Below are 57,090 nucleotides of genomic sequence, written 5' to 3' on the forward strand. Positions count from 1 at the left end.
TCGTCGCGAAGCGCCAGAATTCGGTTCCGGAGAGCCGTCGCCTTACTGTTGCCGATATCGAGTTCGGCGAAGTTTTGACGAACCAGCAGGCCGCCGGTGACGCTGCCAGGGTCGCACAGGACCAGTCGCTGGGCGCCAGCACGGGCGACAAATTCGGCAATCCATGAGCCGAGGCCGCCGCAGCCCCACAGGTGCACGGTCTTGCCCCGGAAGGCGTTCACCGGCCGAGTGGCGTCGCGGCGTGTGGTCACGCTATCTCGTTCGTCGGACACGGGACACCACTCCACAGGGGTTCGGGGATCAAACAAGGCAGGACTGACATCGATCGGGGGACTCAGGCGGTTGTGTACGTGCCGTCGGAGTTGGTCGGCGGCATCAGCAGGAAGTCGGCCGGCGAGCAGGTGGGGCGGTCCACCGGTCGGGTGTGGCACGGTGAGGATGAACATCTGGGTGCTGCCGTCGGCCCTCCGGGACGCGCTGGCCGCCAGGGCGGTGAGGAATGCTGGGGACTGCGGCGGGTGTTTCGGAAAGATGTTCTGCCACCGGTCGTCGAGTGGGTCGTCGAGCCGGGTGAGCACTTCGGTGAAAGTGTGTCCGATCCCGAGGGGCAGGGGCATCAGCAACTTGATCACCGGTACCTGGATCTGTTCGGTGTCGGTGCGGGTGAAGTGCAGGTCCAGCCGGTGGTTGGTGCGGTGCGTGAGGTATCCGGGCTGGGCGCCCATTACTGCCGTGTGGTCGCGGACCACGACGGTGGGGAGTCCGTCGGAGCCGTAGGGTACGCCTCCGACCGCGTGGAACAGTGATGTATTGGGGTCGAACCGGTTGGCTGCGGCATCGGCCAGCCAGTTGTACAGCCGATCCAATGCGCTGCCCATACCGTCACGGGGATTCCACTCACGTGCCGGGTCGAGGTAGACACACAAGCTGCGTCCGTGCAGCACGTGAGGGAACCCGACGAACCGGTTGTGCTCGACCTCGATGAGCGGCGGGGAGAACTGCAATGGACTGATCCACAGTACGAAGTCCTCGTAGTCACCCAACGGGAGTCCGCCGGGCCTGCGCTCCACGTCGGTGAGCGTGAGTCGGATCGGGGCCCGGAGGTAGCCCCTGTCGCTCAGGCTCGACCGACCCCGGAGGCGAAGGTCGTTCGGCAGCGCTGTCGCGAGTGCCCGCAACTCCCGGATCGCGGCGTGCTGCCAGACCGAGAGTTGCGGCTTTGGCCGGCGGGTCACCCGGCTCGACCCGACCGGCCGGAAGACGAGGTGGTCGGGTACACCCCGCCTGTACCAGCCGTACCGATCGCGGTGAACTTCGTGCTACGGGCGGCGTTCTCGGGTGCCTGGAACTTGTCCCCGAACAAGGCCTGCCATTTGGCGATACTGCGGGTCTCGTCGGTCTCCTGGTAGGCATCCGCGATCTCGGCAGCGTGAACGTGGATACGGTCGCGGAAGTAGGAGTACGTCTCCTGGCTCCACCGATGATCGAACGTGATGCCCGAGCCGGACGGGTCCATGATCGACGGCTTACTCGGGCGCGCCTGAAGCCATTCGTCGAGATCAGAGACAAGGTGCAGCAGGGACGTGGGCAGGTCAGAGTAGTAACCCGGCGTGGTCAAACTCTTCCACTGGGAGACCCGCTCGCCGAGCAGTGTGGTGATCAGGATCGACTTGGTGCCGGTGAAGGAGTTCTTGTGATCACGCAGGAACTTCAACAGGCGGATGACCTTGCGGAGATGGCCGTTCGCGATCTTGTCCCGGTTCCGCATCCACTCGGTGAACCCTGCGGGGTCGGTCCGCTCCCAGCAGTTGTCGTCGCGGTTGATGATGTTCTGACTGCCGTCGGCACGCACCACGAACGGGACGATGTCGACGTGCATCGCGTTCTCGGCGTATTCCACGTATACACAGCGGCACTTCCTGCCGTGCGGCATCTTCCCGTACTTGGCGTGGTTGTCCAGCGCCTTGTACACGGCTCCCGCGTACTTCTTGAGGTCGTACGCCCATTCCGGCTCCTCCTTCATCTGCAGCAGGAAGTCAGCGTCGAACGGGTTGCCGTTCTGTGGGCTAATGATGGTCTTCTGCGCCCAGGAGCCCTGGGGGATCTTCGTGACGATGCGGGGGCCGAGCTCCGGATCGGCCTTGAGTGCTGCGTAGATCGAATCGACCCGCCCTTCGAGCGTGTCAAGTCTGAACTGACTCAGATTGACAGTGTTCTTCAGGAAGTTGTTGAAGTAATTCGTGTGCCTCATGCAGCTGCCTCCGGGGTGTGCTCGGTCATCGGCCTTCGGCGTCGGGACGCCGTGTTATCCAGGTTTGACGTCACACCGTGCGGATCGTCCGGACGCCGGCACGCCCGGACGCTTTCGAGTACTCAGGACGATTCCTCGACGCAGGTACGGCAGGTGGGGCTGTCGCCGTCGAAGCGTGAGGGCGGCCACTTGAGGAAGCAGGTGTCGCAACGGCGGTCCTTCTGCACGCGCGCAGAGGTGCACCCACAGTGACCGTTGGGGCACCGAGGAGCACCACAGCGTGCGCAGACCGGCTCGGTGATCCGGAAGGACTCTGTGCAGGTCTCGGTCTCACAGGTCCACCATGAGCCGAAGCGGGAGCGAGCCGTGTTCGGCCGCGGTGGCGCGAAGGGACGCCAAGCTGCGTTGTCGGAGACGAGGACTGCAACCAGGTAGTCCCGGTCGCACCAGGACGCCTGCCCATACAGCAGCTCGCTGGTAGAGCCATTCCGGAACGCGACGAAGGTGTTCTCGCGTTCGACCGTCGCCGCGGCGCGCAGCGCTGCGGCGATCAGCGGGGTGCTGGATTGGTCAGAGCCTCTCGCCGGCGGGAGCATCCCCCGCGGCGCCGCGAAGATCACGGTACCGGTGGCATCGAGAAGAGTGACGACGCCACCACCCGTCAGGTACTCCGCGGCGCGGACACAGCATGCCTCACGAGATGCGTGCGAGCTGTGGAACAGATCGACGACGGCGGGTGCCGTCGGTCCTCGACCGTCGATCATGCCCCTGGCGCGGTCGTCAGGAAGGAGCACCCGGGCTGCGAAGGCGTCACACGCGGAATCTTCGAATGCCTCGGAGTCCTGGTAGGCGAACAGCCGCTGCCCCAGGCCCGGATCGGTCTGCTGAAGGTGGTGGCCAAGTTCGTGGAGCCCTGTGAATCCACGGCGTCGATACGACCGGGACGCTCCGACCACGAGGGTGGGCGGTTCGGTGTCGTCCCGGTAACTTCCAGCAACCGAACACCGGCCGCCACCATCTCCTTCGGGGACCAGTTCGACAACGACATCCGGCCAGTTCCCGAGCTCATCCAAGGGGTTCTCCCGCAGCGCGACCAGCGCACCGGGGTGTAACCGCTCGACCACGGTGATCATGGCCTCAGCTTGACCCGCGGCCTCTTGTGCGAACCGACCTCGCATCACGCATCGCCTGGGTCGAGTTCCTCGTCGGACAAGAACCGCCGAAGCCTCTCGTCCCAGTCTCGCCCCCTCCCACCGGTCTCCCGCGCGGCGAGGGCAAAGGCCCCATAACTTCCCGAGAGCCGGGCCTCCGCCTCACTGACGTGCTGCCGACGAGCGCGCTCATGCCAGACGTGTCGCCATCGAGGGTGCTCCGCCGCGACCACCAGACCGAACGGCAAAGGGCGCACCGTCTGCGCGATCTTCTCCGCAGCCAGGCCGGTGACTCGCGCAACGGTTTTGACCTGTTCGAGGGTCAGCGGGACCTTGCCCCTCAGAAGTTTCATTACTTCTGGCTGACGCATGCCAAGCGAATTGCACAACAACGCGAGATCTAGCCGATCACCGAGCAACGAGGCCAGGTCCTGCGTTGTCATTCCCGGGGTCTCGGCGGGCAAACCTGGAGCCTGCTGCAACGATTCCAGGTCGTCCGCAAGCTCCGCTCGGAACGACGCGACAGGATCAAGTTCCGACCCACCCCCATGACCGTGCCGCGTACCCGCCGGTGCCGGTTCCGACCGTCCCTCCGTCGTCGATATCCAGCGAGCAATGTCGCCGCTCCACGTGTCTATCGTTCGCTCGAGCACTCGGACAGGCACCGACGTAGCCAGCGCAGCCCACACCGTCGCATCGACTCCGAACGTGTTGGACGACCCGTCCACCACCAGACAATGACCGTCTTCTACTGGCGGATCGACCGTGACCGGTGCCGCCAGGACATCGCGGTCCTCAACAGCCAAGACCAGTACCAACACGCTGACCTGATCCCACCGTGCCCGCCAGACCTGACCGGCGTAAACCTCCGCCTCGCCCGGTTCGCCGAATCGTTCGCGCAGGCCCGTGTCGGTCAGTGCGCGTTGCCCCCCTGCTTGTTTCGCAAGGTCAAGAAATCTCTGTGGCACGTCAGGCTCACTCATGGTGTCCTCCCGTATCACTCGACCAAGCCGGTCGCCATCGATACCTGACGTCCCGACTCGGAAGGTGTCCGGACACGTACTTGATCATCCCTGGCTTGCCGGGCCGCCACATAGCCGAATCACCTCCAGCCCTGTCGCGCGCACATCGTCACTGTCACCGACAAGTTGCGTCAGCTTCTCCCGCAGCCGCTTCGCGTGGTGGTACGCCTGGGTCCGGCCGCAGTTGAGCAGAGTCTGAATTGCCGGAATATCACCGAAACGGCGCACGATTTCGCGCTCCTGAGGAGACAGCATCGCCACGACACTTATGGCGGTCGTGGCGGCATCGATCTCCTCTTCGACCGCGATCACCTGCTCCTCGGGAGTCTGCGTTGTTCCGTCGCGGGCGTCGAACTCCACCGCGCCGGGAAGGGGGACAGTTGCAGGATCAAGAACTGCGGGGAATCGAGCGACAAACACCTCGACCATTTGGGCGACTTCCAGTGATCCCCCGGCCGCCGTCAATACCGCATGTATCACCGCAGCGATCGATGCTCGGTCGGCCATCGGAGGGCGACGCGCCACGCTCGACCATTTCGGGATGTTGACATTTGACACCGTACGGGCCGCCACTACGAGGTCGGCGAGGGCACCCGACCAAGGCATCCCTGCCGTGCTAGCCAGCCTCCATCGGCCTGCCCCCAGTTCGCCTGACGGTACCTGCTCGACGCCCTTCTCGTCGGCCAGCACTTTCTCCACCGTGCGCCGGACAGCACCGACAGCCGTCTGGCGCGCCTGATCGATCAACCAGTGACGGATCGACTTCCGCAGTAACCGGCCCACCGAGGCGTCATCACTGGCCAGGGCCAAGAGGTTGGGTGTAACCTTTTCCAGGCGTTCCGCAAGGAATTTACCAACCATGTCTTCCAAGTCCGCCGGCTGCCAGCCACCTTCCGGCGTGAGCGCAGGGAACCGCGCAACTTCTTCACGCGCTAGCTTATTGATCAACTTTAGGCACTGTCGGCCCAGATACCCGAGGCTTCGTAGCTCGTCGAACGCGGAGATGACCCACCCCCTCAACCCAGGGCGTCAACCCTACGTGTGGCCGCCAGGAGATTCGGCGACGACTCGCCGAGATACCGCGGAGAAATCTGGTCACGCTGACGCACGAACTCCGTCGGCGGGACTACGTGATCGAACAGATTGAGACAAGTGCCGATGCCCGCTGAGCAGCCACGAGTAGACGGTTAGCGCGCTGGCTACCTTGATTGTCGGTTTGGTGACGGGGCCTATTACGTGAGGACGACGGCGCGGCGTCCGGTCACTCCGCTGGGGATTGACCAGCGCTACCAAAGCCGGTGTCGATCGCCGGACCGTTCGGCTCGGGCGATCGAGACGAGCATCCGCGTGTCCGTCACACGATGTCGAGGCCGACATCCGGCCTTGCCAGGAGATCCTGGACGTCGCCGAGCAGCACAAGTTGCGTGTCGTGAGTGATAAGGTATCCGAAGTTGGGCGTTAGGCTCGCCACCTTGGAAATCTTCGGGTCCAACTCCATCCAGCCCTTCGCTCGGCCCCAGTGCAGCCGATCAGGATAGCAGTTCGTGATCCACCGGATCGACGAAGGACCGGGTTTCGCGTCGGGGTCCGTGAGTATGGGTGGCGTTCACGCCGAACGCTGAGGCATTCCGCCTTCGCGTTGACCCATCGTGTAAGGGGAGGGCCGATGATCCATGCATGACTAACCTACAGTCTATCTTCACGTCTCGCAGATAAGCGGCGGGTATTGGCACGTTAAAAATCCTCAAGTCGCTCAGTAGCGAAAAGCTGCGATCAGTTGGGCGAATCCAACCTGCCGGCCTTGTGCACACGGGCTCCCACCTGCAGCGATGCTTTTTTGGGCCCTACAAGGCGAAGCCGACCAGCATGTCGCGATCACACCCGACGGCAACCGGTGGCATCCCGATACCTATTGACTTGCGCGGACGAACTTTCCGGAATGCACAGGGTGGTGGCGCAACGGCCTGCAGCTCAGTACTCTGAGTACCTGCGTAGTTTCTCCCGTTCATGTTCGGTACGGACCCCGTCGAACCGCACGCCCTTGCATCGCAGCGTCAGGTGAAGGCGCTGCACCGCGGACTCCGCACCATCCGAGGTCGGCGAGTTCGATCGGATGGCGGATACACGGGTCACGCAGACCCTGCGGTCCGTACTTCCTGTGATTACCTGATCTTCCGTGTCGAGGAAGATGTCGGTTACGGGACCGTCGTGCATGCGACGCGTCCACTGGGGAGCCACGACGCCGGTATCGGCGGGGTCGATCCGGGTCAGGCTCACCGAGCCGTCACGGTGCCCGGCAGCCAGTAGCACGTAGTCGCTGTCGGCCCGAACGGACAGGCAGGTAACGGCGGGATCAGCGACGGTTATGGCTTGGCGGCCGTCGTCCCCGAGAAGCGACACGACATAGACCGCATCGGGAACAGCGAACGCGAAGAGTCCTTTGTCCAGTTGAGTCCAGGCCATGACGGTTTCATCCACGTGAAGCGTGTCCAGGACCCGCGTGCTGGTCATGTCCAGCCAGGTGATGAGGAGTTCGCCGCTGTCTTTCTCTTCGGTGAACAGTGCATTTCGCGCACCTAGGACCGCCGCCCGACACCTCGAACTCGTCCGGAACGCACAAGGGATGATGGAATCCTCGCGGGTCTCGCTGGACCCGGCGGCTTCCACCGACTCGCCGGGGCCGTCGGCGTCACCTGCCATGTCCAGCACGCTGAGCATGCCCTCTCCGGAGGCCAGCACCCGGCCCATCGGGGTGACCTGTAACTGGTCGGCCTTGTGGTCGAGCGTGACGACTACCTGGGATTCCCAGCCGGCCCCTGGCTGCCTGTGCCATTTGCGCAGCGACCGGTCTTCGTACGCGGCGATGACCCGGTTGCCGTGCAGGGCCGTTACCGCGAGCACTTGGCTGGTCTCTTCTAGGCGGACTCCTTCGAGGTCCGCGCCGGTCAGGTCTGCGTCTTGCAGGTTGGCGTTGTCGAGGTTGGCATACCGGAGCGAGCTTCCCGTGAACCGTGCCCCCTGTAGGTTGGCACTTCGCAGTCGGGCGTGGTCCAGGCGCAGCCCGGACCAGTCCTTCTCCGCCAGGAGACCGCCCGCGCCACGCAGCAGGGTGAAGGCGTTGCCGCCGAGATAGGCGCCGTCATGGTCAGTCGTCGCTGAGCGGGCCAGGTCCTCCAGGACGGCCAGCGCAGCGTCGTCTTGGTGAGACCGCAAGATCGTCGCCACGAAGTGAGCAATCTCCGGCAGCAGCGGCGCAGCACTCAGGATTTGGCGGGCTCGTTGCGCATCTGCGGCCAGGGAACGGGCGATCGATCTGGCGACGAAGTACTCGCGCATGGAGCGGTGGAAGAAGTCGACTGGCCATCGTTCGGGGGTCGGCGCGGGAACAGCCTTGAGCAGCGAGCGGATGCCGACCCGGTTGGCGGCATCGTCCTGGGAGGCTAGTAGGAAGGGCTCTCGCGGTACCGGCTGGTCGCGCATCTCCCACAGCCGTTCGGCGATCTTGCCGCGATCGTCGTCGTGGTAGTCACGCAGGTAAAGGAAAGCCCCGTTGGACTCCTGGAGCCGCAGGGCGACGTCTTCGAGGATTTCCTTAAGGTTCTCGATCAGTTCATGGCTGGTCAGTTCGTCACCGGGATCGGCGAGGAGTTCCCATTTGGTCCGCAGGCTCTTGTTGATGTAAGTGTTGTAAAGGATCATTTCGCTGAACGTGTCACCCGGCAGGTCCCGAAGCGTTTCCTTGATCATCTCCAGGAATAGCGGCTTCGCGGCCAGACCAATTGGGTCATACAGGTTATGCAGGTTGGCCAGCACCCGGGCCGAGGCCGCGTCCGTCGCGAACTGCTCCAGGTACCGTAGCCTCTGGCGGCGGGGTCCGGATGCGATCCGCATGATCTGCGGTTGTCCGAGTCGATCCAGGGTGCGTTTCCAGTCCCGCGAGCCGTCCAGGACGCGTTGCCGAGATGTGACCAGGATCTTTGACCCGGAGAACTCGGTGAGGCACGACCGGATATCCCGCAGGTTGGCCGTGATCGCAGCAGGCGAGAGATCTGCCGACATCTCGTCGAACCCATCGAGTATGACGAGCGTCCTCACCTGCTTGGTGAGCGTGCGCCAGTCGGCGAGCGACGCGCCGACCTCGGCCAGACGTCGCTCCAGCAGGCCGCGGGCCGTGCCTGCCTCCCGAAACTCCCGCAGCGGAATGCGTAGCGGGAACAGTGCGCCGTCCGGCGCGGCACGGAATTCCTCAGCGAGCCACCGTGTAAGGCAGTAGGTGAACACGCTTTTGCCCTCACCGAAGTCCGCGATCAGTAGCATCGGCGCGGCAGCATCATTACTGGCCCAGCCGGTTACCTGATCCATCAGTGTGCCGGCGAGCGGCGCATCGCGATCATCAGCCGCCCTGAGAGGAAGATGACGACTGTAAAGCCGGTCAAAATGGCGGGGGTCCTCATTCACGAAGCAGAACGCACCCGGCTGTTCAAGATAATGCCGCCATACTGCGTCAACCCGCAATCTGGGTGCGAGCCTCTGCCTGATGAGATCGACTACCTCGCCGGAGGCGCTGATCTCCTCCTGAGTTGGCGGCCGACCGTAAACCGCCTCATAAACCGCGGGCTCGAGCGCAAACATCTCGCGGACTCGGGTCTCCGGGCTCCAGATCTGGACAGAGAAGGGGTATTCGCCCTGCTGGTCCCAGGCCTCAAGCATCCCGGGCAATTCGTTGGCGCCATCGTGGTGGGGAGAGATCAGGATCCAGTGGTCGATCTGGATACCGCGATGATGGTACTTCTGTTGCGCGAGTTTTCCCGCGATATCGTCCACCGTCACCCGGCGATTCAGGTTCTTGCATTCGACATGACAACGCACCGCTGGGCTACCCGCCACGGTCCACTCCGTCTCGATGTCATGTCCGAATTGCGTCCCGGTCCCCTGTCTGCGCAGCCTGCCCAGAATTGTATCGGGCTCGACAGTGAAGAACCGTGCGAAGAGGTCGATGGTCGCCTGCTCTAGTAGCGCGCCTGACTGCTGGGGGGACCGGTGTGGAGCGCTGGCTGTGGTCGTCTGTGGCGGGGAGAGGCGGGCTGCCTCGATCACTTGCGTTGTGGCGGAACTGGTTGTCTCTGCCGAGCCGTCCGCAGCTGAAACGTCTTCTGCGAGCAGGGACTGAACGGCACGTCCCATCGACATCGCGGACCAGGCGGCTGCGACGATCTGCCGGTCCGGATCGGGCAAAGTGATGAAGCCAAGTTCCAGCCAGAGCGGTCTGGCCTGCTGAGGATCTTCAGTTGTGAGGCGCGTCAGCCGCTCGTTAGCCTGCAGGTAGTCCCCGGCAGCGGCTAGTGCCCGGATCTCATCGGCTTCTTCAGCCAGTTTGGCGGCTCTGTCCTCCTGGCCGATGTCGATGGTGGACAGGCGGATCAGCAGTACCCGGCCATACTGGTAGAGCCGCTCCAGGTCCGGGTCGCTCCAATCGACGTTCTGCGCTATGAGGTTGTACAGTCGGACGAATCCCTGCAGCGCGTCCTGGAACGACACCCGCTCGTCCGTCCCCATTGCAGCGAATCGATCCAGCGCGGGCTGCAGGTACGGGTACAGTTGAGCGTCCAGTGCTGTATCGGTGGGCTGCGACCTGGCTGGTCCGGCGGAAAGCACGCGGATGAAGGACTCCATCTCAGGGGCGGCCAAGAGGCCATATCCCAAGACCTCGCTCTTTCTGGCGTACAGCAGATTGGGGTCGGGCGACTCGGTGATCGTCGTTTCCAACCAGGGCCGGAATGCGTCATGGATCTCCGCGGCGGTGTTGACGAAGTCCAGGATCCGCACATCATCCTGTGTCTTGAGCGGGTGGATCCGGTTCAGCCGCGACAGGGTTTGCACGGCTGCCACGCCCGCCAGACGCTTGTCCACGTACATCCCGCACAACAGCGGTTGGTCGAATGCGGTCGTGTATTTGTCCACGACAACCAAGATCCGGTACTCTTCCTGCCCGTACGCCGCCGCAGAATCATCAGCCTTCGTGTATCCGAACTGATCCGGCAACTGCGACTCGTGGAACCCGTTGAGCTGCGACGCGGTGAACTGCAGCCCGGAGTGGTGATCGGTCAAATACCCGGAGAAGGCGATCAGCACTCCGAACCCACAGTCGGGCCGCGTACTGTCCGCTTGCATGAGAGCCTGGTACATGTCCAGAGCGTGCTGCCGCCCGCCGCACACGACCATCGCCTTTGCCCGCCCGCCGAGCCGTCTTGCGATCCGGTCGCGAAAGTCTTCGATGATTAACTTTGCCTTCAGCTCCACAGCCGCCGGGTGCAGGTGGTCGAACTGTACGGGTCTCGACCCATCCACTTCCAGATTGGCGCTCTCCGACCGGGCTGACACACGTTGTTCAATCGATTCGTTTCGCAGCCGCCACTTGATCTCGTATGTGACGTAATTGGTGAGCACGTCAAAGATGAATCCCTCCTCTATGGCTTGCCGCATCGAGTACACATGGAACGGCACGTACACCCCCCGCTCGCCGGGACTGCGTGGGTTCACCGCCTCTGAGTCCCACGTGCCGAACAGCTCGAGCGTCCGCGCCGTCGGTGTCGCCGTGAACGCGAAGTACGACAGGGTCGGCCGCGGCCCGCGCATCCGCGTGAAGTACGACGCCTCATCTTCGTCCTCATCAACAACAGCGGTGGCGCCGAGCGCCTGTCTCAGCCGTACGGCGCCGGCGCCGGTCTGGGAAGAATGCGCATCGTTGAGGATCACCGCATACCGCCGCCCGTTCAGTCCGGCCCTCCCGATCTTGTCCACAACGAACGCGTACATCTGCAGAGTACTGATGACGATCTTCGAGGTAGCATCCTCAAGTGCCTCCGCGAGCTGCGTCGAGCCCTCATGGATTCCCTTGACAATGCCGGGCATGTGGTCGAACTGCGAGATCGTCCACTGCAACTGCTCGCTCAGCACGGCCCGGTCGGCGATCACGACGACCTTGTCGAACACAGGTTTTTCGTCGTTATCGAAGAGGGCCGACAACCCGTGCGCCAGCCACGCGATCGTGTTATACGTCCCGGAACCAGCCGAATGCTGAATCAAGTAATTGTTACCCGCCCCATGTTCCCGCGCGTGCGCGACCATCTGGCGCACGGCATGCCACTGGTGGAACCGTGGGAAGATCCCTGTCACCGCGTGCGGGTCGGCCTTCCCGGTACTCGCTATTCCGACATCGAAATGCATGAACCTCTGGAGGATCTCCAGCCAGTTATCTCGCTGCCAGATATCGGTCCAAAGATAAGAAACGGAATAATCGTCACTATGAACGGGTGGTGGATTCCCCGACCCACCCGCCTTACCAGGTCCACTGGTGCCAGCATTGAACGGAAGAAACTGGGTGCCCATCCCCTTCAGTCGCGTAGTGATGAACGCGCGGTCCGGATCGACTGCGAAGTGCACGAGGGTGCGCCTGGCGAAGAACAGGTCGTCAGGGTCGCGCTGCCGGTACTGAGCGAGGGCATGCCCTGCATCCTGTCCGGCGCCGGCGTTCTTCAGTTCGATAGTGGCAGTGGGCAGGCCGTTGACGAACAGCGCCAGGTCGACGGACTGGTCGGGATCGCGATGACTGAAACGCAACTGCCGCACGACACCGAGGACGTTCGCGTTGTACTTCTCCAGCAGGTCGTCAGCGAAGGCGAGCCCGGGCCGGAAATACGCGAGGGCTATCCGCACCCCCCTGTCTTCCACACCCTCCCGGAGCACATCAAGGACCCCGCGCGAGTCGATTTCGCTGCCGACGTGCACGGCGAACTGCCGCATGGCTGTGTCTTGGTCCCCGCCATAGAGTTCCAGGAGCCTGTACCAGGGCTTGGCTTGGGTCTTGACGACGAACTCCCACAGCGCACCGGTGTCAATACCCAGTTCGGCGTCGTATCCCCCGGTCGCCGCGTCCCAGCCGCGTTGCAGTAGCTCGTGCTCGACCCGCTCCTCAAACCGCCCAGTCTGTGTTCCAGGGCTCATGCGGCCACCTTCGCGTTCGCCGGAACTGTCGCGGAAACACTACCGGGCGTCCTGACGTCGACATCTGCTGGCAGCGGTCATCGTCGACCTTCCCGGTGATCAGCCCCGGTCCGCAAACCGGGCCAATGTTGGCGCGTCGATCGGGAAGAAACGCCTATGCTCGCCGTAGTCCCAGAGCCCGTGTCCCGTGTTGACTACCGTCGGGCGGTCAACACCGGCATTAATCGACGCGGTTGTTTAGGACGGCGCGCGCCGGATGCTGATCGAAGCGGTCCAGACCGAGGTCAAAGCCACAAAGATCCGCAGCCGGAGCCGCCCTACATCCTCCTCGGCCATGCGCCACCGCGTGGCATCCCAGCCCGGTTGACGGCCTCCGGGCGGTCGGGACGGCTCGCTGGACCGTCGTACAAGCCGGTTCGGCGCAGGAAGCCAAGACCGTCTCGCGGCTGGCGGACATACGGCCGTCCTCGTCTGTCACGGCAGGCTTTCCGATGGGACAGGTCACTACCTCGAACTCGATGCCGACACGTGGCTGCGGCCGACCCACATCCTGACGGGTGCTCCCCCAGAACGCCTGTATCTGATCGCCTGCTGGGGCGGCGGCATTCCAGGCCAAGCGACAACCGATCCCGTCACCGTGGCTACGCTCGCCCTCGCGCGGGGATCCACGGAGGTATTGGCCACCGTCGGGGAATACGGAGACACCCCCGTCGGCGACCAGTTCGCCCAATGGGTCCTCGAATCACTCGGCTCAACCGGCACCCCGGCCAGCAGCGCAGTCCATACCGCGATCAATCGGATCATGGCAGCACCCAGTATCAGAAGCTATCCCATCCGTGACTGGGCACCGCTGCTGCCCATCGGCACCTTCCAAGCCTGACTCCATGCCAACCCGCTGTGACGCCGACGCCCCGCTCGACAACTGGGCGATAAAGGCGCCGCGCACGAGACCGCGCAACGGCAACCGGAACCCGAAATCTCAGGAATGGCCTTCTGGCGGGTTCCCTGTCAAGCCGATCGGGTGTCCGCGCCGTACCGGCCGACAGTTCGGTCAATCACAGCCCGACCGGCTGGACAAGTGGGGCAGGTTAGTCCTCCAGCCAGACTTCGTGGGGGCACAACCGCACACGTCACCGGAGTTGCAGGTCAACGGCGTGAACCAGGTTGGGAATGTGGTTCAACTCGGGCCTCGGACACCGGTACTAACCCTACGGGCCGGATGGATCGTCACATCCACGGCCCGTTCTTCTGCTTGGTAGATCATCTCCAGGGCCAGGTCCTCGTAGAAGTCCTGGAGTTTCTCCGGGCTGACACTGTTGAGCGCCCGGCCTCGGTCACTGAGCGAATCGATCCGCGCGTACACCTCGGCGACGTCGGCCGTTGCCCGCTCCGGCGCCTGCTCCAGCTCGTTCCGCGCGGCGGCTCTCTGAGCCTGGGCGTCGTTGATCGCCTCGACGAGCGCAGTCGGTTCGACCCCAGCTTCGATCGCCGCGCGTAGCCGCCTCAGCTTCGACTCGGCAGCGTCGAGCCGCTTCTTCGCCGCGTCGTGCATGCTGGCCTCGACCGCGCCGCCCTGAGACTCGACCAGCGCGGCCACCGTCTGATCGACATTCTCGTGAGCGAACAGCCCGCCGAGCCACGCGTTCAGGCCTTCGACCACCGACGCTTCCGGCAGGTAGACGTTCTTGGGGTGCCCGTCGAGAGCGGGTGAACCGGGGACCAGCGTGCGCGCGGCGCATCGGTAGTAGGTGCGGTTCTGCCTTGGCGTGCCCTCCATGCGCCGGGTGCAGTACCCGCACCGCACTCGGCCCCGCAGCGGGTAGGCGCGCTTGGTCGACTTCTTTGGGCCGCGCTCCAGCTTCCGCCGAGCCTCCAGCCCGCCAGCCGCTCGCGACCGGCGAAGTAGCTGCACCTCCGTGAAGACCTCGACGGAAATGATCTCCGGGTGTGCCTGTGTCCTCGACCGCACCACCCGATCAGGGGCCGACCGCCGGAACCTCACCACATGACCGGCCGCTACGTCCTCCGGGTCGAGCAACGTCTCATGCTTGGTCCAGCGCCCGAAGAAGGCGAACCCCGTGTACTTGGGGTTCTCCAGGATTGACCGGACCGTGCTCCCCTGCCAGCCGTCGGCCAACCGGTGCCGGTTCTGGTCCGGTCGTCGAGCCGAGGGACATGGCACGCCGTCGCGGTTGAGCCCGTTCGCTATCGCCCGGTCACCCTTGCCGCTCAGGTACTCGGCGAAGATCCGCCGAACGATCTCGGCTGATGGCTCGTCGATCGCCAGCACCCGCAACCGGTACCCCTCGGCCGCCTTACGCGGATTGGGGTGCGGCCCACCGTCCACCACCGTGTAGCCGTAGGGAGCCCGGCCGCCCTGGTGCCGACCCTCATTCACCACTTGCGAGTCCATCGCCGCGCGGACCCTCGCCTGAACGTGCTGACGCTCCGATTCACTCATCCCACCCAGAACGCTCATCAACATCTTGTGCGACGGATTCCGCGCGTCGAACTTCCCGCCCAGTTCCGGCACCCACAGATCCACTCCATAGGCCGCGAACTTCGGCGCGATGAGCGAGAACTGATTGCCGAACCAACACCGAGTCCCCTCCCCCACCACCACCGCATCCCATCCCCGAGTCGGGTCCTTGAGCGCCGCCAGCAACCGGGAGGCTTCCGCTCGACGCTCCCAGGGCACGGAGCGGGATTGACCGATGTCGAAGAAGTCGGCCGCGACCGTCCCGCCGAGCGGTTCGATGAACTTCCGGGCATTGCCGAGTTGCCAGCCGTGCGAGGTCTCCGGGTCCTGGTTGTCCTCGGTCGAGCACCGGCCGTAGAACGCGACCGGCCCGATACCCTCGTCGACGGCCTCGACTACCTCGACGCCGAGCAAGTCGTCCAGCGTCGCCCACGGGTCATGGTTGATTTCAGCAGTCATCAGACCCCCTCTCCTGAGGCCCGTCCAGGGCCTCGACCTCGGTCAGCTCCATCAGTATGTCAAGCAGTATGCGCGCCGCACGCTTTGACAGCACGGGAAGTTCATCCGGAACGCGCACCGTGATCTTCTCCCCTGCCTTGTCCTGGCCGCTCATGACGGCTCGACCTCTGCGTCCGGCGCACTGTTGATTTCGTCATCCGCCTGCTCGATCGCCGCCCGGATGTCGGCCGTGAGGTAGCCGCGTACTCGCCGAGCCTCACCGTCCTCCGTCTGGACGTACTGCCGGATCGGGCGACACCCCAACTCCCCCATCTGACGAGCGAACACGCTCGGCTCGATCTCCAGCGCCTCGACCAGTTCGGCCGTGGGCACGAACTCCCGTTCGTCGATCCCCTCGGCGAGATGCCGGACCACGGCCGCCAACGGTTCCGGCAACTCGACCGGTCGAGCGCCGCCGCTGCCCGTGCCGAGTGCCTTGACCACGGCCGCCGAGTCGATCGCGCGTGTCGTGTCGTCGCCGGCCGCGTGACCGGACAAGGTTCCGGCCGCCTCCCGCAACGCGCGGCTCCGTGCACAGATCGCCTGCCAATCCGGGTTGGCCATGTAGTAGGTCCACACCGTCATGGCCAGCGAGTCAGCCCCGGCGTCCGTGTCGCCGTCCGGTCGCAGGATGCCGACGCCCTTGTGGCTCGGCAGTAACGCCGACGCGTCGAATCCCCGGGTGTTCATCTGTTCGCCGAGCACGATGTTCGAGTCTCGCCAGTCCATCACCCGCAGCGCGAACCGCGACCCGAGCACCGACCGCAGACGAGAGGGGATCGTCTGCGAGTCCGGCCGTTGCGTGGCGAGGATGACCACGATCCCGGCCGCCGGTCCCTTCCGAGCGAGGTAGGCGAGAAGGTCCACAATGTACTCGCCTAGCGTTGTCTTTTTCCCACCTACCAACATCTTCGTCGGGTTCTCTAGGAAGACCTGAACCTCGTCTATGATCACGGCCGTGATCGGCATGTTCAGTCCAGGATCACGCGAGATAGCCGGGGTGATCTTCGACTCCGGACACACGTCATCGTCCAGCTCGGCCATCCGCGCGTAGCGCGCCTGCACCTCCGCGACCAACTCGACCAGGTGATCACGTACGGCCTCGGCGTGTTCCAGGCCGTCACCACAAACGAACCGATGCGCCACATCCTCGACGGCCTTCCAGTCCTTACCGCCCTTGCCATCGAAGACATACAGCCGCGTGTAAGCGTCGAGAATCAGCCCTGCCGCCGCCAGCCGAGCCGCCATTGTCTTGCCCTGCCTCGGGATCGCACCGACGAGCAGCGACGTCCACACCAACGGCAGGTCTATCCGACGCTGACGCGCGTCCCGCCCGAACGGCACCGGCCGCCACGCATCCCACCACTCGACATCGAGCAGCGGTGTCCGCAACGGCGGACCGGCATACGGGTCCTCATCGGCCACCCACAGGAACACCCGCCCGGCGTGACCGCCCCGGCCACGTACGCGCTCGACAATCAGTTGCACCTCATCGACCGCCAGCGCCGACGCGAGCGCGTCGCGATGCTTGATCACGTCGGCTGCCTTGCGAGTCGCTGGCAGGTCGACCGTGACCGCCCACCCGTCGCCGATCCGCGCGGCCCGCTCGACCAGGCGAAGCGTCTCGTCCTTGCCGATCAGCTTCGCGTCGCGGAAGGCATCGACCAGCACCTGAGGGTCCATCGTCCACGTCAGCGTCCGCGGACCCGCCAACACCGCCTTACGCCCTGGCGCTCCGTCCTTCCGGCGACCAGCCACCGCCAGCACCACCGAGCCGACACCCGCCATGATCCACAGAACGACTTCGCCGTCCAGGAGATCACCGACCAACAGCACCGCCGCCACGGTGACCACAACCGCCCCGCTCACCTTCCACCGGAACAGCGTCAGCGCCCGAATCTCAACGAACTTGTCCGCCAGCTTCTCGGACTGCTCGGCCGCCTCCCGGTAGTCATGCACCCGCACCCACTGACGCCACGCGCGAACCATGACCACCGCGCCCCGGCCGACCGCACTCACGAACCGGAACGGAGACCGCAGCAACCACCCGAGCGCATCCCGGCTGCTTTGCTGCAACGCCTGCCGAGACTTGAACGCGACCGGCACCAGCCGTGAACGCTGCCACCGTCGCGCGAGCCGCTGGCGGAACGTCCGCCGCCGCGCCACCGGCCAATCGTCGACGAGTTCGGCGTCATACACAGGCTCGGCAGGCTCGACCTCCCGGCCCGGCACGGCCACGGGAGCATCACCGTTCACGGCAGGGTTCACGTCATCCGCCGAAGCGTTCACGGCCGCGCCCCCTTCTCTCCGCGCAGCTCAGCAGCCAAGCGGGAAGACAAGCCGCGCGAGCAGCCGGTCACCTCGCGCACCCAGGCCGGCGTCACCGTCGTGCCCGGCTCATAGGCCGCGCGAGCCACCGCGAGATAGTCCGAAAAGGACGTTCGCCGAGTCGCCTCCGGCGCGTTCATGAACGCCACCGAAACGGCCTCACCCAACTTGTCCCGAAGATCGGTCACCGCCTCGGCCGCGACGAACACGACCAATGGCGGAACCGAGTGCAGCACCACGAGCGCGGGTGAGTGCTCAGCGAACGCCTCCCACGTGTTCATCACGTACGTAGACCCGAGCGTGAACCACTTCGCCGCCCGCACCCACCCACCGGTCCGGACGCCGTATCGTGCGGTGACCTGCTCGGCCCGAAGGATCGCCAGTAGCACCAGCGACACCATCGGGTCGAGCAGCCACGCCCCGCACCACCGCAGCGACCACGGCCGCGCGCCCGCCGCCGCGAACTGCTGGACATTGGTCATCGTGAACGCCAGCCCGAGCAGAATTCCCGTCCAGCACAAGCGATCCACCTCGACCGCGACCCGCTCGACCGGCTCGGCCTCGCCCGGCCGCGCACCCTTCACGCGTCCGCTCATCGCCGACCACCCCGCCGCCGTGGCATGTCGTAGGTGGTCACCGTCATCGCGCGAGTCAGCGTGTAGGACGCGAACAGCGCAGGCACGCCGAGCACCGCCAGCAGCAGCCAACCGCCACCCGCACGACTGATTACCACCCACTGAACGCCGACGATCAACCCCGCCGTGAACAACACCCGCCCCGCCAGCGACATGAACCGCGCGCCACTCCGAGCCGCCTCGGCCGTCGCCTTCGCTCGACGAGCACCCGCCCGCCAGACGGACAGCAGGGTCACTAGCACGCCGACACCGGCCATGACCTGAACCGGGCTCAAACTGATCATGTTCATCGCCTCGGCCCTCCAGCGCGCTCGCCGCGCTTCAGCCAGTGCAGATACAGCGTCCGCCGGTCCTCGTCCGGCATCGCGCCCCACACGCCGACGGTCTCTTCACCGGCCGTGCGCAACTCCAGCTCCAGACACTCGTCCAGCACCGGACACCCGGCACAGAACCGAGCGGCCAACTCCCGATCCGGCGTGTCGATGCCGACCAGTCCGGGCGGCTCGCCCTCGCAGTACGCCCAGAAACACAACCCGTCGCGCCTGACGATCTCGTCTAGCTCGCCGGTCGGCACCCACCGGAGCCGGTCAAGCTGCCACGCGATGCCGACCAAACGGCGGTCTTCCGGAGTCATCGTGCACCCCCTGAACCGTCGTCGGCCCGCGAACCGAGCAGCCGAACAAGCGCGCTGCTCGACACGAGCACCCGCCCGTTGCGCGATACCGCCCGCAGCGTGCCGAGCCGGATCGCGCGAGAGACGCGCGCCTGTTCGATGCCGAGAATCCAGGCCGTTTCGCGAATCGTGTAATACGTCGGTCGACTGGTTTTGGACATGGAAGTACCCATGGTGAAAGTCCTTTGGTTGTTGATTTCAATACTCAGATGTTGATTTCAGCTTTCAGAAGTGCGCGACTGAGGCATTAACCGCCGCGTCGCACCGCGCTATGGAGCGGAACCGCTAACCTCATCGCCGAGGCGGAGCGCGGAGGAATGGATGTCGGAAGATTGGGCGGCAGTCGCCAAGGCCATCAACGAGCGCGTGAACGAGCTCGGATGGCTTCAGCGCGAACTCGCCAAGCGCTCGAACGTCTCGCAAGCCGTCGTCCGCGAGATCCAGCACCACGTCGTTGAGCGCCGCCGCAGCCCGCGGACCCTGGAATCCCTGTCCATCGCCCTTGGCTGGCACCCCAAGCACCTCGACGCCGTGTTGCACCACCGCCGGCCACCGAAGCCCGACGAGCCGGTCACCGACCAGGGCGACACCGTGTGGTCCCGCTTGTCCGCACTCGAAGGCCGCATGGACGAGATCACCGACCGTCTCGACGACCTGAAAGCCGACCTCGCCACGGTGATCGACCTTGTCCGCCGGAAGCGGTAGCGCCTTGTCTTTGGGGAGCTTTTCCATGCCGTTAATTCCACTGCGAATCCGGCCCGGAACCCATGCATCACCAGCGCAGATCGCGTGCAGAACCAGTGCAGGTCCAATGCATAACGTCATTTCGGGGGCCACGACGACATGAATTTGGTGAGCGGCTGGACGAGTCAAACGGCGTGCGCGCTGCAAGCCGCTTTACGGCTGAGCAACGAATCCTTCGCCGAACACTTGGGCATCGGCGTCCGTACCGTTGCCGCATGGCATCAAAAACCAACCCTGCGCCCGAAATCCGAGATGCAACAGCTTCTCGACACAGCCTTCGAGCAAGCGCCACCAGCCGCGAAAGAGCGCTTCGCCGCGCTGGTCGGAAACCCCGAACCTCCAGCGCAAGCCACCAAGGCCACCGACGCCGAGCAGCGGCTCAGCGCCGACCCGAGCATCAGCGCCGCGCTTGACTGGCTCGACAAACACACCGGCTGGCCCGCCGGATCAGCTCGACGCGACGTCGCCGCACGGCTCGCCAGCCTTGACGTCCACGAACTGAAAGACCGAGCAGCCCGCCGAAGCCGAGTCAATCAGCGCCAGGTCGCAGACGCTCTCCGGCAGTACTACCCGCACCACCCCGATGGTTTCGGCTACTACACCGCCCGGCACGTCGGCCCCGACGCCGTAACCAGCATCCTCACGCGTCCCGAATGGCTCGACCTCGAGTGCCCGCTGATCGTCGGCCACGACAGCCTCACGCTGTCCGGCGCCGCAGAGCAGGACCTCACCCTCGACGACCAAGCCGCCGGACGCGCGGCCCAACGCCTCGCCGAAACACTCGCCCTCAGAACACGTCTCGTGGACATGCCGCTGTACCGGCTCACCGGTATCGACGTTGGCCACGGCACGATCAGCGGTTCTCTTGGCATCAGCCGCTTCATCCGGTACGCACTGACCATGGACCTGCTCGAAGGCGAGTTGGTCGACTCCCTCGCCGCCGGCCAGCTCCCCCAGCCCGGCTCGTCCCCGCTCCGCGACCGGCACCTACCTGACGTCTCGGCCGTCCTCGACGTCTCAAACCGACTGTGTGCCGGGGGAACCCTCGCTCTCTGCGCCATCGCCCGCCCGGCCGACCCGTTTCGCGGCCCGGCGGATTACGTGCTCCTGATGCAGGAACGGTCCGCCCACGTCGTCAACGCCGCGCGCCAACTGGCCGTCATCCCGAAGGGCTTCCACCAACCGCTGACCGACTACCGCGCGGACGCTCGGATCGGCGCGACGCTTCGCCGCGAGATGGAAGAAGAGTTGTTCGGCCGCGACGACATCGACAACACGGTGTCCCATCAGCGCGTTGCCGACCCAATGCACCCGAGCCGCCTGTCCGAACCGATGCGCTGGCTGATGGAAGAACCCGGCCGGCTGAGAATCGAGTGCACCGGCTTGGGGCTGAACCTGGTCAGCGGCAACTACGAGTTTCCCGCTCTCATCGTCATCGACGACGAGCAGTTCTGGACGCGCTACGGCGGGGTGATCGAGGCCAACTGGGAGTCCTCGACGCTCCGGCAGTACTCGACCCTCGACCGGCCCCTGCTGACCGAGTTGATCAGCGATGTAGCGTGGAGCAACGAAGGACTATTCGCCCTGCTCCAGGGCTTGCGGCGGCTCGAAAGGATCGGCGGGGACCGGGTGAACCTGCCGACGATCGAATGGGAGATTTCGTAGTGGGCGCCCAGTGGCACAGCGGCAACGCCGCCGACGACGGCCTAGACACGCGGGGGTGGCTCGTCGGCCACTTCATCAACCCGCCCGACGATGTCCGCTCGACGAAGGACGTTGAGGTCAAGTGGGGCATCCATCCGGCCGGAGACAAGCGCCCCGACTGGACATCCGACGACCAGCGGACGACTCTACTGCTGCTCGTCCAAGGCACGTTCCGGATTGACCTCACCGAGGGCAGCGTCACCATGCAACGGCAGGGCGATTACGTCATGTGGGGACCGGGCATCGATCACTCCTGGGAAGCGATCACGGATGCCGTCGTGATCACGGTCCGCTGGCCGTCATCCGCGTAACTCGTCCAGATCGACGACCGGCAGGTTGACGCGCTCCCCGCCGATCTCCGCAAGCCGCCGAAACCCTTGCAGCAGCGCGAAAAGCCCTTCGTTGCTCCAGGTCTCGTCCGTGGCCAACTGGCCGGTCAGCTCACGGTCCAAACTGGAGTAGACCCGCAGTCCGGCCGACTCCCAGTTGGCCTCGACGTGTCCGCCGTAGAGCGGCCAAAACTCCTCGTCCTCGATCACGATGAGCCCGGCGAACTCGTAGTTGCCGCTGACCAGGTTGAGCCCGAACCCCGTGCACTCGATCCTCAACCGGTCGGGTTGTTCCATCAGCCACCGCATCGGTTCGGACAACCGGTGTGGATGCATCGGCGCAGCCGCGCGCTGCCCGCCGAGCGTGCTGTCCACCTCGCTACGCCCGAACAACTCTTCTTCCATCTCCCGCAGCAACGTCGACCGGATCGACACGTCCGCGCGAACGTCCTTCAACGGCTGATGGAACGCCTTCGGGATCACCGACAGTCGGCCCGCCGAGTTGAGCACGCTCCCGGATCGCTCCTGCACCAGAAGCGCGTAATCGGCCTTGCCCCGGTACGGGTCGGCCGGTCGGGCAATCGCACACAACGCCAGCGCGCCCCCGGCGCACAACCGCCCCGACACGTCGAAGACCGAATTCAGATCCGGTAGGTACCGGCCGCGTAGCGGCAACTCGTCACGCCGAACCTCGCCGACCGTGGCCAACGCGTCGACCAACTCGCCTTCGAGCAGATCCGCCGTCAGCGCGTACTCGATGAACGGCGCCACGCCGAGCGCACCCGACAATGAGCCCTGCTCCACACCGATGTCCAGCAGCCGGTAGACCTGCGAATCGGTCACCCGCACGCCCAACGCGACCGCCTCGGCAAGTCGGTCCACCGCACGCCGCGCCCCGATGTCGTCGAGCATCCCGCTGCCGTGCTCCGTGCTGACCAGCTCCAACCGCTCATGCTCGGCAGTGAGCGGACACGCAAGATCGAGCCAGCCAGGCCGGGTGACCACACTCGTCGACATCAGCCGACCGTCGCACCGCACTCGATACGGCTCGTGCCCCGGTAGCTGATCGCCGTAGTAGCTCCACAGGGCACGCGCAACCTCACCACGGCCGACGCGGGCACGCCGAGCCCGCCGATCGAGCGTGCTGCCCGGGTCCGATTTCCCCGCCCGCGCGCTGACCTTCCGCCGCGCGGTGTCCGGAATCCACCCCGCGCGCTGGTCCAACCACTCGAAAGCTGACCCCAGGGTCACAGCGGGCCGAGCCGCCTCCGCTTCCTTCGGCCGGTCGACCCGACGCAGTACCGAACCTCGCCTGGTCTCGGCCTGCTCCCCGGATGACTCCTCAGGAGGTTTCAAGAGATCGTCAACGCTGAGTCCGAAGATCCTTTCGAGCAGCCGCGCGTTCGCCGGTCGAAGCTCACCCAACGGCGCCCCCTTCGTCCCGCGACCAGCAACCAGCCGTTTCAGATGCCGATAGCTCAGCGTGCCGCGCTCGCCATGCTCACGGGCGAAGACCTCGGCGAATTCGACAAACTCTTCGAGCGTCAACCGGCGCTCCCTGATCTTCTGCTCAAGCACAGTACGGAACCGGCCCGTTGGCCGGTCGAGCTGTTCACGCGCTGATACGGACATGATTTCAGTGTGTCACACGTCACCTACTAGCCAGCGGTCCAGGATAACGACAGAACACCGACTCCCCGTCCGTCCCTGACAAGCGTCCCTGTCTTAGGCGCCCGGACACGTATACGGGACGCGCGGGACAGCCTCTCGCACGCCGTCCCATGCTCCAACGGCACACGAATTCCCAGGTCGGCGACCCATTCACCCGTCCCAACCAACCTGTCCCGAATCAGCCACAGGGGGACGGGGCAGGACAGCGCCGGCCCACTGCCGAACGCTCCGAGCCTGGCCCTGCCGTCGCTTCTCGGGCCTCACCGCGTCCCGCCGCCATACGGCCCGACCATGGCCTACTCATGTCATCCCCGCTGCCGTCTGTCGTCGGAAAGCTGATCTTCGTCTTCACCACCTACACCCACCCACCCACGACGAGGGAGCTTCTTAGATGACGACGCTTGTGATGGCCCGCCCCCGGCAAGGAACGGTCGGCGAACGAGAGCGAATGGTCCACCTCTTTGAGGTCGACCATCACGAAATCACGAACGGTCACTTGGCTGCACTATGTAGCAAGCGGTTCAACCTAGCAGAACTCGAATTTCTCAACGAAGTAACTGGTATGCCCTGCGAGGTATGCCTGAGTCGAGCACCGCGCCCAACCCACTACCGTGAACTCTTTGAGCTCGAAAGTAACACTGTTCTCAACCGGATTGACGATTGCGAGCCGCCACGAAACGCCAGCACGCACGATGACGGGTCGTCACCTGGTGAGCCGAACCCTGGCGTCGCGCCCGATACGGACTCGATCGCTGACGAGACACGGGGATGGAACTCCCGCGAGTTCGACCTCAACGGCAATCCCCTGCGCTACCGCTACGAAATGCTGGCTGATCACCTCGCGCGCATGATCATTGGGGGCGAAATACCGCCGAACAAACGACTACCAGCAGAACCCCGCCTCGCAAACGAGTACGGCGTTTCACTCGGCACGGCTCGGCGCGCGATCGAAGAACTACGACTACGCGGGCTCGTCTGCACGCTGCGATCCAAAGGAACCTTCGTCCTGCCTGTTTAAAGGAAATACCAGCAATACCACGCCACAAACTACTAACTAGTCAAGCTCACTTCAAGCCGATACCTGCAATCCAGTCATCCACTCGATCAAGTCTTGCAAGACTTCGACGGCAGCTTTTCCGCTCGCGCCCGCACACAAGCTATCTAGCGATATAGAAAAAAGGTCGCCGAGTCGCGGGTTTAGAAGCGTAACGTTCTCGAAGTTGCGCCCCTTAGCGTAGAACATTGCTACATAGGTAAGCAGCTGTCGAAGATCCAGCGCTTTGAATGGTCGGTTTACGGCCTTTATTTCGATTAATTGAAACTGAATGGCGACATCGGCAACTGCTTCGTCGACCACGCCACACCCAGGAACCACCGGGCTAAACTCTACATTCGACATCCAATGCGTGTACGACATTATCTTGTCGCAAATCTCGTTGACCTCCCACCATTCTAAATCGTCGAGCGGGTCTCCAAGTTTCTCCGACCTCGGTAGCTGAACGAGAAATTTCCTCGCAGAATCTTCGACCTCCGTGTTTCCACGTTTAGTTACCGATGTCCTCTCTTTCGCTAGCAAAAAGGCTGTCTCAGCGATCAGCGAATGACGTGCGGGCTGCGACAAGCTCGGCACGGCGCGCCCCAGCGACGACTTATCCGAATTAGCCAGCCTAACAACTTCATCAAGAGTGGGGGTGACTGCCGACCAAACGGACGAGTGGCGCGCAAAGTTCCCGACCGATATCAAATCGGCACCTCCCACTTCGAGTCGCTCACACGACTAGCCGCCCAATCTCGAACTATTCGATCAAAAGTACCTTCCGGAGGCTTATTGGCATCCCTCCAATGTCTACCCTCGTCACCCAGCGCATACGATGCGATCAAAAACGCGCGCTTAGCCCACGGATGCGCCGTGCTGATATAATTCTTTTGGTCACTGATCCAATAATTCGGACGCCATCGCGCGAGTGTAAGAATAATGTCTCGCTGTATAATCGGCGCCGGACTATTACCAAAGCCGTGAGACGAATTATACAATTGGATTAAAAGTTGCTCGTTCTCATTAGACTTCCGAGTCGCCAGGGTACGGATCATAAAAGCCAGATTCAGGTCAACCTTCGCTATATAGTGGGATCGTAGAATAAGGTCTCTCACTTGCTCATGGATATACTCTGTGAACTCGTGATCTGAAATCTCTTCAATTGTGGAACGTAACGCCATCATGACCTGCGGCACTACAGGAGATAGCGTCTCGATGTTCTCCAGGAGAGAAAGAACGGCCTGACGCCTTGGCAGCTCATCGAGGTAGCTGAGCGCTGAAATCAAACGCCGGGTGAGCGCACTGTGCACGCGCCCCTTCCCTAGTTCCGCCCGAAGAAGACCCAGGATATCGAATTGCTCAATTTGACCTTTTAATCGCTCATAATCTTCGTCGGCAGTAGCTGAATAGGGGTCGTAATGCAGGTGTAAGCCTAAGAACCGTGCTGCACTCCCCTCGGGAGCGTCGGGCGGATCTAGCGTCGAAAGGTACTCGGCCGACGTCATGATTCTTGTTTTACTCTTCTGCAATGACAAGCCTTCGTTGCGCAGTAGCTTCTCGGAAAGGAAACCAATTGCGCGGTACGCCGACGGTAGGTCCGAAACAAAGAACCTGTAGTCGTCAGCATATCGACAGAAGTTGCGAGTCGATGGCTCTGCCAACAGCAACTTGTCTACCCGATGCAACACCAATTCAGCCAGAATTCGCGCAGCGGGACCGCCGACAGGCAAGCCATAGGAAGTATTGTTTGACAATTTCGAAAGAATTGCCATTATTTGGCGCGTGATTGCGCCACCAGAATCGACGTTACGCAACGAATTTTCGAGCCGGTGATGGTAAACTCGAGAATAGAAGTCTGCAATGTCAACAGCGACAACATATTGATTTTGGTCAGCCAAGGTTCGCGTCCTGACCTGAAATTTCTTCCAACTCTCCTGCGCGAATAAACCTTCACCTGGATCGCCGCGATATCGATAAGAAAATACGCATTCTGCACTTTCCGGTATGCGTATGTTTTCGATCTTGTCCGCAAGTGAAATCACGAGACTTAGGAGATGCGCGTTCCACATGGGGTCAATTTGGGTTGCCCATCGGAAACCCATATAGCCCACCGGCGCCAGTGTAGAGTAACTGGCTACAGGTTCAGCATTCAGCCGACTATCAAATTCTTGCGAAACGTTGATTAAGAGCTCTTCTACTTTAGGTCCGAAGTCGTGCATAACATGGTTCTCGACCGGAAGCGGAAAAACGTCTGTGTCACCCCAGTTAGCAACATTACTAACAGCGCGACTAACAGCTTCTCGCTGAAGAAGCGGCATGCCTTTTGCCCCCATTCACGCAGTAGCGTCGACCGCCTATAGTACAAGGTCACCTCACGGGCGCCAACAGTGGCCTCTGGTATCAGAGTATTGTTTGAATTTCACCGATGCGAGCACCTACTTTGAAGATCACGCACACCGCCGGCAGACCAACCGTCCAGCCGGCATCCCCAGGGTACAAGCCGCGTCGGCATTCGCCTTCGTTCGGTGAGGCCAGTGATCGAGGGCGCTCGGCCCGGACGGCAACTTCGAGATCCAGAGGAATTTTGCTCCGTTCGAGCGGACAGCGTACCTCACAAGGACTAGTCACACGCCCCGGGAGCAACAAGAAGTGTGGCGGTATCGACCAGAACGGTCTAGTGACCAGGAGGAGTCGGGTTCCTAACCTGTTACGGATGACCGCTCGAAAACGACCGCCAAGAAATCAGTACGACTGTCCTTACTGCAGGAGGCGTCACTATTACACGTCAGAGCGTGGACGCCAGTGTGGCAAGACGTCAGATCGCCAGAGAGGAAAGCCCACTGTTGTCCGTACCTCACCCCAAAGACAAGCCCCGGGTAGAACCGTACCTACAATGCCATACCATCGGCCCCCGACATCTCCCACCAACCCAATCGATTCGCCGTCGCGGCAGCAATCGAAATCGAAACAAGACACCGCTCGCGAACGCCGTCGCAGCAACAAGGATTATTTGTCCCGCGAGCCTTCACAAGCATCAGCCGATCTTATTGCTTTCGTGTTCGACGAGAACGGCTTTTACGTCCGGCTTGCGAATCGTTTACTCGATAAGGTTCCGTGGTACCGGCGAGTGGGCAAGCGTGGCCACAGTCTGTGCGTGAGTATAGATAAGACGGCGAAAGGATTGGATCCCGGAACCTATGCCAAATATGCGCACAAATCTGTTCGGGCGGGACTGATTATGATAGGATTTCCTATCTTCGTCGCAGAAACTTTAGGCGCAACAGTGGCGTTCGGAGCGAAAGGTGCGCTCAGCGCGCTGCCGGTGACACATCTGACGAAGGTTCTACGAGTTCTGATACCACTTGTCTGCCCAGAGCTCAGCGTTTGCCCGGCGCGTTTGGACGTTCTGAAGACCTACGCCTCCCCTGGGCTCGCCGACCAGTTGAAGTCGCTGGCTACAGGACGCTGACGCTCATATGAACGCGTGACAGACCAGATTGGCTACCGATGGAACTGGCGATGAATTTCTTCCACGCTTAGATACGTTTTACTGTCACCTTTACGTATAGGGATGCAGAAGGAGTTCTGGACCCCCCTACCGTTCTTCAGAGTCGATCTACGAACGAGGAATGGCCTATCGCGATCTCGCTGCGGAGGAACGAGTACTACCCCGAGGTGTCGGTTCTGGGTAAGTGCAACAATTTCAAGTTCAATTCCCGAAGGGGGCGGGAATATTAGGTTTTTGAAGACTGCTCGACATCTCTCGAAATCGAGGCTAAAGTTGCCTGGATCAAATCCGTTGACCTGTGTAACCAGATCTTGGCGATATCGATCCTTCTTTGTGACGGCTCCAAGCACGATTACGCCACCAGCGTCGCTATTTGCGAAAGACCCGATATCCAGGGCAAATTCCAGACGCGCCTCATCGGAGTCAAGTCGGTAGGGGATCTCCTTGGCGTCGAATAGTTCGGACTCGGGTGCGCCAAGGAGCACCTGACCACGAGACGCAAGAACCTCAAGGTGAAGACCAATCACATCCCTATCGGTCAACGATATACCAAGCGAGACGCGTCGAAGCGACTGGGCAAGCATGGCTACGTCCTGGATTGTAGCCGGCCGTGTGGCGGCAAGTTCTAGGCATGCCGCCTCGCAGGATTCGCCAAAACGAAGAGAAGACTCAGTAACTATGAACCCCGCGCGCTCAATCAACGATGATGTCGCAGCGAGGAGTTGCTGCGGAGTCGACGCCTTTTGAAGAATTATCTCAACTTCGATCGACAAAGCCGAGGTGCCAGAACGAATGGAGTATGCATCAACGGCGCCTGCTTCGTCCTCCGATCGAGCAACACCACTAAGTGGCGTGCCATAGCAGACGGTTAATTCAGCGTAACGCTCCGCAATATGGTCAAATTTTGCATCATTCAGCGCAGCGCGTAGGGCGACCTCTAGGTCGTCGAGCCGGATGTCCACCGCGTAAGCTAGGTCGAGATCGAACTCAGGGAAGGAATCACGAAATGGATGCGCGACCGCCGACCCTGCTTGCATTAGCTTCCTGGAACTGTCCCATGTAATCGTTGACACGGGTTGAATTTACATCAACGATTGCAGGACCAGTACGCGCCCACTACCCGAACTTGTGGTCAGGCCGCCCGCGTCTGCGAAGATCGGCAGTGCCGGTCCCGCCGAACGCAGGTGTGGACGGGATCAGCGGAAGCCCGAACCATGGTTGGAAGGACCGCCGTCCGCACCCGCAGGAGCCAGGCACCGTTCGATCAGGTCCAAGAGCAGCCAGATCCGGAAGGATACCGCCGACATCTGGGACCGTTCGCTTGGACACTCTAATTACCCTACGGGCGCCCACACCGCGTTTCACAGGTACAGACGGGTGGTTAGTGCGCAACTCCGTCCTCGGACACACTTTCGTGGCATGCCTGCCACATCTTACGTATCAGTGCTCGAACGCACTCCAACACCCTGAACCGGCGTTCTGTGGGTCCTCACTGTGCCTGTGGTGGGGGTGGTCGGCGTGACCGACGCTGTGATCAACCCGAGCGCTCTCCCCACGACCCGGATCCAGGACGGGCCCTCCCCATCGGCCGCCCGGCAGCCGTTGCCGTTACCCACGGTTCCCACCCCGCGTGTGGGGACGGCGGTGTACGGGCTGGCAGCGGTGGACTGCCGTGGACGGGTCGCCGACCGCGCCGTGTTCGGCGCTCTGCGCTGGGTGGCCGGTACCCCCTTGGCCATCAGCGTCACTCACGGCGTGCTCCTCATCAGCACCGACCCCAGTGGCGTATTCGGCATGACCAGTCAGGGACACCTGCGGCTCCCGGCCCCGGTGCGCAAATGCTGCAGCCTCTCCCCCGGAGAGCGGGTGTTCCTCGCCGCCTACCCCGACCGGGGCGTACTGCTGGTGCACCCACCGACCGTGCTCGACACCTTGCTCGCCCAGACCCACGCAACCCTGCTGGGCGGTGACCCCGCATGACACCCCCACACGACAACACACCACCCGACCGGGCCGCCGACCTCGACGCCGCCCGACTCCTCCTCACCCGGATGGGCATCACCGCCCACGACCTCATCAACCAACCGGTCCCCCGGACACCGTTGCCGACCTTCGCCGAATACATCCCGGTCGTGTCCGACGCGGTCTCCGAAGGCACCCGCCGCGTCTACACCTCCTACTGGAACCGCATCAACGAGCACTGGGGCCACCGCCGACTCGACGAGCCGACACCCTCACAGATCAAACACCTCGTCGAACACGTCAGGACCAACGTCGTCGCCCGCCGCAACGCCCGCGGCGGAGCGCAGGCGAACACCTCATCGCCGCCCTCCGCTGCCTCTACCGCCACGCCGAAGACGACCGCCTCATCACACCCGCCGACAACCCCGCCCGCAAAGTCCCCAAACCCCCACGACTGCCCTCCACACGACGCGCCGTCGCCAACGACCGGCTCGCCGAGATCAACCACACCGCGGCCACCACCGGCAACGACCCGGCCCTCGACACCCTCCTACTGCGACTGCACACCGAAACCGCGTGCCGCCGCGGCGGCGCACTCGCCCTACGGCCACAGGACCTCGACCCCGCCCAATGCCTGATCTTCCTCCGCGAAAAGGCGAAACCGTTCGCTGGCAACCGGTCTCCCCCACACTGATGGCGCACCTCCAACAACACGCGAACGACCGCCACCCACCTCACACCGGACAACTGCTCCGCTACCGCACCGGACAGCCGATCACCAGGCGCCGCTACGACCACCTCTGGACCCGCCTGGGCACCCACCTGCCCTGGGTAGCCACCCAGCAGATCTCCACCCACTGGCTACGACCCACCACCCTCACCTGGGTCGAACGCAACTTCGGCTACGTCATCAACCCCCATTGTTGGAGCCGGCCTGTACCCTGATTCATTTCGTCATGCCGTGAGAGGATCAGAACGCCGACAGGCTCAGCGCCCTGTTACCCAAGAAGCCGTACTGGAACGGTGACGTGGGGTGGAGGCCCGGGTCACGCCGGGCGCACCAGTCCGATGTCGTAGGCGAGGACGACGGCTTGGACGCGGTCGCGTAGTTCGAGTTTGTTGAGGATGCGGCCGACGTGGGTTTTGACGGTGGCCTCCGAGAGGACAAGTTGTTCGGCGATTTCGGCGTTGGAGAGTCCGTGGGCGAGTTGGGTGAGGACTTCCCGTTCGCGCTCGGTGAGTCGTTCCAGGCCGCGTCCGGTGGTGGCTGGGGGCTCGTCTGCCCGGCCGGTGTCGGGGAGCCGGTCGGCCATGGCGTTGAGGAGTCGCCGGGTGACGGTCGGCGCGACGACCGCGTCGCCGGCGGCGACGGTCCGGATCGCGGAGATCAGGTCCTCGGGTGGCACGTTTTTGAGCAGGAATCCGCTGGCACCGGCTTTGAGGCCGGGGAAGGCGTACTCGTCGATATCGAACGTGGTCAGGATCAGGACCCGGGAGCGGGGGTGCGAGCGGACGATCTCGCGGGTGGCTTCGATTCCGTCCATGCCGGGCATGCGGACGTCCATCACGACGACATCGGGGTCGAGTTCCGCGGTGCGGCTGACCGCGGTTGCGCCGTCGGCGGCTTCGCCGACCACGGTGAAGTCCGGCTGGGATTCCAGGACCAGCCGGAAACCCAGGCGCAGCAAGGGTTCGTCGTCGACAAGCAGGATGGTGATCACGCGCCGCCCACCGACCCCGTGTCCGGCGAGACTCGTCCTGGTTCGAGCCGCGCGGTGACCCGCCAGCCACCGCCGGGCCGCGGCCCGGCGGTGACCTCGCCGCCGAAAACGGCGACACGCTCCCGCATCCCGGCCAGCCCGTGCCCGGCCGACGGGGCGGTGGCGTCGCTGGGGCAGGCTCCGTCGTCGTCGATTTCGAGGGTGACCACCGGGTCGGCATAGGCCAGGCGAATGCGCGCCGCCGAGGGCGCGAGGGCGTGTTTGAGCACGTTGGTGAGCGCTTCCTGGGCGATGCGGTAGAGCGCGAGCCCGGCTGTCGGGGAGAGCGGAAACCGCTCACCGGTGATCGTCCACGATGTGGGGAGGCCGGTCGTGCGCACCTGGGTGACGAGTTCGTCGATCTGGGCGACGCCGGGTTGCGGCGTACGGGGGCTTTCACCGCTGTTGTCGCGCAGCACGCCGAGCAGTCGGTGCATCTCCTCGAGTGCCTGCCGTCCGGTCGAGGAGACGTGCAGCGATGCGGTTTCCGCGGCGGCGGCATCGGTTCGCGCGGCGTACGCGGCGCCGTCGGCAAGGGCGATCATCACCGAGAGGTTGTGCGCGACGATGTCGTGCATCTCCCGGGCGATGATCGCCCGTTCGCGCGCCGCCGCGATTTGTGCCTGCTGGTCGCGCTCGCGCTCGGCCCGCAGCGCCCGGTCCCGCAGCGACGCCAAATACACCCGGCGCATCCGGACGTTCACCCCGAGCACGAACGCCGCGACGACGACGGCGGAGGCGAACACGAACCGGGCCAGAGACTCGCCGATCTCGTCGCCACGAAAGACCACCACCGCCAGCAGCACGCCAAGGGCGGTCAACGCCGTCAGCGCCCGCCGCCGTGGGGAATACGCGCCGACGGTGTACACCGCGACTAGCACGGCGATCACCACCGGCGCGAAAGTCGGCCCGAAGAACCCGTGGACCAGGGCTAACGCACAGGCGGCGGCCAGGGTCGCCAAGGGGTGACGGCGGCGGAACGCCAGCGTCGACACCAGCAGCACGCCCGTTCCGAACAGGAGCGGGCGGGCTGCCGGTGCCACCCCGCGGTGCTCGACGAACAGCGCCAGCGGCAGCAGCGCGCACGCCAGCAGCACGTCCGTGGCGCCGGGATGACGCTGGGCCCACGCCAGCAGCCGCTCGGCCGCGGGCAGCCCGCTGACCAGGCCATGCTCGGAGACCGGCCACGCCGAGTCCGCGTCACTCACCCCGCCATCATCCCCTGCCGGTCAGGCGTCGCGGCGCTGAAGCAGGATGAACGCGGCCACCAGCGCAACGGCGACGTACGCGCAGAACACGGCGAATCCGGTCCACGGCGCGAGCATGGCCGCGTCCGGGTGAACCGTGATCAACGCCTGCCCCGCGTTGCTCGGCAGGTACGGCACGATGTGCGGCGCCCAACTGTCCGGCAGTGCCTCGGCGATTCCGGGCAGCACCAGCAGCAGGCCGAAGAGGGTGGCGATCGCCCCGGCGGTGTGCCGGATCAGCCAGCCGAGCGCGACGCCGAGCATGCCCACCACGGTCAGGTAGAGGCCCACGCCGAACACCGCGCGGAACACGCCCGGCGCCGACAGGGTCGTCTCGATGTGCTGGGAGCTGAGAAACGCCTGTCCGCCAAGGAACGCGGCGAACGAACTGAGGGTGCCCACGACGAAGGACACGACGGCGAAGATGACGAGTTTCGCCCACAGCACCGGAGTCCTGGTCGGGACGGCCGAGAAGGTCGCGCGGATCATCCCGGTGCCGTATTCGCCGGAGACGATGAGCACGCCCAGCACGCCGATCACCAGCTGCGCCAGGACGTAACCGCGGATGCTCACGTCGGTGGGGTCGAAGCGCAGCTTGGCCTGGGGCCGCATGACCGGCCAGCGGCTCGCGTCGGCGGCCGAGAAGATCCAGCCGAGCGCGATCATGCCGATCACGGCCACGGTGACTGCCACCGGAGACGACCGAACCGAGCGGAACTTCAGCCATTCCGAGCGCAGCATCCGGACCGGGGTGACCTTGAGATCGCCCGGCAGCGGCACGCCGGGGGACGGCGCGTCGCCGGTCGTGACCGGGGAGGTGGTGGTCGTCATGACGCGGGCCTTTCCTGTGCCGCCGGGGTGACCCGGTATTCGAGGGCGTTGTCGGTGAGTTCCATGAAGGCTTCTTCCAAAGAGGCCTGGACCGGGGTGAGTTCTTCGAGCGGGATGGCTTCGCGGCACGCGACGCGACCGATCTCCGCGCTGTCGAGCCCACTGACTTCCAGCACTTCGGGCGCCAGGTCAGTGACACCGACATCCGGCCCGGTGAGCTGGTCACGCAGCCGGCCGGCTTCCGGCGTGCGGACGCGCACGACTTTGCTCGAGGCGCGCTGGATGAATTCCTTGACCGAGGTGTCGGCGATGAGCCGGCCCTTGCCGATCACGATCAGGTGCTCGGCCGTCAACGCCATTTCGCTCATCAGGTGCGAGGAGACGAACACGGTGCGACCCTCGGAGGCCAAACCGCGCAACAGATTCCGGATCCAGAGGATGCCCTGCGGGTCCAGGCCGTTGACCGGTTCGTCGAGCACCAGGGTCGCCGGATCGCCGAGCAGCGCGGCGGCGACCCCGAGGCGCTGCCCCATACCGAGGGAGAACCCGCCCACCCGTTTGCGGGCGACATTGCCCAGCCCCACGAGTTCAATCACCTCGTCGACCCGCCGGCGCGGAATACCGGTGCTCAACGCAAGGGCCAGCAGATGATTGTAGGCCGACCGTCCGGTGTGGACCGCCTTCGCCTCCAGCAGCGCCCCCACTTCGCGGAGTGGCGCTGCGTGCTTCCGGTAAGGCTTGCCGTTGACCGTGACCGAGCCGGACGTGGGCGCGTCCAAACCCATGATCATCCGGATGGTGGTGGATTTCCCCGCGCCGTTCGGGCCGAGAAAACCGGTCACCACGCCGGGTTTCACCGTGAACGTGAGGTCCTCCACGGCGACCTTGTCGCCATAGCGCTTGGACACCGCTCGTGCTTCGATCATGAACGTTCTCGTCCTTCCGGGAATTGCCGTCGCCGGAGCCTACGGTCGGCTCGAGCGCGGGAGCGACGGTCCGAGGAGCGATCTTCACGGGCCCGGTGCACGACTTCCGGCGTAGTGCGTACGCCGCAAGTCGCACGATCGCCAGCCGTCGCGGGTGACCAGGTATGGTTTCTACATCAATGTAGAAACTGGTTCACTGTCGGCTCGTCCCTTTGAGGCTTGTGCACGAGAGGTTGAGGGTTGGTCATCGTCGGTCGTGGCTGGCGCCGGCCCGGCATTGTGGCGCTGGTGGCAGTCGTGGTTTCGCCCTCCTCGCGATCGCGACGAACCTGGTCCCTTGGGGTGGTGGCCTGGATCGTGGTCTGCACGAGTGGGTCCTGGTGCACCGGCAGAGTGTGCTCGTCGCCGTCGCCGCGGCGCTGACGAACCTGGGGAGTTCCTGGGTGACGATTCCCGTGGTCGCTGTCGTCGCGTTCGCCACTGCGCAAGCCGGCCCGCGAGGACGGGTCATTCGAACCGGTGCGGTGGTCGCGGTGATGGCGGGTGGTGTGCTCTGCCGCTCGGTGATGGCCGCGATCATCGCGCGGAGGGAGTGCGTCGGCGGCTGCGCCGCAGTTCCAGCAGCATCGGCAGCAGGGACAGCACCACGATCACGGCGATAATGGGCAAAAGGTACTGGTCGATGCCCGGGATGCTCGCGCCGAGCAGGTAACCGGCCAGCGTCACCCCGATCGCCCACACCAGACCGCCGACGGCTTGCCAGAGCAGGAAAGTCCGGCCGGGGACATCGAGAATCCCGGCCAGTGGATTGAGCACCGTGCGCACCACGGGGATGAACCGGGCGAGCACGATCGCTTTCGCGTAGCCATAACGCTCAAGCAATTCCTCGGCGCGTTCGATACCCCGATGCAGATGCCGATTACCCGCCCGCGCCAGCAGTGGCCGGCCGCCTCGGCGTCCGAGGACGAACCCGGCTTGCGCGCCGGTGAGCGCACCTGCCACCGCGGCCAGCAGGACCAGGGGCAGGGACAGGTGCACGACCGCCGTGGTGCTCGTGGTGCAGAACAACCCGGCGGTGAACAGGAGCGAGTCGCCGGGCAGGAAAAACCCGATCAACAGCCCGGTTTCGGCGAACAGGACCACGAACACCCCGGCCGCGCCGAGTGTGGCCAGCCAGGACGTGGCACTCAAGGGGTTCATGCGACCTCCAGCGGCGGGACACCGCCGTCTTCTACAATCACGTAGTATTTCCACGCCAGTGTAGGGCAGCGCCACGAAGCGGAGTGGTGTGCCTGCCGACATCGGAGGAAGCCGGAACACTACAGGGATTTGACCGGGGCTTCTACAGGGTTGTAGATCGCCGACATCATCACGCCGACGGACCCCGGCGCGCCGACCGGAACATCCTGGCCCCACCGCCAGGTCAAGGGTAGGCCGGGGTACCGCGCGCCCCAAGACGACAGAGGACGACATACCCGCGATGAGCGACCGCACCATCCCGACCAGCGCACGCCACGGCCTGCTCCGCGTCCCGGGCATCACGGCCTACTTCTGGATCGTCAAATCCCTCTCCACGGCCATGGGCGAGTCCGCATCGGACTTTCTGGTCAACACGATCGATCCCGTCATCGCCGTGGGCATCGGCTTCTCCGGCTTTGTGGCGGCCCTGATCTGGCAGTTCACCCGGCGCCGCTACACCGCGCCCGCGTACTGGCTCGCCGTTGTCATGGTCGGCGTCTTCGGCACCATGGCCGCCGACGTGATGCACGTCGGCCTCGGTGTGCCCTACCCGATCTCGACCACGTTCTCCCTCGCCGCGCTCGCCGCGGTGTTCCTGCTCTGGCAGCGCACCGAGAAAACCCTGTCTATCCACACCGTCGACAGCGTCCGTCGTGAAGCGTTCTACTGGGCCGCCGTCGTGGCCACCTTCGCCCTGGGCACCGCCGCCGGGGATCTCACCGCGATGACGCTGCACCTGGGCTATCTGCTGTCCGCCGTGCTGTTCGCCGTCGTGATCAGCATTCCGATCCTCGGCTACCGCTTCGGCGGCTGGAACCCGATCTTCGCGTTCTGGTTCGCCTACGTCATCACCCGTCCCCTCGGCGCGTCCTTCGCCGACTGGCTCGGCAAACCCACCACGGCAGGCGGCCTCGGTCTCGGTGACGGGCCGGTCACCCTCGCCCTCACTCTGGCCATCGTCGGCTTCGTCACCTACCTGGCCATCACCCGCCGCGATGTCCAACAGCCCTCAGCGCACGCCACGGCCGCCGGGTCCACCGAGACGGACACCGTGGTCCTGCCTGCCTCCCCCGCCTGGCCGCCGGACCAGCCTCTGTCGCGGTGACGGCCGCGCCGGACCGTAGGACAGCCCGCACCAATCCGACGTTCCTTGGGAGAACGATGCCTTCGAACGGGTCCACCGCATCGAATACGTCCACTATGGACAAGCAGGACCACCGTGTGCTCCGCAAACTGCCGCACGTGACCGTGCTGTTCTGGGGGATCAAAATCGTCGCGGTGACGCTGGGCGAGACCGCGGGTGATCTGTTCGGCATCACCCTCAAGACCGGTTACGTCACCACCGAGTTGATATTCCTGGGCTATTTCCTGGTCGTGCTGGCCCTCCAAATCCGGGCCCGCCGTTTCCACTCGGCACTGTTCTGGGCGGTCGTCCTCGGGACCAGCATGGTCGGCACCGAGATGTCGGACTTCCTCGACCGCGGACCCGGCCACGGCAGCGCCGCCAATGGTGTCGGCTACGGCTGGGGCGCGATCATCCTCACCAGCCTGCTGGCACTGGTGTTCCTGGCCTGGTGGCGCACCGGGCAGACCTACGATGTGGAGAACATCGCCAGCCGCAAGGGCGAAGTCCTGTACTGGATCGCGATCCTGGTCTCCAACACGCTCGGTACCGCCAGCGGCGACTGGCTCTCCGACGACACCGGCCTGGGATTCCGCGGCGCTTTCCTGCTCATCACCGCGATCATGGTGCTCATCGTGGCCGCCCACTACTGGACCCCCATCAACACCACAGTGTTGTTCTGGCTGGCGTTCATCCTCACCCGTCCACTGGGCGCGGCCGGCGGCGACGCACTGACCAAACCCGCCGATGACGGCGGCCTGGGCTGGGGCACCCTCTGGGGATCCGCCGCACTGTTCGGTCTGCTCGTCGTCCTGGTCGCCGGCCAGAGCCGCCACCTCCACCGGCAGTCACTCCCATCGCTGCCCTATCCCCTCGACCGACGCACCGGGCGGCCACAGCGGCCCAATGGCGCGGTCGTCCCACGCGCCCACGACCCCGGCCACGCCGTCCCCCACGCCGCACCCGCCCCCGTCAGGAAGGACTCCTGAAGCTCGCGGTCACACCGCCGCGGCAGGGCCGGCCGATGGCCGCCGTCGGAACGAGGGTTCTTGTCACACAGGCCCATTGCGGCTCCCCTGATACGACAGCCGTGTAGATTGACGGTTATGCGGGATCGGCGAGAAGAACCGGTGCGGCGTGCCCCCGGTGCGCTGGAAGCCGAGGTCCTTGCCGTGCTGGGGAATTCCGCCGGGCCGTTGTCGCCGTCGGAGGTGCAGGCGAGACTGCGGGGTGACCTCGCGTACACGACCGTGGTGACCATCCTGACCCGGTTGCACGACAAAGGCATCGCCAGCCGCGAAAAGCACGGGCGCTCGTTCCGTTATCACGCCATCGACGACGAAGCCGGGATGGCGGCGCGGAAGATGGCGAAAGTACTCGACGGCGAGCCCGACCGGGGCAGCGTCCTGGCCCGGTTCGTCACGCGCCTGTCGAAGTCGGACGAAGCAACGCTTCGTGCGCTGCTCCACGGCGACGGCGAAGACCACGCCCGATGACACCGGACATCATGGTGCCACTGGTGCTGCCGCTGGCGGCCTGGCCGGTGGCGCGGTTCGTGGCGCCTCGGCTCCCACCGCGGACAGCGAGCCGGCTGCTCACCGGTTCCTGTCTCGTCCTCGCCGCGGGCAGCACCGCAGCTCTTGCCCTGCTTGCCCTGGCCGGGCTGCCCCAGGTCCCGTTCGTCGCCGCGGTCGGGCACCTGTCACCGCAAACCTTCCGTGAACAGGAAGGCGTCGGCATCCCCGTCTCGATCGCCGCCGGGATCGCGCTCGCCGCGCTGACCGTTCTGCTGGCCCGTACGGTCATCCGTTACCTGCGCTGGACACGGCGGCTCACGCGCGAACTCGACGCCCACGACGGTCACCGCGACGGCGAGGTGCTGGTGCTCGCCGGGGCCGAGCCGCTGGCGTTCGCCGCACCCGGACGAGGCGGCCGCATCGTGGTGTCCAGCGGCATGCTGGCCGCCCTCCACCCGGACGAACAGCGCGCGCTGCTGGCCCACGAACGCGCGCACCTGGCCTCGCGCCACCACCTGTTCCTCATGGCGCTGATGGCATCCACCACGCTCAACCCGTTGCTGCGCCCGCTCGCCACGGCCACCGGATTCGCCCTCGAACGCTGGGCCGACGAAACCGCCGCCCACCACGTCGGTGACCGAACCGTCGTCGCGCACGCGGTGGCCAAGGCCGCGCTCGCCGGCCAGCCCCAGCACGGCTTCGCCCTCGCCGCCACCAGCGGCCCGGTCCCCCGCCGCGTCTCCGCCCTGCTGAACAACCCCGCCGGGCACCAGACGCCGGCCCGCGTCCCCGCCGCCCTGCTGAGCGCGCTGGTCCTCGGCATCACCGTGCTTTCCGCGCAAACCGCCCTCGACAGCGCCGCGGACCTTCACGACGGCATCGAGCAGGCCCAGGGCGCGACCGCGAACCGTGTCGCCGCGGCCACCGATACCGGCCGGGCGGGACACCGGCCCCGCCCGCGCCAGGATCAGGCGAGACTGAAGTAGGCCAGGCAACCCAGGCCGGCGATGACGCAGTAGATCGCGAACGGGGTCAGCGTGCGATGATGCGCACCCAGTCCCGGCGGAAAAAGACCACCAACGCCACCGCCGTGGCCACATGCATGGCCACCAGCGTGTCCAGATACGGTGACCCCTTCGCGGACATGTCCAGATCCCGCGCCCAGCTCCCGCCGACCAATGCCGGCACCAGCACACTATGACCGAGGCTGGACACCGGAAACAGCTCGCTGACCCCCTGCAGCAGACCGACCACGATCATTTCCGGATACGTCAGAACCGACATCGACCCACTTCGACCCTTCGTCTCGGCGCCCGTCACGGGATCCCCGGTAAACGCCACCGCTTCCGGCCGCTACCCCGTATTCAACTACTACATCGACTGTAGAATTACGACAACACTGTAGTACCACACAGGCCCGCCACAGACCGCCACAGTCCTCGCCCTCCTACCGTGTGCTCGGCCAGGGGACCCACGCGCAGCCCGCGTGCGGCACAGGCGTCGAGGATCGGGTTGAGCGCGGCGAGCGCCGAGCGCCACGAGCCGGCGCTTGCGGCGTGATCGGAGTCGTGCAACAGGATGGTTCCGCCGCCGCGGAGATCCTTCAGCACGGTTCGCGTCACCGAAGCACCGGTGGCACGGCGAGTCCAGTCGTAGCCCCAGCAGGTCCACAACACCGGGGTGAGCCCGAGCCGCCGAGCGGCCAACAGCGACGCGCCACTGAACACTCCGTACGGCGCGCGAATCCATTGCGGACGGTGGTGCGACGCGTTCTCGATCACGTCGCAAGCCCGGGCCAGATCGTCGTGCACCCGGCGTGGGCCGTAACGCAGAAAGCAGCGGTGTTCTTAGGTCACATGCGGAGGATGATTGGCGGAGGCGAATGGGGAGATATTGTCCTTATTTGTACGGAAGGGGGACGTTGATGAATCGTAGGCGATCACGTGCAGTGGTGGCGCGGTTGGTCGATCAACTGCCGTTGATCGACTCCCCGTGGAGTGTCGACGATCTGTGCACCTGGCTCGCACGACAGCGGCGCCGCCCGATACTGCTACACGCCATGCGATGAGGATCAGCTCCGTGGCTGGATGGTGCGGCGGGTGGCGGCGATGGAGCCGAGCAGGGTCAGGGCCTCGGCGCTGGGTGTGCCCTGCACGGCGTGGTACACGATCAGCTGTTGTCCGGGTGCGCTCCGCACGTCAAATGCCTCGTAGGTCAGCGTCAGGCGCCCCACGTCCGGGTGCTGGAATTCCTTCGGCTCTCGGCTCTTGCCGCGCACGTCGTGCCGGTTCCACAGCTCTCGGAAGGGGGGACTGTGCCGGCTCAGCTCGTTCACCAGTTCTAGCAGACGTGGATTGCGGGCGTCGTATCCGGCAGCCACGCGTAAGTTGGCGACCGAGGCATGGGCCGCGCGCTGCCAGTCGGCGAAGAACTCGCGGCCCGCAGGATCGAGGAAGGCCATCCTGATCAGGTTGTCCGCCTCGGCGAAGCCTGAATGCAGTGCCTCGGCCAGTTGGTTGTGCGCCAGCAGATCCATTGTGCGGTTGACGACGTATGCCGGGGTCGCGGGCCATGCCTCCATGAGCCGCAGCAACTCGGGACTGACCTTTTCCCGGACGCCTGGATCGGGGCTCGGCGGTGTCAGCCCGGCCAGCCGGTACAGGTGGCTGCGGGCGTCGTCGTCCAGGCCCAGCGCCCGGCTGAGCGCGTCCAGCATCTGTGGCGAGGGATGGCGTTCGCGTCCTTGTTCCAGCCGGGCGTAGTAGTCCACACTCACCCCGGCTTGCACCGCGACCTCCTCGCGGCGCAAGCCGCTCACCCGGCGGTAGCCGGAACCTGCCAGTGTCGCCGGATCCGGCTGCACCTTCGCACGCTGCGCCTTCAAGAACGAACCCAATTCCTCGCCGACCACGCTTCAACTCTACGTCGGCACCGCGAATGGTTCCTGGGTGCGCGACACCCAGGAACACCGCGGTCTGGTTGGCCGGTACCAGACCCAACACCCTGGATGAGCGGCCTTACGAAACCACCGGCAGCCGCAGTCGACCAGCGAAACCGCAGGAGGAAGTTCATGTCCGAGGCCGGCTTCACCGGCAAGACCGCGATCGTCACCGGAACCGCGGACGGCAACAACGCCCGCGGCGCGTTCCTCCGGTGTCGCGAGGCCTTCCGGCGCATGGCCGGTAACGGTGTGGGCGCGATCGTGTGCACCACGTCCGAGGTGGCCACGATCGCAGGCGAGCTTCGTTACCAGCTCCCTACTCACCGCCCTCTGACGGACCGAAACGTCATGGGCGCACGCTGATGACACATTCGCGTGCGTCGTTCGTCGCCGCGTGCCTCGGCGCCTTCGTGGTCTATCTCGACGTGAGCGTGGTCAACGTTGCCACCACCGCGATCGGGCGCGATCTCGGCGGCGACCTCGTCACGCTGGAATGGGTGGTCAACGGATACACCCTGTCCTTCGGTGCCCTGCTGCTTACCGGGGGCACATTGAGCGATACCACCGGCGCCCGAAGGATGTTCCGACTGGGGATGGTGGTGTTTACGCTGTCCTCACTCGGATGCGCGCTCGCCCCGGCGCAACCGATCCTGATCCTCTCGCGGATCGCGCAGGGTGTCGGCGGCGCACTCGCCGTGCCGGCGACCCTTTCCGTCGTACGGGCGGCGTTCCCGGACGAGCACGCGCGCGCACGGGCGGTCGGCCTCTGGGCCGCACTCGGCGGCAGCCTCGCCCTCGCGGTCGGCCCGGTCGTGGGCGGCGTGCTCGTGGAACACCTCGGCTGGCGGGCCATCTTCCTGGTCAACGTGCCACTTGGCGGGACGGCGCTCACGCTGGCCCGAACCGGGTCCGGGACACCGGAGGGCGTCGCCCGCCGCCGGCTCGACCTGCCGGGACAGGCGCTGGCCGTCGCGGGCTTGGCCGCCCTTACCGCGGGCCTGGTCGAGGCGGGCACGCTGGGCTGGTCGGCGACACCCGTTGTGGGTTGCCTCGCGACCTTCGCGCTCAGCCTGGTGGCCTTCCTGCTCGTTGAACGGCGGAGCGCAGCGCCGATGCTGCCGCCCAACCTGTTCCGCCGCACCGGATTCTCCGCCGCGACCGCGGCCGGCACGCTCGTCAACTTCGCCTTCTACGGGCTGATCTTCGCCCTGAGCCTGTTCTTCCAGCACGCCTGGGCGCTTTCGCCCGCGACAACAGGGCTGGCGTTCCTGCCGCTGACCGCGAGCCTCGGTGTCAGCAACCTCGCCTCCGCACGCTTGAGCACCCGGAGGGACACGCGGACCGTGATCGTCGCGGGGTGCGCGGCGGCGATCATGGGTTGCGGTGGGAGCGCTGCGGTCGCAGGGCATCACTCGTACCCGGCGATCCTGCTCCCACTGCTCGTCGCGGGAGCGGGCATCGGGCTCGTCGTGCCCGCGGTGACCGCCGCGATGCTCAGTGCCGCCGGCCCGACTCAGGCCGGCATCGCGGCAGGTGCCTTCAACACGCTCCGCCAAGTCGGCGGGCTCGTCGGGGTCGCCGTGATGGGACTGCTCGGCGGTACCGGGGAAACGCTCGGATCGATCCAGGCATGCCTGCTCGCCGCCGCTGTCGCACTTGCGGCGGCTGGCGCCACCTCGGCCCTTCGATCTCGGTGACCCCGCCGAAGAAATGTTGGAATACCGGCTGAGAACGTGGCGCTTATCGACAAAATGGCCTCACGACGATGACGATGCGTTACTCGTAAACACTCGGTAAAAATCGTACCCCCGCTCACCGAAGACCGGATAACGCGGATCATGAATGGCTCGACCAGCGGTGATCCGATAGCTGGTGTGGATTGATGCTGGCGATCGTTAGCGCCGATGTGGTTTCTCTCGTTGGCCGAGTGCGTTCAACGATTCCAGTTCGAGCTGGCTGACGGACACCGGGCTGGCCCGATGCCGACGGGCACCGGGCTGAGGTGAACTCCTGGCGGAATACTACTGATCTTGGCAAGCCCCACAGACAGGAAAGGTCTGCGCATGTCCGTGCCAACTCCGTCCTCCGTCTTCTCGCTGGACCTGAGCGACGACCCGTCCACCACCTTGGAAGCCTTGACCTGGGCGCTGGCGGCCCTGATCGCCACCCTGGACGACGCCGCCACGAAGCCGCTGGCCGACGTCCTGGCGGCTAACCCGCAGCGCACCGCCGTGCTGGAAGCGGTCGGGCTGATACAGCGGGACGGGGACACACTGATTCTGCACCGGTCGTACCAGTACCCCGACGGCCCGACGAGCCGCAGCGCCGCGCAGGCGCGTCTGAGTTCGCTGCGCCAGGCGGTAGCGGCGGCTGCGGGGGACCAAGGCGAGGCTGGCGGCTGGGCGGACCAGGACGACGAGGTGCTGCGCAATCAGGGCCGCGCGTCCGCTGGCACCGGCCGCGCCGCCGCCAGCAAGGTCGTCCCCGCCCTGCCCGGTCTCGCGGACCGGCTGGACGCACCGGGCAGCCGCATTCTGGACGTCGGCACCGGCATCGCGGCGCTGGCCCTGGCACTGGCGGAGGCGTTTCCCCACGCCGAGATCGTCGGCATCGACGTCTTGGAGCGTGTGCTGGAACTGGCGCGCAGGGAACTGGCCGACGCTGGCACCGAGGCCGCCGGGCGCGTCACGCTGCGGCACGCCGATGTCGCGGACGTGGCGGAGCAAGCCGCCTACGACATGGTCTGGCTGCCCGCCCCCTTCCTGACAGAGGCCGCCCTGACCCAGGCCCTGCCACGGCTGATCGAGGCTCTGAAGCCGGGCGCCTGGATCGTCGTGGGCACCAACCCGGCGGCCCCCGACCCCTTGCGTCAGGCCGTCGCCGGCTGGCACGCCGTACGCAACGGCGGCAACGCCTACGACGCCGACCGGATCACGAAGACTCTCACCGCGTATGGCCTGCGGAATGAACAGGAATTCCCCACGGTGCCGGGTGGGCCCGTGCTAGTCGCGGCGCAGCGCGGCTGAAGGCGATGCTGCAGGAGACGACGCGTGCGGTGACCAGCCAGCCCTGGCCGAGGGCCGGGTCAACCTGCTCAGACCATATCCGCCCGTTTTTCGGCGAGTCGGGGAAGTGCCGCCAATCGCAGCAGATGCGATTGACCGCCGGGCACGTCGATCTCGAACGGTCACTCGGTCAGTTCCGAGGATCCCGCCGGCGCTCGGCTGGCGGCAGTGCTGTTTTCATCGCGTTGGCGAGGGCCTTCACATGCTCGGGTCCCTTGTCGAGAGCACGCGCAAGATGGCGGAGAACAAGGATGCGGTAGACGAGCCAACACAGTGAGGGCACGACAGTGCCGACGATGCCGAGGAGCCAAACCCCGAACAAGGCAACCTCCACCAGGCTACGCTGACTGCCGACTGGGCTCGGCGGACAGAACAACCTGGGTGGTAAGCGCTTGTTCAGGCGGCGTCATGGTCTGGTGAGAGTGGTGCCCAGCGCACGCTTCCCTCGATTCTTGTGTCCCCAGCGTCCAGCCGGAGTGCAGCGAACGATGTTCAACGTGAAGGGCGCCGACCCGGCGTTGACACGTTCTGACGGTCACGCCAGCCAGAGGACCATCAGCAGGTCGACGCGGATCCATGGCCTGCCGCTTGCTCAGCACGCGCTGTCCCATGTGGGAGTTGGGCGTGCATCTACGATGCGAACTCATGATCAAAGAATCGCGTGACGACGCGTCCTTGAGAAGGGCATCCGGCTCGGATGTCAAGGGGAGGATTGCGGGAGGATTGCGGGAAGTCCCAACATAGACAATTAATTGTCAATGTTGGGAACCGATCCTTTTCCGACACCACCGCCGGCGCGAGGCGACTGTGGATTTCCGAACCCGTGTGCACGGATGATCTGGGGTTTCGTTGGCGTGTGCAGGGGACTATGGAGTCGCGGGATTTAGCGAAGTCCTCTGTACTACGGTCACTTGCGCTCGAATTCGTGTGCACAACAGGGTGGCAGGGCTGAGGCGAAGTCGTTCCCGGACGCTGTGACCTGCTGAGATAGGTTGCGACACACCGATGTTTCGGTGTTGTGGGGCGGGCACGGCATGACCGCTGATCATGAAGATTTCCTACGCCTGTTCGACCTGGAGCCTTGCCGTGCCCGCTGTGCCATCGTCACCCATCACCGCCCTCGCCGTCCACGCGGACACGCTCAGCGCGCTCGATGACGCGTCCCCAGCACGGTCAGTACGCCAAATGGCTCGCGGCCTGGAACCTCGGCGAGGAAGCAGTGCGGACCTCTTTGGTCAATCCGGCCGGGCTTCCGCTAGGCAACTCCTGACGGTCAGTCCGGCACGGCTTCGGCAACGGCCGGCACCCGGAAGGCCGTGAACGCCGGCCGTTGCCGAAGCCTGAAGCCCAGCGACTCGTACAACCGGATGGCGTTGGTGTTGGCCGCCGCGGCGTGCAGGAACGGGATCTTACCCCGTTCCCGGATTCCCGCCGCCACGGCCAGCACCAGCCTTGTCGCCAGTCCCTGCCCGCGAAACGCCGCGTCGGTGCAGACCGCGCTGATTTCCGTCCAGCCCGGCGGGTGCAGCCGCTCCCCGGCCATCGCGATCAGCACACCGCCGCGCCGGATCCCCAGGTAGGTGCCCATCTCGACGGTGCGCCGCCGGAACGGGCCGGGCTTGGTCCGCTCGACCAGCGCGAGCATCTCCGGAACATCCGCCGCGGTCAGCCGAACCGCTTCCGGATCAGGCGCCGCCACTACCCCGGCATCGACCATCTGCACACCGGGAACCCGGTCCACCAGCTCCCAGCCCGGCGGTGGCGCGAGGCCTCCCCCCACCGAAACCGTCGCCCCGGGGCCGGCCAGCGCGGCAACGTCCGCCCATACCCGCTCGTCCGCTTCCGGTGAAACCGCAAGGAACGGCGCCACGTCGACCGCGTAACGCACGGCTTGGCCGTGGCGTTCGGCGAAGCGCGCGTGCGGCCCGGTCAGCGCGGCCCAGGCCGCGTTGTCCAGAACAGACACCATCATGCCTTCCATTCAGGGCCGGGAATGTGCCGCCTCAGCGCGGGCGCGATGTCGCTCTGGAACAGTTCGAGGGTTTCGCGGTGCTGCTTGTCCGTCAGCCCGTCGCCGTCGGCTTGGACGTGCAGCACCTGATGCCCGAACTGTTCGTGGTAGCGGAGCACCTTTTGGATGATCTGCTGGGGGCTGCCGATCAACGCCGAGCTGCGCTCGACGAAATCCTCGAGCGTGGGGAAGACGATGTCCAACCCGAGCGAACGTTGTAATGCCGACCGCGCCTCGAAGATCGGCCGGTACACCTCCCGGGCCTCCTGCGAGGTCTTGGCGGCGAAGAACCCGGCCGTCCCCGCGCCCACGATCGCCGTGGCCGGATCGTGCCCGTAGAAGTCCCACCGTTCCCGGTAGTACCGGATCAGCTCGGCATACGGGTCGATCGGGTTCGTCACATTCGCCGAGAACAGCGGGTCACCCCACTTGGCGGCCAGGTCCACCGATGCTGCGCCGAGCCGTTGCCCTTGCCGATGATCAGTTCCAGCCGCCCGCCCGAAAGGTGATCCAGCGTCGAGTAGTCCTCGAAGGCGCGCACCGGATCGAGAAGACTCAACGTGGTCACTGCCGTGAACAACCGGATCCTCGACGTCCGCGCGGCGATATGGCTCAGTACCACCGGTGGTGACGAAGAGATGAACGGCCGCTCATGCCGCTCCCCCACCCCGTACCCGTCGAACCCGAGTTCCTCGGCCAGCACGGCGTTGTCCACCACCCGCCGGAAACGCTCGGTCGTGGACGGCAGGACCCCGGACACCGGATCGGGGCCATGCGTGATCAGTGTGATGAGCAGGAACTTCACCGTTGCCTCCCTGGCGACACACGGTGCTCAACATTCCGGCCCTCCTCGGGATTTCACGTCCCATCCCGTGAGAAGCGCCGGCCGAATCGAAGTTCCGGTTGGGGAGCCGCCGAGCAAAACGTGTCGGACGAACATCCATAAGGAATTGTTTTCTCATCAGGTGAACACGGGAACACGACCGCGCCGGTGTGAGTTCGGTCAGTATGACTGTTACCTTCGCCGTCACCTGGGACTACCGGTGCCCGTTCGCTCGGAACGCGCACGAGCACATCCTGACCGGCCTCGCCGTGGGGGCCGACTGGCACGTCGATTACCTGCCGTTCTCCCTCGGCCAGGCGCACGTCGAAGAGGGGCAACCATCGGTGTGGGAGAAGCCTGAGCAGGACAGCGGGATTCTCGCACTGCAGGCAGGTCTCGTCGTGCGCGACGAATTCCCTGAGCGGTTCCCCGACGTACACCGCGCCCTGTTCTCGGCGCGCCATGACGAGGGTCGGCACCTCGAGGACCGCGCCGTGATCAAGCAAGTGCTGACCGCTCAAGGTGTGCCCGCGGCCGAGGTATTCGCCCGCATCGACTCCGGCACCGCTCTGGCACAGGTCCGCTCCGAGCACGAGCAGTACGCCGATTCCCACAACGTCTGGGGCGTGCCCACCTTCATCACCGGGCAGAAGGCGGTGTTCGTCCGGCTGATGAACCGCGCCCCGCTCGGCGCCGAACCGGAACCGTCGATCAGCACGATCGAACGAGTAGTCGACCTCAGCCGCCACTGGGTCGAACTCAACGAGTTCAAGCACACCTCCATCCCCCGCTGATCGATCATTCTACTGTGGACGCGCCAACACCGGTCGCGCGCGCCGGAGTCCACGCTTTCCGTGTTTGTCGATCAGCGCATCTCTGGCGTCGGCGACCTGGGTGGCGCGCTCGGTGAGGACCGTCGAGAACAACTGTTCCTTGTTTTCGAAGTGGTTGTAGATCGTGCGCGTCGACACCTCCGCCTCGGCCGCGATGACCTCGATGATCGCGGGCGAGGTACCCGACCTGGCCGGACACGCCCCGAGCCGTAGAGATCACCCCCTTCACTCGCGCAGTGAACCGATTTCCCACGAATTGGACCATTCAGCAAAGGCAACGACAGGATCGGCCGGAACATCCTGGTAATGATTTGACGTTTTTCTGAAGAAGTGGCCGCCTGGACTTCTCGAGTACCAAGGATCGGTGGCCGCGTGATCCCGGGCGTCAGGCCCGGAGGGTTCCTTGATCAGTTGGCGTCAGGAGTTCGTGTAGTGGACCGCCTCGTCGCCCTCGAGGAGGCGGCTGGATTCGCCGTTGGTTCCCCTCGGGATGTCGCCGGCGATGGTAACCCGGTGCAACAGCCGGGGCAGGTCGCCGTAGTCGTCGGCGGCGTAGTGCTGGGTGATGCGGTTGTCGAAGAGCACAAGGTCGCCGGGAGCCCACCGCCAGCGCACCACGTTCTCCGGCCTGGTCACGTATTCCTGCAGGATACGCAGGATGTCGGCGGATTCCGATGTGGACAGTCCGACGATGCTCCTGGCGAAGGCGCCGATGAACAGGCCGCGTTCACCGGTCTCCGGGTGGACGCGGACCACCGGGTGCGTGGTGCGGTACGTGCGGGAGGCGAAGGCGGTGCGGTATTCCGCGACCGCCTCGTTCGCGGGCGGCTGGAGGTAGTCGTAGTCGTTGGTGTGCACCGCCCACAGTCGATCGGTGAACTCGCGCAGGTGTCCGGGCAGGTCTTCGTAGGCGGCAGCGGAGTTGGCGATGAGGGTGTCGCCCCCGTAGGGCGGAACGACCAGACTCCGCAGGCTGGTGGCCTTGGGCGGGGCCGGCACGAACGTGACGTCGGTGTGCCACCGGTTGGATCGGACACCCTTTTCCCCGTCGACCGGCAGCACGTGCGGCTGCCCGGGCACGGACGGCACGGTCGGATGTGCGCCGGTGAGGTCGCCGAAATGCGCGGCGAAGCGGGTATGGTCGGCATCGGAAAGGTCCTGGCCCCGGAAGAACAGGGCCTTGTGCGCGAGCAGCGCGGCGCCGAGTTCGGCCACGAGGTCCGCCGGGAGAGCGGCGGCCAGGTCGATGCCGGTGACTTCGGCACCGATGCGCCCGCCGATCCTGCGGACCTCGATACCGGTATTGATCGCGGTCATGGAATTCCTCCCTTGGGCGGTGTCCGTCACAGCACGTGCCCGTCCAGTCAGCCACGTCCCAGGACGACTCGATGATGCTTTTCTTCACCCTGAAAGAAAACTGTCGCCGGTTACGGCCCAGTATGTGGACGCGGCTTGTTCTCCCCTGACCGGGCACGACCCGCATACACCATCCCCGTGGGGCTTTCCAGACGTTGAGAAGAAAGGGATTGCCGAGAGACTTCGCACGCCGATGCCGGTTAGCCTCCAGTCATGACAGCGCGACCGGAGGCAGACGGAGGGCAAATGGCTGTGGCGGCTGAGATTCCTGGTTACGCCCCAGGAACCTGGGACATCGATCCGGTTCACTCCGATGTGTCCTTCGTCGTGCGTCACCTCGGACTGACCCGTTTCCGCCGGAGCGTGGAAAAATACCGGGGAGAGATCGTGACGGGCACTTCCCCCCTCGACTCCTCCGTCGTCGCCTCGGTCGATCTGACCTCCTTGGACACCGGGCTCGAAACGTTCAACCGGCATCTGGCCGGGCCGGATTTCCTCGATCTCCAGAACCACCCCACCGCCGAGTTCTCCTCGACCGGCCTGCATGCCTCGGGGCAGGACTTCGCCCTCGATGGCGAACTCACCATCCGCGGTATCACCAAACCGGTGACCTTCGCCTTGCAGCTGCACGGGTTCGGCGAGGGCATCAAGGGCGAGTCCAAGGTGTCCTTCTCCGCGTCCACCACCATCCGCAGGAGCGACTTCGGGATCACCTTCGATGCCCGGCTCGGCAACGGGCGGCTCATCGTCGGTCAAGACGTGCAACTCCTGCTGGAGATCGAAGCCGTGCTGCGCGAAACAGCCACCGGCTGATCAGCCCTGGGGGTCGACCTTCGCGAGCGCCTCGGCGATCAGCTCACGGGACCGGCTACGCAGATCGAAGTCAGTCAGCATGTCCTGGACCATCACTTCGGTAGCCCCGGTAGCGCGGACGATCGGTTCCAGCTGCGCCCTCAACGAGTCCGGCGTGCCGGAGATCTGCGGTGGTATCACGGACCCCTCCACCGTACTCGGTTGTCCTTTGTGGACGTCGTCGAGCTCCGCCGTCGCCTGGGCGAGAGTGGGGATCGGCCGATCACGTCCCCCGGCACGCAACGCTCGAGCGGGCCAGGTCAGCCGGTGCGCGAGCTCCTCGTCGTCCGCCGCGACGATGTTCAGTGCCAGCACGGGTCGTGAAACCCGGGCGCCGAACGGCGTCTCGACGAAGCTCTGCCGGTACCGAGTCAGCGCGGAGCGCGCCATCGCGGGGTTGATATGCCCGCCGAACACATAACCGATCCCCAGCCTTCCCGCCAACCCCGCGCTGTTACCGGAGGATCCGAGCAGCCAGATCTCGGGAGTGCCCTCGATCCCATGGGTGAGGTCGATCCGCGCGAACGGATGCCCCGGGTCGAAGGCACGGTGGTAGTAGCCGACGATCTCCTCGACCTGGTCGGCGAAGTCGTCCACCTGCCGTGAGGTGCGATCACGGAGAAGCGCGTAGTCGATCAGCGGTGTCGCCGTCGAGCGACCGAGACCGAGGTCTATGCGCCCGGGCGCGAATGCCTCCAGCATCAGGAGGCGCTCAGCGACGCTGTAGGGGCTGTAATGGTTCAGCAGGACCGCCCCTGATCCGACGCGTATCCGCGACGTGTTCTGGGAGGCCACAGCGATGAGCGGTACCGGATCCTGGGCGGCGTACCCGGTGCTGTGATGGTGCTCGGCGTACCAGATCCGGTGATAGCCCAGGCTCTCGGCTTCCTGGGCCGCCTCGATGGCGTGCGCGAGCGCCGCTTGCTTGCTTGACCCCGGGGCCACGGGAGCCAACTCCACAAGGGAATACCTCATGGCACGAGCCCTGCACCATGTTCGGCGAACACGCGGGTCCTCCTCCAACCAGAACTGGGGGCTATCCCCACTTCTGGTCCGACACTAGGCACGCGCTCGCCACTTCACAAGTACGCCAGGCGCCTGACTGTCGAATTTGGACACGACGGTCGCGGAACGCCTGCCCCGAGGAAGCTCAGTCGCCGCCGAGGGCCGACGCTTCTCGAATGCCGTCGGTCAGCACAGCGAGGAGCCGGCCCGCCTGAGCACGTTTGTCGCCGGCATGCTGAGTCGCCCAGGCTATTCCGAGCACGTGGGCGAACAGATCGTCAGCCCTGACATCACGGCGCAGCTCCCCCGCGTCCTGCGCCCGCGTGAGCAACCGGGTGGCCGAGACGCGCATACCCGCACACGACGCGTACAGCGCCGAACTCTCGTCGCGCATCGCCGACTCCAGCGGCTCCGGCAGGCCGAGCAACGACTGCGTGTAATCGAGAAACTCCGTGAGCCACAGCGTGAAGGCTTCACCCGGCGGCTCTACGCGCAACAAATCTTGCGCCCTGCGTCCGAGTTCGTCGTGCAGGTCGCGGAGGACGACCTCCAGGATCGCTTCCCGAGTCGGAAAGTTGCGGTACATCGTCGCGTTGCCCACGCCGGCTTCCCGCGCGATGGTGTCGAGGGGCGCGTCCACCCCCTGCGCGGTGAAGACCCGCATCGCGGCCTCGACCAGACGCTCACGGTTACGCCGCGCATCGGTACGGCGCGGCGGGCTCGTCGGTGTTCGCGTCACGGTTGGCGTCCCCACATCTCACATCTTGGACGACGTCAGTCTATCCGGACCCGTCCCATAGACTCCCCAAGCAATGTGGGGACACTCCCCAGTTGTGGCATTCCGCGGCCCTGTTCGGGTCAGGCGCTCGGCAGCCCGGTCGGCGCGCCCTGATGAAGGAGCAATGTTCCGATGCCAGCATCGAAGATGGCGCGCTGGAGCGCCATGGTGGTCGGCGTGGTCGCCCTGACCACGACAACCGTGGCCTGTGCGTCCTCGAGCGAAGGGACGGGCGGCGGGAGCAGCGAGCCCGTCCACGGCGGGGAGTTGACCTACCTGGTCGATCAGGCACAGCTCACCCTGGATCCGGGCGTGAGCCCGGCCGAGGTCACCGGGCTGATCGACCGCAACATCTTCGACTCACTGGTGGTGCAGGCGGGGCCGTCGACCTTCCAGCCGTGGCTGGCGACGAAGTGGACGATCTCCGCGGACGGGCTGGAGTACACCTTCGATCTCAAGCCAGGGGTGAAGTTCAGCGACGGCACCCCGTTCGACGCGGGCGCGGTCAAGGCGACGCTGGACCACATCGTGCAGCCGGAGACCAAGTCCCAGTACGCCGCTTCTCTCATCGCCCCGTACAAGAGTTCCACGGTGATCGACGCCTCCACCATCAAGATCACGTTGTCCAAGCCATTCCGGCCGCTCCTCCAGGCGCTCTCCACGCCGTTTCTGGGGATCCAGAGCTCGAAGGCCTTGGCGGTGCCCGCAACCGACTACAAGCCCGTCGGTACCGGGCCTTACACGTTCGTTTCCTGGACCCAGCAAAAGGATGTCAAACTCACTCGCAACCCCGACTACGCCTCGCCACCGTCGAACGCGCCTCACACCGGCTCGGCCTACCTGGAGACGCTGAACTTCAACTACGTCGCCGAGGACACCACCCGGTACGGCGCCCTGACCAGCGGACAGGCCCAAGGGATCGACGGCCTGCCCCCGATCCGCGTCAAGACGGTGCAGTCCAATCCGAAGCTGGAGGTGCTCAAGGGCGACATTCCCGGCGCCGACTACAGCATCTTCTTCAACGTCAAGAGCCCGCTGACCAGTGACCCGCTGGTCCGGCAGGCGTTCCAGGCCGCGATCGACATGCCGGCACTGGTGCAAAGCATCTACTTCGGTCAATACGCGACGGCCAAGAACGTCCTGGCGCCCTCCACCGCCGACTACGACCCCGAAGCGGAGAAGTCCCTGCAGGCCTATGACCTCGCCAAGGCCAGGCAACTCCTCGATCAGGCGGGATGGGCCAGCACGAACGCGGACGGATACCGAACCAAGGACGGCAAGGAGTTGAAGCTCGTCTGGCCGTCTTTCGCACTGCTCAACAGAGACCAGCGGGACGTGCTCGGGCAGGGTATCCAGGCGAAGGCGAAGGAAGTCGGCATCCGTGTCGAGCGTCCGAACCTCGACGAAGGCGCGTACTCCGACGCCGTACTGAACGGCGGCTATGACCTCCTGGACGTCAGCAACACCCGGGCCGATCCCGACATCTTGCGCTTCACTTTCGCCTCCGATGCCACTTTCTCCAAGGGCGGCGCCAACATCTCGCTGGCGAACTCGCCGGAACTGGACGGCTGGATCAACGAGGGAGCGGCGACCTCGGACGCGGCCGTCGCCAAGAGCGATTACGCCAAGGCCCAGGCCTACGTCCTCAAAAATGCCTACGTGCTGCCGGCTTATGTCGCGCCATACCTGGTGGGAGCGTCGGCGAAGCTGCGTGGCGTCACCTTCGACGCTCAGGGATTCCCGCAGTTCTACGGCGCCTGGATGACCAGGTGAGGGCGCATCTGCCGCCCTCGGCGCGATGGTGGCTGCGCCGCCTGATGCTCGGGATCTTCGTGATCTGGGGCGCGGCCACCTTGGCGTTCATCGGACTGCACCTGCTCCATGGCGATCCCGCCCGGGTGATCGCCGGGGGTGGCGGGATGATCAGCGGCTCCTCCGTCCGGCTGCTGGCCCAGATCAACCGGGAGTACGGATTCGACCAGCCACTCCCGGTCCAGTACGGGCGGTTCCTCGGCCACCTCCTGCACGGACAACTGGGCACGTCCTACCAGCTGAACCAGCCGGTGAGCTCAGTCATCTTCACGCAGCTGTGGTCCACGGTTTCCGTGGCGCTGGGGGCGGCCGTGCTCGGGTTCGCCCTGGCGCTGGTCCTCGCCCTGAGCAGCGCGGGCAGGCCCAAGACCCGGGCATTGCTCTCCACGCTGGAACTGGTGGCCGTGTCGACCCCGAGCTTCTGGGTGGGCATCCTGCTGCTCGCCGCGTTCTCCTTCCGGCTGCAGTGGTTTCCGGTGCTGGGCAACGAAGGGGCGCGCTCGCTGGTGCTGCCCTGGGTCACCCTCGCTCTGCCCATCGCCGGCACCCTCGCCCTGGTGATGCGCGACGGGCTCGAGCGGGCGCTCGATCAGCCCTTCGCGACGACCGTGCGCGCTCGCGGCGCGACATCGGCCCGGCTCAAGCTGCGTCACGCCCTCAGACACGCGCTGCTGCCCGTTCTGACCCTGTCAGGATGGACACTCGGCAGCCTGCTCGGCGGTGTGGTCGTGGTGGAGACGGTTTTCGCGCGGGCGGGGATCGGTCAGGTCGCGGTCACGGCGGTCAACGGCCGCGACCTGCCGGTGGTGACCGGTGTGGTCCTTCTCGCCACCGTCGCCTTCGTGGTCATCAACACCGGGGTCGACGTGCTCTACCGGTTCGTCGACCCGCGGCTGAGGACGGTTCCGCAATGACGGCGTTGACGCGTGGGGACCTGCCTCCTGAGCTTGCGCCGATCAGCATCAGCCGGAGACGGCGCTCGCCGCGCGGAGCGCTGCGGCCCGGACTGGCCGTCGTCGTACTCTACTTGTCACTGATCTGCCTGGTCTCACTGTTCCCCGGCCTCTTCGCGAGCAACCCTGGCGGCATCGATCCGGTGAACGCGTTGCAGGGCCCCAGCGCGGCGCATGTCTTCGGTACCGACCAACTCGGACACGACATCTTCGCCCGGGTCGTCTACGGTGCCCGCGCCTCGCTGACACTCGGGCTCGGCGCGACGGCACTCGCCGCGATCGCGGGCGTCGTCTGGGGCCTGGCGGCCGGACTGGGCGGGCGGATCGCCGACGAGGCCGCGATGAGGCTCGCGGACATCTTCATGTCCGTGCCGCCCACCCTCATGGCGCTGCTGATCGTCGCCATCGGCGGGGCCGGCGGGGTCAGTGTCGCCGTCGCCATCGCCGTGGCCCTGTCCCCGGGATTCGCCCGCGTGGTCCGCGTGCAGACCCTCGTCGTCTCCCGTGCCGGTTACGTGCAAGCGGCCACGATTGCCGGGCTGCCACGCCACAGCGTGCTCGTCCGCCACATCGTGCCCAACGTCCTGCCGGCGATGCTGGTACTGGCCACCATGAACGTGGGCCAATCGATCATCGCCGGAGCCTCGCTGAGCTTCCTCGGGCTCGGTCCCGAACCCTCCTCCGACGAATGGGGCTCGATGTTGTCGCAGGCTCGTGACTACCTTTCCGACGCCTGGGCACCGGCCGTGTTTCCCGGCCTCGCCATCACACTGACCGTGATCAGCATCGGCGTGCTCGGCCGGGAGCTCCAGACCCGCTTCGAAGGAAGGGGCCTCCGATGAGCCCACGCCTGGACGACGCGCTGTTGACCGCACGAAACCTGTCGGTCCGCTTCACCATCGGCCGAGGTGTGGTCGAGGCGGTGCGCGGCGTGGACCTCGCGCTGCCGGCGGGCCAGTGCCTAGCGGTCGTGGGCGAGTCGGGGTCGGGCAAGAGCGTCATGGCTCGATCCCTGGTGGGGCTGGCCGGGCACACCGCGACCGTGAACGCCACGGAACTGACCTTCGAGGGACAGCGGTTGCTGGACAACAGCGAGCGGCAGTGGCGCCGGCTGCGCGGGGCGCGCGTCGGTTTCGTCATGCAGGATGCGCTGACCTCGCTGGATCCTCTGCGCCGGGTCGAAGACGAGGTCGCCGAACCCCTCACCGTGCACGGCCTGCTCGGCCGGCGTGGTCTCCGCGACCGGGTCATCTCCCTGCTGGCCGACGCGGGCATCCCCGATCCCGCGCAGCGGGCCCGCCAGTATCCCCACGAGCTCTCCGGTGGCCTGCAGCAGCGCGCCCTGATCGCCTCGGCCATCGCCGCCAGCCCGTCGCTGGTCATCGCCGACGAGCCGACCACCGCGCTCGACGTCACGATCCAGGCACAGGTGCTCGACCTGCTGGCGGCCAAACGTGACGCCGGCACCGCCGTGCTGCTGATCAGCCACGATCTCACCGTGGTGGCACGGATGGCCGACCAGATCGCCGTCATGTATGCCGGACTTGTCGTCGAACAGGGCCCGGCCGAGCAGGTCCTGGGCAGCCCCACCCATCCCTACACCCGCGACCTGCTGGCCGCCGCGCCGTCCTTCGGCAGGAGGGTCCGTCCCACCGGTGCCGCCCTGGCGCCACCGGCCGCCGGACCGGGCTGTCCTTACCAGACCCGCTGCCCGCTGGCCGACGACTTGTGTCGTTCCGAGTTGCCGCCCCTCACCGGCACCGCATCACGGGCCGGAGGAGTGCGGTGCTGGCATCCCCTGAAGACCGACGCCGGCCTGGCCGATCACCCCGTCGTCACCAGACCGGCACCGGCCACCGGTCGCACGGTCCTCGAGGCCGACACGATTTCCCAGCGTTTCCGCTCCCCCGACGGCAGCTGGCGCACTGCCGTCGATGAGGTCTCCTTCTCGCTGCGGGAAGGCGAGGCGCTCGGCGTCCTCGGCGAGTCCGGGTCCGGCAAGACCACGACGGCCCAGATCGTG

Annotated in this window: 53 protein-coding genes and 1 pseudogene (2 of these 54 running past the window's edge); 22 read left to right on the forward strand and 32 right to left on the reverse strand. The window is 65.3% G+C overall.

All coding sequences use genetic code 11. The features are described from left to right. The 6 genes from ACFSXZ_RS03600 to ACFSXZ_RS03625 form a co-directional block, all read right to left on the reverse strand. Positions 1–1,235: the 5' portion of a ThiF family adenylyltransferase gene (locus ACFSXZ_RS03600; protein WP_378261176.1), read on the reverse strand. Its footprint begins 514 nt before the window's first position; only the first 1,235 of its 1,749 coding nucleotides appear in the window; the start codon lies at positions 1,233–1,235; its stop codon lies beyond the left edge, outside the window. Continuing rightward, the gene (locus tag ACFSXZ_RS03605; RefSeq protein WP_378261178.1) at positions 1,232–2,251 is read right to left on the reverse strand and encodes an SMODS domain-containing nucleotidyltransferase; all 1,020 of its coding nucleotides are present in this window, start codon (positions 2,249–2,251) and stop codon (positions 1,232–1,234) included. The genes ACFSXZ_RS03600 and ACFSXZ_RS03605 overlap by 4 nt, the downstream gene beginning before the upstream one ends. Positions 2,252–2,373: 122 nt before the next feature. After that, the gene (locus ACFSXZ_RS03610) at positions 2,374–3,384 is read right to left on the reverse strand and encodes an ImmA/IrrE family metallo-endopeptidase (RefSeq protein WP_378261180.1); all 1,011 of its coding nucleotides are present in this window, start codon (positions 3,382–3,384) and stop codon (positions 2,374–2,376) included. 44 nt (positions 3,385–3,428) lie between these two features. Continuing rightward, positions 3,429–4,385, reverse strand: a complete 957-nt coding sequence (locus tag ACFSXZ_RS03615) for a hypothetical protein (RefSeq protein ID WP_378261182.1) — start codon at positions 4,383–4,385, stop codon at positions 3,429–3,431. Positions 4,386–4,469: 84 nt separating this feature from the next. After that, positions 4,470–5,372 (reverse strand): hypothetical protein, encoded by a 903-nt coding sequence (locus ACFSXZ_RS03620; RefSeq protein WP_378261184.1) that lies wholly within the window; start codon positions 5,370–5,372, stop codon positions 4,470–4,472. A gap of 1,023 nt (positions 5,373–6,395) precedes the next feature. After that, a complete protein-coding gene (locus ACFSXZ_RS03625; protein WP_378261186.1) occupies positions 6,396–12,428 on the reverse strand; it encodes a pentapeptide repeat-containing protein in 6,033 nt (2,010 codons plus the stop codon). A gap of 637 nt (positions 12,429–13,065) precedes the next feature. Here ACFSXZ_RS03625 and ACFSXZ_RS03630 point away from each other — a divergent pair. Next, positions 13,066–13,308 carry a hypothetical protein gene (locus ACFSXZ_RS03630; protein ID WP_378261188.1) on the forward strand — a complete coding sequence of 81 codons (243 nt, stop codon included), beginning with the start codon at positions 13,066–13,068 and terminating at the stop codon, positions 13,306–13,308. A gap of 297 nt (positions 13,309–13,605) precedes the next feature. Here ACFSXZ_RS03630 and ACFSXZ_RS03635 read toward each other — a convergent pair whose 3' ends face one another. From ACFSXZ_RS03635 to ACFSXZ_RS03665, 7 genes are read right to left on the reverse strand one after another with little or no spacing between them, the layout of a single operon-like run. Then, on the reverse strand, positions 13,606–15,366 hold the full coding sequence (locus ACFSXZ_RS03635; RefSeq protein WP_378261190.1) for a recombinase family protein: 1,761 nt from the start codon (positions 15,364–15,366) through the stop codon (positions 13,606–13,608). Further along, the gene (locus tag ACFSXZ_RS03640; protein ID WP_378261192.1) at positions 15,356–15,520 is read right to left on the reverse strand and encodes a hypothetical protein; all 165 of its coding nucleotides are present in this window, start codon (positions 15,518–15,520) and stop codon (positions 15,356–15,358) included. Before ACFSXZ_RS03640 ends, ACFSXZ_RS03635 begins: the two co-directional genes overlap by 11 nt. Continuing rightward, on the reverse strand, positions 15,517–17,637 hold the full coding sequence (locus tag ACFSXZ_RS03645) for an FtsK/SpoIIIE domain-containing protein (RefSeq protein WP_378262741.1): 2,121 nt from the start codon (positions 17,635–17,637) through the stop codon (positions 15,517–15,519). The genes ACFSXZ_RS03640 and ACFSXZ_RS03645 overlap by 4 nt, the downstream gene beginning before the upstream one ends. Before the next feature lie 53 nt (positions 17,638–17,690). Then, a complete protein-coding gene (locus ACFSXZ_RS03650; protein WP_378261194.1) occupies positions 17,691–18,329 on the reverse strand; it encodes a hypothetical protein in 639 nt (212 codons plus the stop codon). After that, positions 18,326–18,658 (reverse strand): hypothetical protein, encoded by a 333-nt coding sequence (locus ACFSXZ_RS03655; protein WP_378261196.1) that lies wholly within the window; start codon positions 18,656–18,658, stop codon positions 18,326–18,328. The genes ACFSXZ_RS03650 and ACFSXZ_RS03655 overlap by 4 nt, the downstream gene beginning before the upstream one ends. After that, positions 18,655–19,002 (reverse strand): WhiB family transcriptional regulator, encoded by a 348-nt coding sequence (locus ACFSXZ_RS03660; protein WP_378261198.1) that lies wholly within the window; start codon positions 19,000–19,002, stop codon positions 18,655–18,657. Before ACFSXZ_RS03660 ends, ACFSXZ_RS03655 begins: the two co-directional genes overlap by 4 nt. After that, positions 18,999–19,202 carry a helix-turn-helix domain-containing protein gene (locus tag ACFSXZ_RS03665; protein ID WP_378261200.1) on the reverse strand — a complete coding sequence of 68 codons (204 nt, stop codon included), beginning with the start codon at positions 19,200–19,202 and terminating at the stop codon, positions 18,999–19,001. The genes ACFSXZ_RS03660 and ACFSXZ_RS03665 overlap by 4 nt, the downstream gene beginning before the upstream one ends. Before the next feature lie 160 nt (positions 19,203–19,362). Between ACFSXZ_RS03665 and ACFSXZ_RS03670 the strand changes: the two genes are divergently transcribed. The 3 genes from ACFSXZ_RS03670 to ACFSXZ_RS03680 all read left to right on the forward strand — a co-directional run bounded on the left by ACFSXZ_RS03670 (position 19,363) and on the right by ACFSXZ_RS03680 (position 21,800). Continuing rightward, the gene (locus ACFSXZ_RS03670) at positions 19,363–19,746 is read left to right on the forward strand and encodes an XRE family transcriptional regulator (RefSeq protein ID WP_378261202.1); all 384 of its coding nucleotides are present in this window, start codon (positions 19,363–19,365) and stop codon (positions 19,744–19,746) included. 138 nt (positions 19,747–19,884) lie between these two features. After that, entirely contained in the window at positions 19,885–21,450 is a 1,566-nt protein-coding gene (locus ACFSXZ_RS03675) for a transcriptional regulator (protein ID WP_378261204.1), read from the forward strand. Next, positions 21,435–21,800: a signal peptidase I gene (locus tag ACFSXZ_RS03680; RefSeq protein ID WP_378261206.1), complete on the forward strand. Its 366-nt coding sequence runs from the start codon at positions 21,435–21,437 to the stop codon at positions 21,798–21,800. The genes ACFSXZ_RS03675 and ACFSXZ_RS03680 overlap by 16 nt, the downstream gene beginning before the upstream one ends. Here the strand turns inward: ACFSXZ_RS03680 and ACFSXZ_RS03685 are convergent. Beyond that, positions 21,789–23,450 carry a transcriptional regulator gene (locus ACFSXZ_RS03685; RefSeq protein WP_378261208.1) on the reverse strand — a complete coding sequence of 554 codons (1,662 nt, stop codon included), beginning with the start codon at positions 23,448–23,450 and terminating at the stop codon, positions 21,789–21,791. The two genes, ACFSXZ_RS03680 and ACFSXZ_RS03685, sit on opposite strands and share 12 nt — an antisense overlap. 430 nt (positions 23,451–23,880) lie before the next feature. Between ACFSXZ_RS03685 and ACFSXZ_RS03690 the strand changes: the two genes are divergently transcribed. Further along, complete coding sequence (locus ACFSXZ_RS03690) at positions 23,881–24,507, forward strand: winged helix-turn-helix domain-containing protein (RefSeq protein WP_378261210.1); 627 nt, start codon at positions 23,881–23,883, stop codon at positions 24,505–24,507. A 51-nt stretch (positions 24,508–24,558) separates the two neighbouring features. Here the strand turns inward: ACFSXZ_RS03690 and ACFSXZ_RS03695 are convergent, their stop codons facing one another. Both ACFSXZ_RS03695 and ACFSXZ_RS03700 read right to left on the reverse strand, forming a co-directional pair. After that, positions 24,559–25,248, reverse strand: coding sequence for a hypothetical protein (locus tag ACFSXZ_RS03695; RefSeq protein ID WP_378261212.1), 690 nt, complete (start codon positions 25,246–25,248; stop codon positions 24,559–24,561). Next, entirely contained in the window at positions 25,230–26,858 is a 1,629-nt protein-coding gene (locus ACFSXZ_RS03700) for an RNA-directed DNA polymerase (protein ID WP_378261214.1), read from the reverse strand. The genes ACFSXZ_RS03695 and ACFSXZ_RS03700 overlap by 19 nt, the downstream gene beginning before the upstream one ends. A 560-nt stretch (positions 26,859–27,418) precedes the next feature. Between ACFSXZ_RS03700 and ACFSXZ_RS03705 the strand changes: the two genes are divergently transcribed. Next, the gene (locus tag ACFSXZ_RS03705) at positions 27,419–27,994 is read left to right on the forward strand and encodes a hypothetical protein (protein ID WP_378261216.1); all 576 of its coding nucleotides are present in this window, start codon (positions 27,419–27,421) and stop codon (positions 27,992–27,994) included. Between the two features lie 32 nt (positions 27,995–28,026). Here the strand turns inward: ACFSXZ_RS03705 and ACFSXZ_RS03710 are convergent, their stop codons facing one another. Beyond that, a complete protein-coding gene (locus ACFSXZ_RS03710; RefSeq protein WP_378261217.1) occupies positions 28,027–29,106 on the reverse strand; it encodes a hypothetical protein in 1,080 nt (359 codons plus the stop codon). Between the two features lie 445 nt (positions 29,107–29,551). Here ACFSXZ_RS03710 and ACFSXZ_RS03715 point away from each other — a divergent pair, with 445 nt between their 5' ends. Genes ACFSXZ_RS03715 through ACFSXZ_RS03725 form a run of 3 tightly spaced genes read left to right on the forward strand, consistent with a single transcriptional unit; the run spans position 29,552 to position 30,940 of the window. Then, positions 29,552–30,013: an AbrB/MazE/SpoVT family DNA-binding domain-containing protein gene (locus ACFSXZ_RS03715; protein ID WP_378261219.1), complete on the forward strand. Its 462-nt coding sequence runs from the start codon at positions 29,552–29,554 to the stop codon at positions 30,011–30,013. Then, positions 30,010–30,633, forward strand: coding sequence for a hypothetical protein (locus tag ACFSXZ_RS03720; RefSeq protein WP_378261221.1), 624 nt, complete (start codon positions 30,010–30,012; stop codon positions 30,631–30,633). The genes ACFSXZ_RS03715 and ACFSXZ_RS03720 overlap by 4 nt, the downstream gene beginning before the upstream one ends. Before the next feature lie 55 nt (positions 30,634–30,688). Further along, a complete protein-coding gene (locus ACFSXZ_RS03725; protein ID WP_378261223.1) occupies positions 30,689–30,940 on the forward strand; it encodes a hypothetical protein in 252 nt (83 codons plus the stop codon). A gap of 101 nt (positions 30,941–31,041) precedes the next feature. On the opposite strand, the gene ACFSXZ_RS03730 is transcribed toward ACFSXZ_RS03725, so the two are convergent. The 5 genes from ACFSXZ_RS03730 to ACFSXZ_RS03750 form a co-directional block, all read right to left on the reverse strand. Then, entirely contained in the window at positions 31,042–31,716 is a 675-nt protein-coding gene (locus ACFSXZ_RS03730) for a response regulator (RefSeq protein ID WP_378261225.1), read from the reverse strand. Next, entirely contained in the window at positions 31,713–32,963 is a 1,251-nt protein-coding gene (locus ACFSXZ_RS03735) for a sensor histidine kinase (RefSeq protein ID WP_378261227.1), read from the reverse strand. Before ACFSXZ_RS03735 ends, ACFSXZ_RS03730 begins: the two co-directional genes overlap by 4 nt. A 21-nt stretch (positions 32,964–32,984) precedes the next feature. Next, a complete protein-coding gene (locus ACFSXZ_RS03740; protein WP_378261229.1) occupies positions 32,985–33,833 on the reverse strand; it encodes an ABC transporter permease subunit in 849 nt (282 codons plus the stop codon). After that, complete coding sequence (locus tag ACFSXZ_RS03745; protein WP_378261231.1) at positions 33,830–34,759, reverse strand: ABC transporter ATP-binding protein; 930 nt, start codon at positions 34,757–34,759, stop codon at positions 33,830–33,832. The genes ACFSXZ_RS03740 and ACFSXZ_RS03745 overlap by 4 nt, the downstream gene beginning before the upstream one ends. A 576-nt stretch (positions 34,760–35,335) precedes the next feature. After that, positions 35,336–35,959 carry a DedA family protein gene (locus tag ACFSXZ_RS03750; protein ID WP_378261233.1) on the reverse strand — a complete coding sequence of 208 codons (624 nt, stop codon included), beginning with the start codon at positions 35,957–35,959 and terminating at the stop codon, positions 35,336–35,338. Between the two features lie 280 nt (positions 35,960–36,239). On the opposite strand from ACFSXZ_RS03750, the gene ACFSXZ_RS03755 reads away from it, so the two are divergent. From ACFSXZ_RS03755 to ACFSXZ_RS03770, 4 genes are all read left to right on the forward strand, one after another. Continuing rightward, on the forward strand, positions 36,240–37,103 hold the full coding sequence (locus ACFSXZ_RS03755; protein WP_378261235.1) for a COG4705 family protein: 864 nt from the start codon (positions 36,240–36,242) through the stop codon (positions 37,101–37,103). Between the two features lie 95 nt (positions 37,104–37,198). Further along, complete coding sequence (locus ACFSXZ_RS03760) at positions 37,199–38,110, forward strand: COG4705 family protein (protein ID WP_378261237.1); 912 nt, start codon at positions 37,199–37,201, stop codon at positions 38,108–38,110. Positions 38,111–38,227: 117 nt separating this feature from the next. Beyond that, positions 38,228–38,617 carry a BlaI/MecI/CopY family transcriptional regulator gene (locus tag ACFSXZ_RS03765; RefSeq protein WP_378261239.1) on the forward strand — a complete coding sequence of 130 codons (390 nt, stop codon included), beginning with the start codon at positions 38,228–38,230 and terminating at the stop codon, positions 38,615–38,617. Beyond that, positions 38,614–39,624 (forward strand): M56 family metallopeptidase, encoded by a 1,011-nt coding sequence (locus tag ACFSXZ_RS03770; RefSeq protein ID WP_378261241.1) that lies wholly within the window; start codon positions 38,614–38,616, stop codon positions 39,622–39,624. The genes ACFSXZ_RS03765 and ACFSXZ_RS03770 overlap by 4 nt, the downstream gene beginning before the upstream one ends. A gap of 55 nt (positions 39,625–39,679) precedes the next feature. Here the strand turns inward: ACFSXZ_RS03770 and ACFSXZ_RS03775 are convergent. The 3 genes and pseudogenes from ACFSXZ_RS03775 to ACFSXZ_RS03785 form a co-directional block, all read right to left on the reverse strand. Beyond that, positions 39,680–39,922, reverse strand: a pseudogene (locus ACFSXZ_RS03775) (undecaprenyl-diphosphate phosphatase); the annotation flags it as partial. Between the two features lie 104 nt (positions 39,923–40,026). Further along, a complete protein-coding gene (locus tag ACFSXZ_RS03780; RefSeq protein WP_378262743.1) occupies positions 40,027–40,470 on the reverse strand; it encodes a polysaccharide deacetylase family protein in 444 nt (147 codons plus the stop codon). Between the two features lie 239 nt (positions 40,471–40,709). After that, a complete protein-coding gene (locus ACFSXZ_RS03785) occupies positions 40,710–41,549 on the reverse strand; it encodes a helix-turn-helix transcriptional regulator (protein WP_378261243.1) in 840 nt (279 codons plus the stop codon). A gap of 159 nt (positions 41,550–41,708) precedes the next feature. Here ACFSXZ_RS03785 and ACFSXZ_RS03790 point away from each other — a divergent pair, with 159 nt between their 5' ends. From ACFSXZ_RS03790 to ACFSXZ_RS03800, 3 genes are all read left to right on the forward strand, one after another. After that, positions 41,709–41,942, forward strand: a complete 234-nt coding sequence (locus tag ACFSXZ_RS03790; RefSeq protein ID WP_378261244.1) for a hypothetical protein — start codon at positions 41,709–41,711, stop codon at positions 41,940–41,942. Next, positions 41,942–43,276: an MFS transporter gene (locus ACFSXZ_RS03795; RefSeq protein ID WP_378261246.1), complete on the forward strand. Its 1,335-nt coding sequence runs from the start codon at positions 41,942–41,944 to the stop codon at positions 43,274–43,276. The genes ACFSXZ_RS03790 and ACFSXZ_RS03795 overlap by 1 nt, the downstream gene beginning before the upstream one ends. A 366-nt stretch (positions 43,277–43,642) precedes the next feature. After that, positions 43,643–44,605, forward strand: coding sequence for a class I SAM-dependent methyltransferase (locus tag ACFSXZ_RS03800; protein WP_378261248.1), 963 nt, complete (start codon positions 43,643–43,645; stop codon positions 44,603–44,605). 1,312 nt (positions 44,606–45,917) lie between these two features. On the opposite strand, the gene ACFSXZ_RS03805 is transcribed toward ACFSXZ_RS03800, so the two are convergent. Genes ACFSXZ_RS03805 through ACFSXZ_RS03815 form a run of 3 tightly spaced genes read right to left on the reverse strand, consistent with a single transcriptional unit; the run spans position 45,918 to position 47,460 of the window. Further along, a complete protein-coding gene (locus ACFSXZ_RS03805; RefSeq protein ID WP_378262745.1) occupies positions 45,918–46,613 on the reverse strand; it encodes a GNAT family N-acetyltransferase in 696 nt (231 codons plus the stop codon). After that, positions 46,613–47,056 carry an LLM class flavin-dependent oxidoreductase gene (locus tag ACFSXZ_RS03810; protein ID WP_378261250.1) on the reverse strand — a complete coding sequence of 148 codons (444 nt, stop codon included), beginning with the start codon at positions 47,054–47,056 and terminating at the stop codon, positions 46,613–46,615. The genes ACFSXZ_RS03805 and ACFSXZ_RS03810 overlap by 1 nt, the downstream gene beginning before the upstream one ends. Beyond that, on the reverse strand, positions 47,053–47,460 hold the full coding sequence (locus ACFSXZ_RS03815; RefSeq protein ID WP_378261252.1) for an LLM class flavin-dependent oxidoreductase: 408 nt from the start codon (positions 47,458–47,460) through the stop codon (positions 47,053–47,055). Before ACFSXZ_RS03815 ends, ACFSXZ_RS03810 begins: the two co-directional genes overlap by 4 nt. 203 nt (positions 47,461–47,663) lie before the next feature. Here ACFSXZ_RS03815 and ACFSXZ_RS03820 point away from each other — a divergent pair, with 203 nt between their 5' ends. After that, entirely contained in the window at positions 47,664–48,272 is a 609-nt protein-coding gene (locus tag ACFSXZ_RS03820) for a DsbA family oxidoreductase (RefSeq protein WP_378261254.1), read from the forward strand. Positions 48,273–48,281: 9 nt separating this feature from the next. On the opposite strand, the gene ACFSXZ_RS03825 is transcribed toward ACFSXZ_RS03820, so the two are convergent. Next, on the reverse strand, positions 48,282–48,479 hold the full coding sequence (locus tag ACFSXZ_RS03825; protein WP_378262747.1) for a TetR family transcriptional regulator: 198 nt from the start codon (positions 48,477–48,479) through the stop codon (positions 48,282–48,284). Positions 48,480–48,728: 249 nt separating this feature from the next. Next, complete coding sequence (locus ACFSXZ_RS03830) at positions 48,729–49,628, reverse strand: TauD/TfdA dioxygenase family protein (RefSeq protein ID WP_378261256.1); 900 nt, start codon at positions 49,626–49,628, stop codon at positions 48,729–48,731. A gap of 285 nt (positions 49,629–49,913) precedes the next feature. Here ACFSXZ_RS03830 and ACFSXZ_RS03835 point away from each other — a divergent pair, with 285 nt between their 5' ends. Then, on the forward strand, positions 49,914–50,480 hold the full coding sequence (locus ACFSXZ_RS03835; RefSeq protein ID WP_378261258.1) for a YceI family protein: 567 nt from the start codon (positions 49,914–49,916) through the stop codon (positions 50,478–50,480). On the opposite strand, the gene ACFSXZ_RS03840 is transcribed toward ACFSXZ_RS03835, so the two are convergent. Further along, positions 50,481–51,494: an MsnO8 family LLM class oxidoreductase gene (locus ACFSXZ_RS03840; protein ID WP_378261260.1), complete on the reverse strand. Its 1,014-nt coding sequence runs from the start codon at positions 51,492–51,494 to the stop codon at positions 50,481–50,483. Positions 51,495–51,669: 175 nt separating this feature from the next. After that, positions 51,670–52,263, reverse strand: coding sequence for a TetR/AcrR family transcriptional regulator (locus ACFSXZ_RS03845; protein WP_378261262.1), 594 nt, complete (start codon positions 52,261–52,263; stop codon positions 51,670–51,672). 171 nt (positions 52,264–52,434) lie between these two features. Between ACFSXZ_RS03845 and ACFSXZ_RS03850 the strand changes: the two genes are divergently transcribed. The 4 genes in view from ACFSXZ_RS03850 to ACFSXZ_RS03865 are tightly spaced (each overlapping or abutting the next) and all read left to right on the forward strand, a layout consistent with a single transcriptional unit that may run on beyond the window. Then, positions 52,435–54,075, forward strand: a complete 1,641-nt coding sequence (locus ACFSXZ_RS03850) for an ABC transporter substrate-binding protein (protein WP_378261264.1) — start codon at positions 52,435–52,437, stop codon at positions 54,073–54,075. Further along, a complete protein-coding gene (locus ACFSXZ_RS03855; protein WP_378261266.1) occupies positions 54,072–55,028 on the forward strand; it encodes an ABC transporter permease in 957 nt (318 codons plus the stop codon). Before ACFSXZ_RS03850 ends, ACFSXZ_RS03855 begins: the two co-directional genes overlap by 4 nt. Beyond that, positions 55,025–55,909 carry an ABC transporter permease gene (locus tag ACFSXZ_RS03860; protein WP_378261268.1) on the forward strand — a complete coding sequence of 295 codons (885 nt, stop codon included), beginning with the start codon at positions 55,025–55,027 and terminating at the stop codon, positions 55,907–55,909. Before ACFSXZ_RS03855 ends, ACFSXZ_RS03860 begins: the two co-directional genes overlap by 4 nt. After that, on the forward strand, positions 55,906–57,090 hold the 5' portion of the coding sequence (locus ACFSXZ_RS03865) for a dipeptide ABC transporter ATP-binding protein (protein WP_378261270.1). Its footprint extends 660 nt past the window's final position; 1,185 of the gene's 1,845 nt are visible here — the first part of the coding sequence; its start codon is at positions 55,906–55,908; its stop codon lies beyond the right edge, outside the window. Before ACFSXZ_RS03860 ends, ACFSXZ_RS03865 begins: the two co-directional genes overlap by 4 nt.

The organism is Amycolatopsis pigmentata (assembly GCF_042684065.1).
GTDB lineage: Bacteria > Actinomycetota > Actinomycetes > Mycobacteriales > Pseudonocardiaceae > Amycolatopsis_E > Amycolatopsis_E pigmentata.

Coding starts and splice junctions, on each gene's coding strand:
- ACFSXZ_RS03850 (WP_378261264.1), top strand. CDS start 52,435: ATGCCAGCATCGAAGATGGCGCGCTGGAGCGCCATGGTGGTCGGCGTG.
- ACFSXZ_RS03650 (WP_378261194.1), bottom strand. CDS start 18,329: ATGAGCGGACGCGTGAAGGGTGCGCGGCCGGGCGAGGCCGAGCCGGTC.
- ACFSXZ_RS03660 (WP_378261198.1), bottom strand. CDS start 19,002: ATGACTCCGGAAGACCGCCGTTTGGTCGGCATCGCGTGGCAGCTTGAC.
- ACFSXZ_RS03655 (WP_378261196.1), bottom strand. CDS start 18,658: ATGAACATGATCAGTTTGAGCCCGGTTCAGGTCATGGCCGGTGTCGGC.
- ACFSXZ_RS03820 (WP_378261254.1), top strand. CDS start 47,664: ATGACTGTTACCTTCGCCGTCACCTGGGACTACCGGTGCCCGTTCGCT.
- ACFSXZ_RS03700 (WP_378261214.1), bottom strand. CDS start 26,858: ATGGGGGCAAAAGGCATGCCGCTTCTTCAGCGAGAAGCTGTTAGTCGC.
- ACFSXZ_RS03770 (WP_378261241.1), top strand. CDS start 38,614: ATGACACCGGACATCATGGTGCCACTGGTGCTGCCGCTGGCGGCCTGG.
- ACFSXZ_RS03860 (WP_378261268.1), top strand. CDS start 55,025: ATGACGGCGTTGACGCGTGGGGACCTGCCTCCTGAGCTTGCGCCGATC.
- ACFSXZ_RS03615 (WP_378261182.1), bottom strand. CDS start 4,385: ATGAGTGAGCCTGACGTGCCACAGAGATTTCTTGACCTTGCGAAACAA.
- ACFSXZ_RS03800 (WP_378261248.1), top strand. CDS start 43,643: ATGTCCGTGCCAACTCCGTCCTCCGTCTTCTCGCTGGACCTGAGCGAC.
- ACFSXZ_RS03675 (WP_378261204.1), top strand. CDS start 19,885: ATGAATTTGGTGAGCGGCTGGACGAGTCAAACGGCGTGCGCGCTGCAA.
- ACFSXZ_RS03705 (WP_378261216.1), top strand. CDS start 27,419: ATGCCATACCATCGGCCCCCGACATCTCCCACCAACCCAATCGATTCG.
- ACFSXZ_RS03665 (WP_378261200.1), bottom strand. CDS start 19,202: ATGTCCAAAACCAGTCGACCGACGTATTACACGATTCGCGAAACGGCC.
- ACFSXZ_RS03610 (WP_378261180.1), bottom strand. CDS start 3,384: ATGATCACCGTGGTCGAGCGGTTACACCCCGGTGCGCTGGTCGCGCTG.
- ACFSXZ_RS03835 (WP_378261258.1), top strand. CDS start 49,914: ATGGCTGTGGCGGCTGAGATTCCTGGTTACGCCCCAGGAACCTGGGAC.
- ACFSXZ_RS03670 (WP_378261202.1), top strand. CDS start 19,363: ATGTCGGAAGATTGGGCGGCAGTCGCCAAGGCCATCAACGAGCGCGTG.
- ACFSXZ_RS03680 (WP_378261206.1), top strand. CDS start 21,435: ATGGGAGATTTCGTAGTGGGCGCCCAGTGGCACAGCGGCAACGCCGCC.
- ACFSXZ_RS03720 (WP_378261221.1), top strand. CDS start 30,010: ATGACACCCCCACACGACAACACACCACCCGACCGGGCCGCCGACCTC.
- ACFSXZ_RS03755 (WP_378261235.1), top strand. CDS start 36,240: ATGAGCGACCGCACCATCCCGACCAGCGCACGCCACGGCCTGCTCCGC.
- ACFSXZ_RS03725 (WP_378261223.1), top strand. CDS start 30,689: ATGGCGCACCTCCAACAACACGCGAACGACCGCCACCCACCTCACACC.
- ACFSXZ_RS03635 (WP_378261190.1), bottom strand. CDS start 15,366: ATGACTGCTGAAATCAACCATGACCCGTGGGCGACGCTGGACGACTTG.
- ACFSXZ_RS03605 (WP_378261178.1), bottom strand. CDS start 2,251: ATGAGGCACACGAATTACTTCAACAACTTCCTGAAGAACACTGTCAAT.
- ACFSXZ_RS03740 (WP_378261229.1), bottom strand. CDS start 33,833: ATGACGACCACCACCTCCCCGGTCACGACCGGCGACGCGCCGTCCCCC.
- ACFSXZ_RS03690 (WP_378261210.1), top strand. CDS start 23,881: ATGACGACGCTTGTGATGGCCCGCCCCCGGCAAGGAACGGTCGGCGAA.
- ACFSXZ_RS03760 (WP_378261237.1), top strand. CDS start 37,199: ATGGACAAGCAGGACCACCGTGTGCTCCGCAAACTGCCGCACGTGACC.
- ACFSXZ_RS03805 (WP_378262745.1), bottom strand. CDS start 46,613: ATGGTGTCTGTTCTGGACAACGCGGCCTGGGCCGCGCTGACCGGGCCG.
- ACFSXZ_RS03745 (WP_378261231.1), bottom strand. CDS start 34,759: ATGATCGAAGCACGAGCGGTGTCCAAGCGCTATGGCGACAAGGTCGCC.
- ACFSXZ_RS03840 (WP_378261260.1), bottom strand. CDS start 51,494: ATGAGGTATTCCCTTGTGGAGTTGGCTCCCGTGGCCCCGGGGTCAAGC.
- ACFSXZ_RS03685 (WP_378261208.1), bottom strand. CDS start 23,450: ATGTCCGTATCAGCGCGTGAACAGCTCGACCGGCCAACGGGCCGGTTC.
- ACFSXZ_RS03830 (WP_378261256.1), bottom strand. CDS start 49,628: ATGACCGCGATCAATACCGGTATCGAGGTCCGCAGGATCGGCGGGCGC.
- ACFSXZ_RS03765 (WP_378261239.1), top strand. CDS start 38,228: ATGCGGGATCGGCGAGAAGAACCGGTGCGGCGTGCCCCCGGTGCGCTG.
- ACFSXZ_RS03750 (WP_378261233.1), bottom strand. CDS start 35,959: ATGAACCCCTTGAGTGCCACGTCCTGGCTGGCCACACTCGGCGCGGCC.
- ACFSXZ_RS03795 (WP_378261246.1), top strand. CDS start 41,942: ATGACACATTCGCGTGCGTCGTTCGTCGCCGCGTGCCTCGGCGCCTTC.
- ACFSXZ_RS03625 (WP_378261186.1), bottom strand. CDS start 12,428: ATGAGCCCTGGAACACAGACTGGGCGGTTTGAGGAGCGGGTCGAGCAC.
- ACFSXZ_RS03640 (WP_378261192.1), bottom strand. CDS start 15,520: ATGAGCGGCCAGGACAAGGCAGGGGAGAAGATCACGGTGCGCGTTCCG.
- ACFSXZ_RS03790 (WP_378261244.1), top strand. CDS start 41,709: ATGTCCGAGGCCGGCTTCACCGGCAAGACCGCGATCGTCACCGGAACC.